Annotated in this window: 55 protein-coding genes, 2 tRNA genes and 1 pseudogene (2 of these 58 running past the window's edge); 39 read left to right on the forward strand and 19 right to left on the reverse strand. The window is 42.2% G+C overall.

Features of this window, described 5'->3' with window-relative positions:
* Positions 1-1,394: the 5' end (the start) of a methionine synthase gene (metH, locus tag VQ643_RS00815; protein WP_414197314.1), read on the reverse strand. The gene continues 2,302 nt to the left of window position 1, outside the view; only the first 1,394 of its 3,696 coding nucleotides appear in the window; the start codon lies at positions 1,392-1,394; its stop codon lies off the left edge, out of view.
* Positions 1,395-1,530: 136 nt separating this feature from the next.
* Here metH and VQ643_RS00820 point away from each other — a divergent pair, with 136 nt between their 5' ends.
* From VQ643_RS00820 to VQ643_RS00835, 4 genes are all read left to right on the forward strand, one after another.
* Positions 1,531-3,813 carry a fatty acid cis/trans isomerase gene (locus VQ643_RS00820; protein ID WP_414197315.1) on the forward strand — a complete coding sequence of 761 codons (2,283 nt, stop codon included), beginning with the start codon at positions 1,531-1,533 and terminating at the stop codon, positions 3,811-3,813.
* 160 nt (positions 3,814-3,973) lie between these two features.
* Positions 3,974-4,870 carry an AEC family transporter gene (locus VQ643_RS00825; protein ID WP_414197317.1) on the forward strand — a complete coding sequence of 299 codons (897 nt, stop codon included), beginning with the start codon at positions 3,974-3,976 and terminating at the stop codon, positions 4,868-4,870.
* Between the two features lie 81 nt (positions 4,871-4,951).
* Entirely contained in the window at positions 4,952-5,998 is a 1,047-nt protein-coding gene (locus tag VQ643_RS00830) for an alpha/beta hydrolase (protein ID WP_414197318.1), read from the forward strand.
* Positions 5,999-6,427: 429 nt separating this feature from the next.
* Positions 6,428-6,793 (forward strand): hypothetical protein, encoded by a 366-nt coding sequence (locus VQ643_RS00835; RefSeq protein ID WP_414197320.1) that lies wholly within the window; start codon positions 6,428-6,430, stop codon positions 6,791-6,793.
* A gap of 82 nt (positions 6,794-6,875) precedes the next feature.
* Here the strand turns inward: VQ643_RS00835 and VQ643_RS00840 are convergent, their stop codons facing one another.
* The 9 genes from VQ643_RS00840 to VQ643_RS00880 form a co-directional block, all read right to left on the reverse strand.
* Positions 6,876-8,471, reverse strand: coding sequence for an isocitrate lyase (locus VQ643_RS00840; RefSeq protein WP_414197321.1), 1,596 nt, complete (start codon positions 8,469-8,471; stop codon positions 6,876-6,878).
* A gap of 470 nt (positions 8,472-8,941) precedes the next feature.
* The gene (locus VQ643_RS00845) at positions 8,942-9,745 is read right to left on the reverse strand and encodes a secretin N-terminal domain-containing protein (protein WP_414197323.1); all 804 of its coding nucleotides are present in this window, start codon (positions 9,743-9,745) and stop codon (positions 8,942-8,944) included.
* Positions 9,746-9,763: 18 nt separating this feature from the next.
* Positions 9,764-10,195 (reverse strand): GNAT family N-acetyltransferase, encoded by a 432-nt coding sequence (locus VQ643_RS00850; RefSeq protein WP_414197325.1) that lies wholly within the window; start codon positions 10,193-10,195, stop codon positions 9,764-9,766.
* Positions 10,185-11,336 (reverse strand): JmjC domain-containing protein, encoded by a 1,152-nt coding sequence (locus VQ643_RS00855; protein WP_414197441.1) that lies wholly within the window; start codon positions 11,334-11,336, stop codon positions 10,185-10,187. Before VQ643_RS00855 ends, VQ643_RS00850 begins: the two co-directional genes overlap by 11 nt.
* A gap of 120 nt (positions 11,337-11,456) precedes the next feature.
* Positions 11,457-12,827: an adenylosuccinate lyase gene (purB, locus tag VQ643_RS00860; protein ID WP_414197326.1), complete on the reverse strand. Its 1,371-nt coding sequence runs from the start codon at positions 12,825-12,827 to the stop codon at positions 11,457-11,459.
* A gap of 67 nt (positions 12,828-12,894) precedes the next feature.
* Entirely contained in the window at positions 12,895-13,746 is an 852-nt protein-coding gene (locus tag VQ643_RS00865) for a DMT family transporter (protein WP_414197327.1), read from the reverse strand.
* Between the two features lie 411 nt (positions 13,747-14,157).
* The gene (hflD, locus tag VQ643_RS00870) at positions 14,158-14,772 is read right to left on the reverse strand and encodes a high frequency lysogenization protein HflD (protein WP_414197329.1); all 615 of its coding nucleotides are present in this window, start codon (positions 14,770-14,772) and stop codon (positions 14,158-14,160) included.
* The gene (gene mnmA / locus VQ643_RS00875) at positions 14,769-15,887 is read right to left on the reverse strand and encodes a tRNA 2-thiouridine(34) synthase MnmA (protein ID WP_414197330.1); all 1,119 of its coding nucleotides are present in this window, start codon (positions 15,885-15,887) and stop codon (positions 14,769-14,771) included. Before mnmA ends, hflD begins: the two co-directional genes overlap by 4 nt.
* A 69-nt stretch (positions 15,888-15,956) precedes the next feature.
* Positions 15,957-16,394, reverse strand: coding sequence for an NUDIX hydrolase (locus VQ643_RS00880; protein ID WP_414197332.1), 438 nt, complete (start codon positions 16,392-16,394; stop codon positions 15,957-15,959).
* Positions 16,395-16,695: 301 nt separating this feature from the next.
* Here VQ643_RS00880 and icd point away from each other — a divergent pair, with 301 nt between their 5' ends.
* The 11 genes from icd (at position 16,696) to VQ643_RS00935 (ending at position 25,215) form a co-directional block, all read left to right on the forward strand.
* Entirely contained in the window at positions 16,696-17,949 is a 1,254-nt protein-coding gene (icd, locus tag VQ643_RS00885) for an NADP-dependent isocitrate dehydrogenase (protein ID WP_414197333.1), read from the forward strand.
* Positions 17,950-18,073: 124 nt separating this feature from the next.
* On the forward strand, positions 18,074-18,646 hold the full coding sequence (locus tag VQ643_RS00890; protein ID WP_414197334.1) for a Smr/MutS family protein: 573 nt from the start codon (positions 18,074-18,076) through the stop codon (positions 18,644-18,646).
* A gap of 46 nt (positions 18,647-18,692) precedes the next feature.
* The gene (gene prmB / locus VQ643_RS00895; RefSeq protein ID WP_414197335.1) at positions 18,693-19,607 is read left to right on the forward strand and encodes a 50S ribosomal protein L3 N(5)-glutamine methyltransferase; all 915 of its coding nucleotides are present in this window, start codon (positions 18,693-18,695) and stop codon (positions 19,605-19,607) included.
* Positions 19,608-19,631: 24 nt separating this feature from the next.
* Positions 19,632-20,723 carry a chorismate synthase gene (gene aroC, locus VQ643_RS00900; RefSeq protein ID WP_414197337.1) on the forward strand — a complete coding sequence of 364 codons (1,092 nt, stop codon included), beginning with the start codon at positions 19,632-19,634 and terminating at the stop codon, positions 20,721-20,723.
* A 1-nt stretch (position 20,724) separates the two neighbouring features.
* Positions 20,725-21,888 (forward strand): MFS transporter, encoded by a 1,164-nt coding sequence (locus VQ643_RS00905; protein WP_414197339.1) that lies wholly within the window; start codon positions 20,725-20,727, stop codon positions 21,886-21,888.
* The gene (locus tag VQ643_RS00910) at positions 21,872-22,492 is read left to right on the forward strand and encodes a methylthioribulose 1-phosphate dehydratase (protein WP_414197341.1); all 621 of its coding nucleotides are present in this window, start codon (positions 21,872-21,874) and stop codon (positions 22,490-22,492) included. Before VQ643_RS00905 ends, VQ643_RS00910 begins: the two co-directional genes overlap by 17 nt.
* A 16-nt stretch (positions 22,493-22,508) precedes the next feature.
* Positions 22,509-23,060: a 1,2-dihydroxy-3-keto-5-methylthiopentene dioxygenase gene (locus VQ643_RS00915; RefSeq protein ID WP_414197342.1), complete on the forward strand. Its 552-nt coding sequence runs from the start codon at positions 22,509-22,511 to the stop codon at positions 23,058-23,060.
* Positions 23,057-23,731 carry an acireductone synthase gene (mtnC, locus tag VQ643_RS00920; protein ID WP_414197344.1) on the forward strand — a complete coding sequence of 225 codons (675 nt, stop codon included), beginning with the start codon at positions 23,057-23,059 and terminating at the stop codon, positions 23,729-23,731. The genes VQ643_RS00915 and mtnC overlap by 4 nt, the downstream gene beginning before the upstream one ends.
* A gap of 76 nt (positions 23,732-23,807) precedes the next feature.
* Positions 23,808-24,389, forward strand: a complete 582-nt coding sequence (gene nfuA / locus VQ643_RS00925) for a Fe-S biogenesis protein NfuA (protein ID WP_414197346.1) — start codon at positions 23,808-23,810, stop codon at positions 24,387-24,389.
* A 168-nt stretch (positions 24,390-24,557) separates the two neighbouring features.
* Complete coding sequence (gene ihfB / locus VQ643_RS00930; protein ID WP_414197348.1) at positions 24,558-24,857, forward strand: integration host factor subunit beta; 300 nt, start codon at positions 24,558-24,560, stop codon at positions 24,855-24,857.
* Positions 24,858-24,873: 16 nt separating this feature from the next.
* Complete coding sequence (locus VQ643_RS00935) at positions 24,874-25,215, forward strand: LapA family protein (RefSeq protein ID WP_414197349.1); 342 nt, start codon at positions 24,874-24,876, stop codon at positions 25,213-25,215.
* A gap of 20 nt (positions 25,216-25,235) precedes the next feature.
* Here the strand turns inward: VQ643_RS00935 and VQ643_RS00940 are convergent, their stop codons facing one another.
* The 4 genes from VQ643_RS00940 to VQ643_RS00955 all read right to left on the reverse strand — a co-directional run bounded on the left by VQ643_RS00940 (position 25,236) and on the right by VQ643_RS00955 (position 27,646).
* Positions 25,236-26,573, reverse strand: a complete 1,338-nt coding sequence (locus VQ643_RS00940; protein WP_414197351.1) for a deoxyguanosinetriphosphate triphosphohydrolase — start codon at positions 26,571-26,573, stop codon at positions 25,236-25,238.
* A gap of 66 nt (positions 26,574-26,639) precedes the next feature.
* On the reverse strand, positions 26,640-26,975 hold the full coding sequence (locus tag VQ643_RS00945) for a hypothetical protein (protein WP_414197352.1): 336 nt from the start codon (positions 26,973-26,975) through the stop codon (positions 26,640-26,642).
* Positions 26,962-27,345, reverse strand: coding sequence for a phage holin family protein (locus VQ643_RS00950; protein ID WP_414197354.1), 384 nt, complete (start codon positions 27,343-27,345; stop codon positions 26,962-26,964). Before VQ643_RS00950 ends, VQ643_RS00945 begins: the two co-directional genes overlap by 14 nt.
* A gap of 4 nt (positions 27,346-27,349) precedes the next feature.
* A complete protein-coding gene (locus VQ643_RS00955) occupies positions 27,350-27,646 on the reverse strand; it encodes a DUF883 family protein (protein ID WP_414197355.1) in 297 nt (98 codons plus the stop codon).
* A 225-nt stretch (positions 27,647-27,871) separates the two neighbouring features.
* Between VQ643_RS00955 and recC the strand changes: the two genes are divergently transcribed.
* The 9 genes from recC to VQ643_RS01000 all read left to right on the forward strand — a co-directional run bounded on the left by recC (position 27,872) and on the right by VQ643_RS01000 (position 40,409).
* The gene (gene recC / locus VQ643_RS00960) at positions 27,872-31,315 is read left to right on the forward strand and encodes an exodeoxyribonuclease V subunit gamma (RefSeq protein WP_414197356.1); all 3,444 of its coding nucleotides are present in this window, start codon (positions 27,872-27,874) and stop codon (positions 31,313-31,315) included.
* 4 nt (positions 31,316-31,319) lie between these two features.
* Positions 31,320-34,994 (forward strand): exodeoxyribonuclease V subunit beta, encoded by a 3,675-nt coding sequence (gene recB / locus VQ643_RS00965; RefSeq protein WP_414197357.1) that lies wholly within the window; start codon positions 31,320-31,322, stop codon positions 34,992-34,994.
* Positions 34,991-37,027, forward strand: coding sequence for an exodeoxyribonuclease V subunit alpha (recD, locus tag VQ643_RS00970; RefSeq protein WP_414197358.1), 2,037 nt, complete (start codon positions 34,991-34,993; stop codon positions 37,025-37,027). Before recB ends, recD begins: the two co-directional genes overlap by 4 nt.
* A gap of 173 nt (positions 37,028-37,200) precedes the next feature.
* Positions 37,201-38,532 carry an OprD family porin gene (locus VQ643_RS00975; RefSeq protein ID WP_414197359.1) on the forward strand — a complete coding sequence of 444 codons (1,332 nt, stop codon included), beginning with the start codon at positions 37,201-37,203 and terminating at the stop codon, positions 38,530-38,532.
* Positions 38,533-38,723: 191 nt separating this feature from the next.
* Entirely contained in the window at positions 38,724-38,873 is a 150-nt protein-coding gene (locus tag VQ643_RS00980; RefSeq protein WP_414197361.1) for a hypothetical protein, read from the forward strand.
* A gap of 110 nt (positions 38,874-38,983) precedes the next feature.
* Positions 38,984-39,074 (forward strand) — tRNA-Ser (locus tag VQ643_RS00985).
* Between the two features lie 181 nt (positions 39,075-39,255).
* Positions 39,256-39,346: transfer RNA gene (locus VQ643_RS00990), tRNA-Ser, on the forward strand.
* Positions 39,347-39,402: 56 nt separating this feature from the next.
* Positions 39,403-39,816, forward strand: a complete 414-nt coding sequence (locus tag VQ643_RS00995) for a hypothetical protein (RefSeq protein ID WP_414197362.1) — start codon at positions 39,403-39,405, stop codon at positions 39,814-39,816.
* Between the two features lie 65 nt (positions 39,817-39,881).
* On the forward strand, positions 39,882-40,409 hold the full coding sequence (locus VQ643_RS01000; protein ID WP_414197363.1) for a hypothetical protein: 528 nt from the start codon (positions 39,882-39,884) through the stop codon (positions 40,407-40,409).
* A gap of 32 nt (positions 40,410-40,441) precedes the next feature.
* Here VQ643_RS01000 and VQ643_RS01005 read toward each other — a convergent pair whose 3' ends face one another.
* Entirely contained in the window at positions 40,442-40,834 is a 393-nt protein-coding gene (locus VQ643_RS01005; protein ID WP_414197364.1) for a nuclear transport factor 2 family protein, read from the reverse strand.
* Positions 40,835-40,961: 127 nt separating this feature from the next.
* Here VQ643_RS01005 and VQ643_RS01010 point away from each other — a divergent pair, with 127 nt between their 5' ends.
* From VQ643_RS01010 to gorA, 3 genes are all read left to right on the forward strand, one after another.
* Positions 40,962-41,840 (forward strand): LysR family transcriptional regulator, encoded by an 879-nt coding sequence (locus VQ643_RS01010; protein ID WP_414197365.1) that lies wholly within the window; start codon positions 40,962-40,964, stop codon positions 41,838-41,840.
* Positions 41,841-42,022: 182 nt separating this feature from the next.
* Positions 42,023-42,850: a UTP--glucose-1-phosphate uridylyltransferase GalU gene (gene galU / locus VQ643_RS01015; protein WP_414197367.1), complete on the forward strand. Its 828-nt coding sequence runs from the start codon at positions 42,023-42,025 to the stop codon at positions 42,848-42,850.
* Between the two features lie 106 nt (positions 42,851-42,956).
* Complete coding sequence (gene gorA / locus VQ643_RS01020) at positions 42,957-44,312, forward strand: glutathione-disulfide reductase (protein ID WP_414197368.1); 1,356 nt, start codon at positions 42,957-42,959, stop codon at positions 44,310-44,312.
* Positions 44,313-44,380: 68 nt separating this feature from the next.
* Here gorA and VQ643_RS01025 read toward each other — a convergent pair whose 3' ends face one another.
* Positions 44,381-44,926, reverse strand: coding sequence for a copper chaperone PCu(A)C (locus tag VQ643_RS01025; RefSeq protein ID WP_414197369.1), 546 nt, complete (start codon positions 44,924-44,926; stop codon positions 44,381-44,383).
* 109 nt (positions 44,927-45,035) lie between these two features.
* Here VQ643_RS01025 and VQ643_RS01030 point away from each other — a divergent pair, with 109 nt between their 5' ends.
* From VQ643_RS01030 to VQ643_RS01045, 4 genes are all read left to right on the forward strand, one after another.
* Entirely contained in the window at positions 45,036-45,356 is a 321-nt protein-coding gene (locus VQ643_RS01030; RefSeq protein ID WP_414197370.1) for a metalloregulator ArsR/SmtB family transcription factor, read from the forward strand.
* A gap of 31 nt (positions 45,357-45,387) precedes the next feature.
* Positions 45,388-46,668, forward strand: coding sequence for an arsenic transporter (locus VQ643_RS01035; protein WP_414197372.1), 1,281 nt, complete (start codon positions 45,388-45,390; stop codon positions 46,666-46,668).
* Between the two features lie 289 nt (positions 46,669-46,957).
* Entirely contained in the window at positions 46,958-47,266 is a 309-nt protein-coding gene (locus tag VQ643_RS01040; protein WP_414197373.1) for a helix-turn-helix domain-containing protein, read from the forward strand.
* A gap of 3 nt (positions 47,267-47,269) precedes the next feature.
* Positions 47,270-48,511, forward strand: a complete 1,242-nt coding sequence (locus tag VQ643_RS01045) for a type II toxin-antitoxin system HipA family toxin (protein ID WP_414197375.1) — start codon at positions 47,270-47,272, stop codon at positions 48,509-48,511.
* Between the two features lie 102 nt (positions 48,512-48,613).
* Here the strand turns inward: VQ643_RS01045 and VQ643_RS01050 are convergent.
* The 3 genes and pseudogenes from VQ643_RS01050 to VQ643_RS01060 all read right to left on the reverse strand — a co-directional run.
* Positions 48,614-48,861: pseudogene (locus tag VQ643_RS01050) on the reverse strand (IS30 family transposase); the annotation flags it as partial.
* A gap of 93 nt (positions 48,862-48,954) precedes the next feature.
* A complete protein-coding gene (locus VQ643_RS01055) occupies positions 48,955-49,668 on the reverse strand; it encodes an SDR family NAD(P)-dependent oxidoreductase (protein ID WP_414197377.1) in 714 nt (237 codons plus the stop codon).
* Positions 49,669-49,707: 39 nt separating this feature from the next.
* Positions 49,708-50,604, reverse strand: coding sequence for a LysR family transcriptional regulator (locus VQ643_RS01060; protein ID WP_414197378.1), 897 nt, complete (start codon positions 50,602-50,604; stop codon positions 49,708-49,710).
* A gap of 106 nt (positions 50,605-50,710) precedes the next feature.
* Between VQ643_RS01060 and VQ643_RS01065 the strand changes: the two genes are divergently transcribed.
* From VQ643_RS01065 to VQ643_RS01100, 8 genes are all read left to right on the forward strand, one after another.
* Positions 50,711-51,388, forward strand: coding sequence for a histidine phosphatase family protein (locus tag VQ643_RS01065; RefSeq protein ID WP_414197380.1), 678 nt, complete (start codon positions 50,711-50,713; stop codon positions 51,386-51,388).
* 15 nt (positions 51,389-51,403) lie between these two features.
* Positions 51,404-52,420, forward strand: coding sequence for a phosphotransferase family protein (locus VQ643_RS01070; RefSeq protein ID WP_414197382.1), 1,017 nt, complete (start codon positions 51,404-51,406; stop codon positions 52,418-52,420).
* 20 nt (positions 52,421-52,440) lie between these two features.
* Positions 52,441-53,205: an SDR family oxidoreductase gene (locus VQ643_RS01075; protein WP_414197383.1), complete on the forward strand. Its 765-nt coding sequence runs from the start codon at positions 52,441-52,443 to the stop codon at positions 53,203-53,205.
* Positions 53,206-53,214: 9 nt separating this feature from the next.
* Positions 53,215-54,462 (forward strand): acyl-CoA dehydrogenase family protein, encoded by a 1,248-nt coding sequence (locus VQ643_RS01080; RefSeq protein WP_414197385.1) that lies wholly within the window; start codon positions 53,215-53,217, stop codon positions 54,460-54,462.
* A gap of 25 nt (positions 54,463-54,487) precedes the next feature.
* Positions 54,488-56,134, forward strand: coding sequence for a fatty acid--CoA ligase (locus tag VQ643_RS01085; protein WP_414197386.1), 1,647 nt, complete (start codon positions 54,488-54,490; stop codon positions 56,132-56,134).
* A gap of 67 nt (positions 56,135-56,201) precedes the next feature.
* On the forward strand, positions 56,202-56,687 hold the full coding sequence (locus VQ643_RS01090) for a GNAT family N-acetyltransferase (protein WP_414197387.1): 486 nt from the start codon (positions 56,202-56,204) through the stop codon (positions 56,685-56,687).
* 19 nt (positions 56,688-56,706) lie between these two features.
* Complete coding sequence (locus VQ643_RS01095; protein ID WP_414197389.1) at positions 56,707-57,468, forward strand: GNAT family N-acetyltransferase; 762 nt, start codon at positions 56,707-56,709, stop codon at positions 57,466-57,468.
* 142 nt (positions 57,469-57,610) lie between these two features.
* Positions 57,611-57,671: the start of a Tfp pilus assembly protein FimT/FimU gene (locus VQ643_RS01100; protein ID WP_414197390.1), read on the forward strand. It continues 404 nt past the right edge of the window; the window shows 61 of its 465 coding nt (coding positions 1-61); the start codon lies at positions 57,611-57,613; its stop codon lies off the right edge, out of view.

The following is a 57,671-nucleotide window of genomic DNA, read 5'->3' on the forward strand; positions in this document are numbered from 1 at the left end:
CCTTCTTTTAATGAAATAGAGTTAACAATACCTTTGCCTTGAATGCATTTTAAACCCGCTTCGATAATTTCCCATTTTGAGGAGTCAATCATAATAGGCACGCGCGATATATCCGGTTCGCCTGCTATCAGATTTAAGAAGGTAATCATGGCTTGCTTAGAATCTAGCATGCCCTCATCCATGTTGATGTCAATTACCTGCGCTCCAGCTTCAACTTGCTGTAAAGCGACCTCTAAGGCTTCGGTGTAGTTGTTTTCTCGAATTAAGCGAGCAAAACGGGCGGAGCCTGTGATGTTGGTACGTTCACCAATATTTACAAATAAACTTTCCCGACTGATAGTAAAAGGTTCAAGTCCTGATAAACGACAGGCTTTGGGAATGTCTGGAATAGTGCGTGGCTGGTAGCGAGCAACCGTTTCGGCAATGGCTTTAATATGCTCTGGAGTAGTTCCGCAGCAGCCGCCAACAATATTTAAGAAGCCGGCTTTAGCAAAGTCTTCAATTTGCGCTGCTGTTTGTGCTGGCGTTTCGTCATACTCACCAAAAGCATTGGGTAAGCCAGCGTTAGGATGAGCCGACACAAAGGTATCTGCTTTTTCTGATAACTCTTGTAAATAAGGGCGTAAGTCTTTAGCCCCCAGCGCACAGTTTAAACCTACAGAAATAGGCTTGGCGTGGCGTATTGAGTTCCAAAAAGCTTCAGTTGTCTGTCCTGAAAGGGTACGTCCTGAAGCATCCGTAATAGTACCTGAAATCATAATAGGCAATTCATAGCCAATGTTTTCAAATACAGCCTGTACTGCAAAAATAGCAGCTTTGGCATTGAGCGTATCAAAAATAGTTTCGATCAATATAAGATCTGCGCCACCTTCAATTAGTCCCAATGTTGCCTCAGTGTAGTTTTCAACTAAGGCATCAAAAGTAACATTGCGATAACCTGGATTATTGACATCCGGAGAGAGCGAGCAAGTACGACTAGTAGGGCCTAATACACCAGCAACATAACGGGGTTTTTCAGGTGTTTGAGCTGTTTTGGCATCGGCAACTTCACGTGCTAAACGCGCGCCTTCTTTATTAAGCTCATAAGCCAGTGCCTCCATGCCATAGTCTGCTTGAGAAAGGCGCGTAGCATTAAAGGTATTAGTTTCTAAAATATCAGCTCCCGCATCTAAGTAGGCACGCTCAATCGCTTGAATAATATCTGGGCGACTTAGAATAAGAAGATCGTTATTACCTTTAACATCAATAGGCCAGTCTTTAAAACGCTGGCCGCGGAAATCAGCTTCTGTCAGTTGATAGCTTTGAATCATAGTACCCATGCCACCATCAAGCACTAAAATGCGCTCTTTTAAGGCTTGTTTTAAAGCGGTTAGACGTAAGTTAGAATGATCCATGGCATGTATTACCCAAACAGAAAATAAGCTAAACTCTAATCATATCAGAGCTAAGTGCTATTTGGTTTTATTCCTTTATATACTAAACTAAATATTTTGTTATAACTTATAGTTAAAATAATAAGGCGTTTATTCAATGCGTAACCTCATTTTAGGTATCTCGGTTTGGCTACTTTGCGCAGCTAGCAGTCTGGCTCAACCCTTATCTTATACAAAAGATATACAGCCTATTTTTACTGAGCGTTGCGTTGCCTGTCATGCCTGCTATGACTCACCTTGCCAGCTTAATTTAGGGAGTGGTGAAGGTGTTGCACGGGGCGCTAGTAAGCTTTCTGTTTACAATGGTGCGCGTTTAAAAACACAGGATACGACACGCATTTTTGTTGATGCCTTTGGCGCGCCTGCATGGAAAGAGAAAGGTTTTCATGACGTTGTAGCACAAAAAGAACAACAAGTAGCATTGCTAGGGCGTATGCTGCAGCTTGGCAAAGAGCAGCCTTTTGAACCTAATAAGCGCTTACCCGAAAAGTTAGATATTAGTATTGATCGTATTAACCAATGTGTTACTGATACCGAGTTTGATGCCTACGCTGCCGCAGTAGCGCATGGCGGTATGCCATTTGGTGTTACAGGATTAACGCCTGAGCAGTACGACACAGTGCAAGCATGGCTGAAGCAGAAGGCACCTATAGATTGGAAAGTTTGGCAACCGGATGCCTACGAGCAGCAACAGATCGCGAAATGGGAATCTGAATTTAATAAAATAGGCGCTCGTGAATCCTTGGTTAATCGCTGGTTGTTTGAGCATTTGTTTCTTGCTCATTTATATTTTCCTGACAGCAAAGAAGGGCGCTTCTTTCAAATCGTTCGTTCGCGTACACCTATTGGCGAACCTATAGAAGTTATCAACACTCGTCGCCCAAATGACGATCCTGGGCTAAAGTTTTTTTACCGTATCCGCCCTGTGCCTGATGTCATAGTGCATAAAACCCATATTACCTTTGAGCTAAATGATGAAAAACTAGCTAACATTGATCAGTTGTTTTATCAAAATAATTGGGTTAACGATAAACTACCTGCTTATGGCGCTGTACAAAGTGCTAATCCATTCAAAACCTTTGAGGCAATACCAGCACAAGCACGTTATCAATTTATGTTAGATAATGCCGAGTATTTTGTGCGAACCTTTATTCGAGGACCGGTCTGCCGCGGACAAATTGCGACTGATGTTATACGTGACCATTTTTGGGCATTTTTCCAAGATCCTAAGCATGATATTTATGTCAATAATGCGAAGTTTCGCAAGGAGTCTACAGACTTACTTGCCATGCCAGGGCAGTTTGATGATCTAGGCGACTTATACCACTCATGGAAAAAGCATCGTAAAATTCGTAATGAATATGAAGACTTACGCCGTGAGTATTACAGTTACGCAGAAGTAGCAGATTGGGGACATATTTGGTCGGGTAATGATAATGCACTACTCACTATTTTCCGCCAACATGACAGTGCTTCTGTACGCAAAGGTTTAATTGGTGATGTGCCGCAAACTATGTGGTGGCTAGATTTTCCTTTATTTGAACGCACTTATTACGAACTAGTGGTCAACTTTGATGTATTTGGTAATGTTTCGCACCAAGCCCAAACCCGCCTTTATTTTGATTTAATTCGTAATGGCGCAGAGGTTAACTTTCTGCGTTTAATGCCACCTGAAACACGCAAAACCTATTTGAAAAGCTGGTATCAACGAGCTGGAAAGATAAAAGCGTGGTTTGATTACACAGATATCGACAAAAAAACAGAAACGGCGTTAGCGTTACCAGAGGAAGGAGCGCGCGAAGCCTTTGCGCAGCAATTGTTAATGCGCTTTGAAGCCATTAATGCGCGGGCAGATTATATTAATCGCTGCTATACAGGCAAGGAGTGCTTCAATCCTAACCTTGATCAGGAAATGGCTGATACAGAACAGTTGCTCAGTGAAATTGCCAGTATTCCAGCCAAGCAACTACCTATTATCAATTTCTTACCTGAAGCTAGTATTTTGCGGGTGCAACGTAGTGACGCCAGCCGTGAAATCTATAGCATCATGCGCAATAGAGCGCACACTAATGTTGCCTTTATGATAGGAGAATCGCTACGTTTACAACCAGAAAAAGACAGTTTAACGGTTTACCCAGAAGTGCTTAGCAGCTATCCAAACTTTATTTTTAATGTCAAAACCTACGATATGCCTGAGTTTATTCGTTTATGGAAGTCCATTAAAACGCAGCAAGACTTTACTCAAATGGTTGACCGTTTTGGTATCCGTCGTACCCATCCAGCCTTTTGGTTTTACTTTCATGATGTAGCGGCACATATTAAAGAATCACAGCCTATTGAGTTTGGCGTGTTAGATATGAATAGGTATGAAAACCTTTAAGTAGTGCAAGAGGACGTGTTTTGTTACATTTGAAACAATGTTAAACTTGTACGACTTTCGGCTAGTGCCCTAATTGATGTAATACAGCCCTGCGACTGTTTTGAAGATTTTCGCGCTAAAAATGTATTTTCGCAAATCAACTACAGTTGTTACTAGGTATATGGATAGTCTACTTTTTTTAGCTATTGGTTTAGGCGTTATAACACGTCGTTTTCTTAATGCCCCAGAGAACATGGTTGCCTGTGTTAACTGGTGGCTCATTCATATCGCATTACCTTGCGTTGTCATACGTTTAATGCCTGCTTTAGATCTAGCGCATGCTAGTCTTTATCCTATTCTCGCTATGTGGGTTGCCTTTGTTGTAGGTGCTTTAGTACTAGCTGCCATTGGCCGCGCTTTTAACTGGTCAAGAGCCACTGTTTGTACCGTTATATTGGTAGGAGGAATAGGTAATACTGCGTTCTTTGGCTATCCTATAGTTTCTTCTTACTACGCAGATCAAGGCTTAGCTATTGCGGTACTCAGCGATCAATTGGGCACCTTTATTATTCTATCGACCTTTGGCCTTGCATTACTTGCCATAGGTACAGGGCAGAAACTAACTGCAAAATCTATGTTTAAGCAGGTGATGAGCTTTCCACCTATGTTTGCACTTATCATAGGCTTAACGGTGAATTTTACATATGGCCCTCTGCCAGCTTGGATTGATCAACCACTGAGTAAGATGGCCGCTACGTTAAGCCCACTGGCTCTATTTAGTGTGGGCATGCAAATTAAGTTGAAAGTCGTACGTGAAGAATTATTGCCAATCTTTGTTGGCATCGGGTGGAAACTTATTTTTGCGCCATTAGTGGTAGTTGCCTTAGGCTATGCCGTAGGCGCGCAGACACTTGCCATTCAAGTAACTGCATTAGAGGCAGGTATGTCGACTATGATTGTAGCTGTTATTCTAGCGCAGCGTGCCGGACTTAAAGGTGACTTAGCTGTAGCCATACTCGGTTATAGCATTATTGCTTCTTTTGCAACCTTACCCGCTATTCATTACCTATTAAGCTAAGCAATCGAAGCCACTTCTCGTTGCGCATTTAAATGATAATCATTATTATTACTTTTCTTTAACTAAGTAATGAGAAGTAGTATGAAAAAGTGGATTCTGGGTTTTGTATCCTTACTGGTTAGTTGGCAAGGATTCGCGCAAGGAGCAGAGGAGATTGTTATAGGTAAGCGCTATAGCATTAAAGCAAGCGTTTTAGATGAGGATCGCTCGATCCAAGTCTACCTTCCGGCTTCCTATGCGAAAGAAAGTGCGATAAAGCATGCTTATCCTGTAATCTATCTATTAGATGGTGAAAGTAATTTTAATTACTTAACAGCTTTTGTCGAAAAATTAACGCGATCGCCTTACCCTTCAATGCCAGAAGCTATTATTGTTGGTATTGAAAATACTAACCGTACACGTGATTTAACACCTACCGTTAAACAATCTAGTAAGATGAGTGCTGAACAAGATAGTAAAATCAAAGGCGAGACAGGCGGGAATGCTGCTTTCTTTGATTTTTTAGAAAATGATTTATATAGCCATATCAACCAGAATTACAGAACTAATGGCTATAACATTTTTATCGGGCATTCATTTGGCGGGATTACCGCACTTAACCATATGCTCAATGGCAAAGATATATTTAACGCTTACATAGTGCATGACCCTAGTATCTGGTGGGATGAGCAAGTGATGCTAAAACGCTTTCAAGCCAGTAAAGGTAAAGACTTTAACCATAAGTTTTTATTCTTAACACAAGTAGGCGAAAGTGAAAACAAAGGTGCGCAAGGGGATCACTATCAAGGGATTAAAGCCTTTAATCACTATTTACAGACTAAACCTTTTATAAATTTAAACTATCGCTATGTCCAATATGAAGGCGAGAACCATGGAACAGTTCCTTTAAAAGGCAATTTAGACGGTTTACGTTATATTTTTGATGGTTTTAGTATTAACATTAAAGCCATTGCTAGCCATCCTCAATTAATCGAGCAAAGCTTTGCTGCTTTCAATAAAAAAATGCACTTTGAGTTTAAACCAAGCCCAGATTACTTAAATAACGTTATTAGCTTTTTAGAGCAGGGTCAGCATCTTGAATCCATAGCTGTTATCAAGGCATATCAACAAAAACTGTACACTGAATAACCCTATATGGAGCTAGCCCTTAGTAGCCTAAAGTGGTTTTAAAGGCTGCTAAGGGTATATTTTTTTAGATACTATTTTTATATGCTAATACAGGCTAGATTCAAGAATTAATTGGAATGTATTTAATGAATAGATAGATGATACATATTGCACACTTGTTGCTTTTGCATTGCTGCACTTAATATCTCCCAACCACCTGCTTGGTTTTTCTTATGACAGTATTGGTGAAAGTTGGATTAGTTAAAATATATAATAATTATTTAAATAATTTATTTTTATCTAGTATTTAAAGCAATCAGAAAAATATAGGCTATAGTTATCTATATGCTTTGCATGAACACTGTAAACAGAAGCTCTGTTCTTGCTCGCAACTACTTAATAGTTTTTAGGTAAAAAGAGCAGGTAACCCTAAGGAAAGGTATAGCCCGTATGCATTTTAGCTTAGATCGCACAGCTTTAACTAATAAATGCTTTGATTGTTTGCACGGATTTTTATATATAAAAATAATTAATGGAATTGCAGATGGATTTATTTTAAATAGAGGTGATGTGCTTAGCTTGCAAGACTGTTCCAGTATTCGTTTAAATAAAAGACATATGAATCAAATAATAATAAAAGATCGGATTTTTGGCTGCTTATCAGGCGGGGCTTATTGTTACTTTGCAATGCCTGTTATCTTAAAAAATGCAACCTTGGAACAACAAGTTGAGCGATTTTTTCTAGTAACTACTGAGAAAATTATTTTGATAAAGCAAGGTATAGAGCAAGAGATTAGATTCGAGACCGCAACTTAAATGTTATTAAAGCATAGCTAACATAAAAAAGCCCCTACAAAGTAGGGGCTAAAAACACAGTGTAACGCGTTATAACTATGACTTAGAACTGGTTCATTGTGTTGTCTTTACCGCCTGCTTTTAGTGCCGCATCACCAGAGAAGTATTCTTTATGGGTATCGCCCATATCAGAACCTGCCATATTTTGGTGCTTAACACAGGCGATGCCGTTACGAATTTCGCGACGTTGCACGCCTTTCACGTAAGCTAGCATACCTTCTTCAGCAAAGTAGCCTTTAGCTAGATCATCCGTTGATAGTGCCGCTGTGTGGTAAGTTGGTAGCGTAATCAGGTGGTGGAAGATACCCGCTTCACGAGAAGCATCTTTTTGGAAGTTACGGATCTTCTCATCAGCTTCTGCACACAGATCAGTACCGTCATATTCAACGCTCATTAGGTTAGCGCGATCGTAAGCAGAAACATCTTTACCAGCTTCTTTCCACGCATCAAATACTTGTTGACGGAAGTTTAGCGTCCAGTTGAATGATGGGCTGTTGTTATAAACTAACTTAGCATCAGGTACTACGGCACGGATACGATTAACCATTTCAGCAATTTGGCCTACGTGTGGTTTTTCGGTTTCAATCCACAGTAAATCAGCGCCGTTTTGTAGTGAAGTGATGCAGTCTAGAACAACGCGATCAACGCCAGTGTTCGCGCGGAATTGGAATAGACCGCTAGCTAAACGCTTAGGTTTTAGTAGTTTGCCATTAGATTTGATGACTACGTCACCGTTAGAGATCTCGCTCGCATCGCTGATGTAGTCACCATCAAGGAAGCTATTATAAAGATCACCTAAGTCGCCAGGTTCATTAGTTACAGCGATTTGCTTAGTTAAGCCAGCGCCTAATGAGTCAGTACGAGCAACAATTACACCATCATCAACGCCTAGCTCTAAGAAGGCATAACGTACAGCGTTGATTTTAGCTAGGAAGTCTGCATGTGGGACAGTTACTTTACCGTCTTGGTGGCCACATTGTTTTTCGTCAGATACTTGGTTTTCGATTTGAATACAGCAAGCACCTGCTTCAATCATTTGCTTAGCCATTAAGTAAGTGGCTTCTTCGTTACCAAAGCCCGCATCAATGTCAGCAATGATAGGTACTACGTGCGTTTCAAAGCCATCAATTTTAGCTTGGATTTCAGCTTCTTTAGTTTTATCACCCGCAGCACGAGCATCGTCTAACTGGCTGAATAGCAAGTCTAATTCACGTGCGTCTGCTTGACGTAAAAAGGTGTATAGCTCTTCAATTAGAGCGGCAACTGAAGTTTTTTCATGCATAGATTGGTCTGGTAGTGGACCAAACTCAGAGCGTAGTGCTGCAACCATCCAACCTGATAAGTATAGGTAACGCTTATTGGTGGTTTTTAAGTGCTTTTTAATAGAGATCAGTTTTTGCTGACCAATAAAGCCATGCCAGCAGCCCAATGATTGGGTATACACAGAAGAGTCAGCATCGTACTCTGCCATGTCTTTGCGCATAATCGCGGCAGTGTATTTAGCAATGTCTAGACCAGTTTTAAAACGGTTTTGGATACGCATACGAGCTGCGTATTCTGGGTTAATTGCGCTCCAGCCGTTACCTGCTTGTTGTTTCAGAGCAGCAATAGCCTTGATTTCGTTTTGATAAGTAGACATGGACAATCCTTCAAAATAAATAGTTGGTTTAGCACCGACTGCTCACGATATTTGTCTAGTACAAATACTGGTTCGTGATGCTCGCCACCGTTGCCGGTGAAGTGACTTGAATATTGTCTGAGGAGGGGGAGAACAGATTAAGCTAGATGATGGTCTGCTGCATCAGAATAGTCTGACATCCGCTACCAAGGCAAAACACGAGGTTTACTAATCTTCAAGCTAACACTGATTCTTCTGCTATTAGGCTTCCCAGTCCCTCAGGACAACTGTTCCAGTCGCAACCCCGTTAAAGTATTCGGTAAAACCTTTAACACTAGATAATAAATCGTTCGCTTAATTATCTAGGAGACCCATTCAAGAGGCTCTGGCTAGCGGGAGCGGGATTCATAATGCGCTGTGAAAATCCTTTCGTCAATCATTTTGTAGTGTTTTTTTTAGAACACTACAAGAAAGTCGTAGAAACTCATCAGTCACTGGTTTGTCAGCTCTACTTTGACGCGTATGCCTATACTACTTTGGTCAGAATTTTGCTGATATTCATTAATTGCTTGGCCTTGATACTGTTGCTGGGTACTTAGCTTGCCTAACTCAAACCATTGCCCTAAGCGCCCAGTTAATTGGGTACTAATACTACCTGTTTGTACGTTATCTGTGTTGGAATGAGGAGATAAATAACTGCCATCAACTGTTAGCGTAACTTGCTGCCCTTGAACATTGGCGGTAATACGTAAGCCTTGTTCTTGGCTATAGTTTTGCCTGCGTTCGATAATGCGTCCATATTTGTCTTTATATACTTCTGTTACCTGCGGGCGTTGCATGCCGCTTGTAATATTGACGGTTGAGCCTTCAAGAGTACGAAATTGTTGACTACCTTGTAAGTTCGTTAGTCGTGAGTTATGTGATAGGCGATTTTGCGTTCCAGAACCAATTTCCACATGAGAATTGCCTAGCTCAACACGACCTTTAACAGCGTAGTCTTGTTCGTAAGTCTGGCCTGAACCTGTTCGGTCAATGGTGATTAATAGTTGTTTAGGTTCTGTATCTAAGTCGCTGATAAGGCGTTTGATTTCAGCCATTTTGCGAGGATCGTCTGAAGAAATAATCAGCTGATTACCATAGCTGGCAATGTTAGCTTGATCGCCAGCTAAGCGTTGTAGAATGGGCTCTAGATCCGCAGCACTACGATAATTTAATGGCACTACCTCTGTTGCCGCTAAGGCAAAATGAGCTAGCCCAATTAACAATGATGACGCTAAGAGCGAATTCTTCAGCATAGTTAGTTCCTACAAAATTTAAGAGGCTTTGCGCACCATGTTGACGTGCAAAATACCTGCTTCAATAAACTCATCACCATCGATTTGAAAACCAAACTGCTCATAAAAACCTGCAGCATGTGTTTGTGCGTGCAAAGACAGTTGATCGATACCTAATTGCTGGGCGGCCTCTAAAATTTTTTCAATAATAGCTTCGCCAATATGCAGACCACGCCATTCTTTTAGCACGGCCACGCGGCCAACTTCACCATTAGCAAGCAGGCGTGCAGTGCCCACTGCAAAGTCGTTTTCAAAGGCTAAGACGTGTGTTGCACTTAAGTCATCGGCATCCCATTCTTGCTCAGGTGGTATGCCTTGCTCGCGAATAAATACGGCTTCTCGAATACGGCGTAAGTCTGCATTATCGCGGTGCCAGTCAGCAATGCGCAGGGTTAAGTTATTATTCTTCATCGGCAAACTCCAAACTGCCTTGCTTTATTAATTCGCTGATCAAAGTGAGCGCCTCATCATCTTCTAGCCATGGTTGTAGATTAGTTAGATGCAAAGGATCATCCGAACAGATTAGTTTTAGCAATTCAACTAAGTGAGCAGAAAAAAGTCGACTATTTCCACTAACAAAAAGTAGGGCTGCTGGTACATCTTTTTCTAAACGGATTGTACTCCAAGCAAAACGTGCGCTTGGGTTGCGTAAGATCAATGCCCCCTCTATTAGCGCTTGAGTAACTTCATCTTGTTCAACGTCACAGGCTTGGACTCGTTCAGGATATTTTGGTTCGGTCATAAACTGCCCAAACCACGTAAGCAATAAACGGTCATCATTTAACTGTTCATTAATCAGTGCACGTAAGCGCTGGATATCTTCGCTGCGAATTTCCGCGGGATTAGTCGCCAGCGTCATTTGACTATCGCTGTAACGGTCCTCGTCAGGAGAAAATCGGGCAACAAAATCAGTATAGTGCGTAATAATTTCAGCACTACTTGGTGCCCTAAAACCTAATGACCAGGTCATGCATTCGTCATCTTCGGCGATTCCCCAATGGGCTAGGCAAGGAGGGAGGTAGAGCATATCGCCAGGCGATAAAACCCATTCATCGGTATCCATAAAGTGTTCTAGGATACGTAAATCTGGATGTTTTAATAGTGCACTCTGGCTATTGCATGCTTGACCAATTTTCCAACGGCGCTGTCCAGCCGCTTGCAGTAAAAATACATCATAATTATCGTAATGTGGCCCAACACCACCACCTTGAGTGGCATAGCTAATCATTACGTCATCAATCCGCCAGCTAGGAAGAAAACGGAATGACTCTTGTAATTCAGCAACTTCAGGAATGAACTGATCAACTGCTTGAACCAATAAAGTCCAATGCGATGGTGGCAGATTTTCGTAGGTTTGTTCTTCAAAGGGGCCATGCAAAAGCTGCCATGGCGTTTCACCATGTTCAATTATAATACGTGATTCTATTTCACTTTCTAGCGATAAGCCTGCTAACTCATTAGCATCAAGAGGGCTTTGAAAGTTAGGAAATGCATTTCGAATTAATAATGGTTTTTTTTGCCAATAATCACGCAAAAAAACCTCAGCAGTCATCCCACCCAGTACTTCTAGTGGAGTATTAGAAAAGTTAGACAAGTGATTGATTCCGCATATAATTTATAAAGATAAAAACGCCCAGCAAAGGCTGGGCGCTTCATACTAGGCTAATACAATTTAAACGCGTTTAGCTTGAGCCACAGCATTACCAATATAGTTTGCTGGAGTCAGTGCGCGCAATTCAATTTTGGCTGATTCGGGTAAATCAAGTGTATCTATAAATGCCAATAAAGCTTGGGCGCTAATGCCTTTGCCGCGGGTTAAATCCTTAAGTTTTTCATATGGATTTTCAATACCATAGCGACGCATTACGGTTTGCACTGGCTCAGCAAGCACTTCCCAGCAATGATCTAAGTCTTCTGCCAAGCGCGCCGCATTGAGTTCTAGTTTGCTAATACCTTTCAACGAGGCTTCGTAGGCAATCACGCTGTGAGCAAAGCCTACACCTAAGTTACGTAGTACGGTAGAGTCTGTTAAATCGCGCTGCCAACGTGAAACAGGTAGTTTGCTGGCAAGATGCTGGAAGATGGCATTAGCAATGCCAAGGTTGCCTTCAGAGTTTTCAAAGTCAATTGGGTTGACTTTATGCGGCATGGTTGATGAGCCAATTTCACCTGCTACTGTTTTTTGTTTGAAATAACCAAGGGAGATGTAGCCCCAAATATCACGGTCTAAATCAATCAAAATAGTATTAAAACGTGCGATGGCATCAAACAGCTCAGCAATGTAGTCGTGTGGCTCAATTTGTGTCGTATAAGGATTCCAAGCGAGGCCTAGATCTTCCTCAATAAATTCGCGAGCATTAGCCTCCCAATCAATGTTTGGATAAGCGCTTAGGTGTGCATTGTAATTACCCACAGCACCATTGATTTTACCCAGTAATGGAACAGCTTTTACTTGTGCAATTTGGCGCTCAAGGCGATAAACCACATTAGCTAATTCTTTGCCCATGGTAGTAGGTGACGCGGGCTGACCATGGGTGCGTGATAACATAGGCACTTCCGCAAACTCAACAGCCAGTTTGCGTAAGTTGTCAGCTATTTTTTGCATTAATGGTAATAGTACGTTATCACGACCTTCACGCAGCATAAGTGCATGAGATAGGTTGTTAATGTCTTCACTGGTGCAGGCAAAGTGAATAAATTCACTGACTTTAGCAAGCTCTGGTAACTTCTGAGCTTGTTCTTTTAAAAGATACTCAACCGCTTTAACGTCATGATTAGTTGTGCGCTCAAATTCTTTAACGCGCTCAGCCTGTTCGACCTGAAAGTTTTCTGCCAATTGGTTTAGTAATTCGTTGGCTTGAGCCGAGAAAGCGGTTACTTCACCGATTTCTGCATGCGCGGCTAAGCGCTGTAACCAGCGCACTTCAACGTGAACACGGCTACGAATTAAACCAAACTCACTGAAAATAGGGCGAAGTGCGGACGTTTTGCTGCCATAGCGACCATCAACAGGTGATACGGCAGTAAGCGAGGAAAGCTGCATGGTGCGATCTCTTGCAAAGGATTAATCAATGGAAGCGCTATAGTCTACAGCAAATAGCCATTAAGAGTTAGCGCTTACGGTAAACCAATGCTAAAACGCTAGATGCAATAATGAGTAATGCCCCTAAAACTGAGGCAATATCAGGCACCTCGTTCCAGCGCATCCAGCCAAAAATGCCAGCAAAAATAATTGCACTATAAGCAAAAGGGCCTATTACCGTAGGTGAAGCTTGGGTATAGGCTTTAGACATGGTTATCTGTGCGAAAGCAGCGAGCAATCCTGCAATACCCATCCATAATAAATTTTGTGAGCTAACAGGCTGCCAGGCCCAAATTAGCGGAATAGAAGATAATAAAGTGCTAAAGAGTGCAAAGTAGAAAACAATACGAAAAGCTGGCTCAGTATCACTCATTTCGCGAATAGAAACATAGGCAGTAGCCGCCATGATACTGGCGCCTAACCCCACCAAAGAAAGCAAGTTAAATAACGCATTACTTGGTTTGGCTACCAATAAAACGCCAACTAAACCTAATAATGAAAAAAATAAAACACGCTTAGATAAAGGCTCTTTTAACCAAAAATATGCAATAAAGGGCATAAACACAGGGGCGGCATAAGTGAATACCATGGCGTCGCTAAGTGGTAAATGGGCAATCGCATAAAAGAAGCAATACATTGCAGCCAACCCATAAAAACCACGCCAAAAATGAGATTTAAGTTTTTGTGTTTTAAAAGGCGTAAAGCCTTTTGTCATGAGCATAGGAATAAAAAATAGAAACCCAACCAGATTGCGTACAAATACTATGGTTTCATTATTAACATTAGCTGAAGCTTCACGCACAGCTACGCCCATTGCAGCAAAGAGTAATGCTGATAAGGCTAGAAATGCAGCACCTAAAAACGGACGAGAGGTTCTCATAAGTGACTTCTTAAAAGGGAGAGTTTGGCTATTAGCATAGCTAAAAAAAACCTAAGAAGTAGGCTTCTGTATAATGATTTTTAGTTGCAATGTTAGGCTAAAAAATCCTATAAAACTTTAGTTGCGACCCTAACATTAAAAGGCCATGGTTAACTCAAAGGTGTTAGATGTCAGCGCAAATACTTTATTTTAAAGAATGTTTGGCAAATAAAGGTTTAGTGGTAAGTAGGCTTTTAAGCGTACAGCACAGTAACGACAATCTGTTATTGATTGGTAGTAGGGCATCTTAGTGAATAGCTGCAAAATAAAGAGGCACAGTTAACCTTAATTATTGGTTATCCTCTACAAAGAGTAATTTTTTTAAGCTAACAGGCGTTAGGTTAAATGCAGCGTTATTCGACTTAAAACTGACTAAAAACGCTGTTTTAAAGTAGCTAGTAACTTTCCGCGGCTAAATACAAGCTGCCAGCGATGGCCGCCCAGCTGACGCCATAGCATAGCGCAACGAATTCCTGCAAATAGCAAGGCTCTAACACGTGCTGCTGTTGACTCTTGCTGTAAATAACGCACCTCACCATGGACCTGTATGCGCTGACGGAAAGTGCTAATAGTATCTTGGTAAAGGCTGGCAATAGCAGCAATCACATTTTCATGAGTAATGCCAAACATCTGGACTTGCTGCTCTATACGATCAAGACGCTTGGCAATGAGTGCGAGCATTTCTGGTTTTTTCATCAGTTGGCGTTCTAACGAAATAATAGAGAGTGCATAGCGCAACGCTTCTCGTGGAAGTTCGTTAGGATCATGGTTAAGAGCGCCCTTTAGTGCTTTATAACCATCACGTAAGTTTAAATCATCTCCTCCAAAAACCTCCAGGGTTGTTTGGGGATTGCGGATCAGCAAGGTGCCTAATAGCGTGCTCAGAACAGCAGGAGGAATCTGTCCAACTTGTGCAATATGATCAACACTAGAGGCTGCTTGAAAAACACCTGCTAATGCAGTTAGCTGTTCTTGGGTCTTATTCATGGTCGTTTTATCTCGCTATCCCATGCTGTTGTGGTTTCTATAATGCCACCGCCTAGACAAATTTCACCCTCATAAAATACGACTGACTGCCCTGGAGTCACGGCTCTTTGTGGTTCATCAAAGGTAACTAAATAACCAGTAGCAGTTTGTTCTAAAGTGCAGCTTTGATCAGGCTGACGATAGCGTACCTTGGCAGTTAACTTTAATGGCTGCGTCAGTTCAATAGGATTTACCCACATGATTGAACTGGTCGTTAATGTACGTGAAAATAACCAAGGATTTTCGTTACCTTGGCCCACAATAAGCACATTGCGCACCATATCTTTAGCGAGCACATACCAAGGATCATCATTTGCATTTTTCATGCCGCCAATACCTAAGCCCTGACGCTGTCCAATAGTGTGATACATCAAACCGTTATGAGTACCAATCAGCTGGCCGTCAGTGGTTTCAATATTGCCTGGCTGAGCAGGTAAGTATTGCTTTAAAAAGTCAGTAAAACGACGCTCACCAATAAAACAAATGCCTGTTGAGTCTTTCTTTTTAGCGGTAATTAAACCATGCATTTCAGCAATGGCGCGCACTTCTGGTTTTTCTAATTCGCCCACTGGAAATAATGATTGACCAATTTCATTACCACCAACAGCATGCAGGAAGTAACTTTGATCTTTATTGTTATCCAAACCTTTAAGTAGCTGTGTTTGGCCATTAATATCGCGGCGACGGACATAGTGTCCAGTGGCAATAAGATCTGCACCTAAGCTTTTGGCGTAGTCGAGGAAGGCTTTGAATTTAATTTCGCGATTACACAAAATATCTGGATTAGGCGTACGTCCTGCCTTGTATTCCTCTAAAAAGTGTTCAAAAACAAAATCCCAGTATTCCGCTGCAAAGTTAGCCGTGTGTAACTTAATGCCTAATTTATCGCAGACAGCTTGAGCGTCAGCCAAGTCCTCCTTGGCGGTACAGTATTCAGTACCGTCATCTTCCTCCCAGTTTTTCATAAACAGGCCTTCTACTTGATAGCCTTGCTCCATGAGTAAAAGGGCTGATACAGAGGAGTCTACGCCGCCAGACATGCCGACAATAACGCGAGTTGTTGCTGGGTTGTACATAATGATCTATGAGTTAATTTAAGAAAAAAGATAGTTTAGCAGATTACATTAGAAAAGCCTGTAAGCTACTTAGCGTAAAACATCTAAATTGTAATGAGGCTTATTAAGGTAATCATCAATACACTGCAAAACCATAGGGCTGCGCCATTGTGCTTCTAGGCTAAGCAATTCCTCACGAGTGCACCAATGGGGACCAAGAATGCCTGCGTCTAAAGTCGCATCAGTATGGTGCTTAATTGGCTTAGCTGCAAAACACACACGTTGATAGGTCACCGCATTAGCAGGTGCCGTATATAAATAGATACCTGTTACAGCAAAAGGCTTAACTTCCCAGCCTGTTTCCTCCATGGTTTCACGGATGCTAGCCTGAATTAGCGACTCATTGGCTTCAAGGTGACCCGCAGGTTGATTAAAGACCTCTCGACCATTGATTAATTCTTTTACCAACAAAAACCTTCCTTGATCCTCTATAATGGTAGCGACTGTTACATGAGGTAAAAAACGCATAAAGTTGCCTCTGAACTAATTTGAGTAATGAAAGCCTATACCTAGATCACAAACTTTGCATTTATTATGCTTAACTTTTCAGTCATACGACTGTTGTAGTATATGTGTAGCGCTACATTTATTTGACTACAATGCCTGTTTCAGACAAGGTTATGCAATTCTAAGAAATTCAGCCACTTAGACTGATTTCTTATAGCGCTTAGTCGCATTTAGGCGATGGGCATATCGCTCAAGCCAAGGAATTTCGCCTGCCAAATAAACAGTTTGGTAGGTCATGTCCACCTAATTGACGGAGTCCAGCATGGGATATCAAAAGATCCAAGTGCCAGCCGGTGAAAAAATCACTGTTAACGCCGATATGTCATTGAACGTACCGAATAATCCAATCATTCCTTACATTGAAGGTGATGGAATTGGTGTAGATATCAGCCCAGTAATGATCAAAGTGGTTGATGCAGCAGTTGAGAAAGCTTACAACGGTCAACGCAAAATTTCTTGGATGGAAGTATTTGCTGGTGAGAAAGCCACTCAAGTGTATGACCAAGACACTTGGTTACCACAAGAAACCTTAGACGCTGTACGCGACTACGTTGTTTCTATTAAAGGCCCATTAACCACGCCAGTCGGTGGTGGTATTCGCTCACTCAACGTAGCTTTACGTCAGCAGCTAGATCTTTATGTTTGTTTACGTCCAGTGCGTTGGTTTGAAGGCGTTCCTAGCCCAGTGAAAAAACCAGGCGACGTAGACATGGTGATCTTCCGTGAAAACTCAGAAGACATCTACGCTGGCGTTGAATGGAAAGCAGGTTCTCCAGAAGCGCAGAAAGTTATTAAATTCTTAACTGAAGAAATGGGCGTTACTAAAATCCGCTTCACTGAAGGCTGCGGCATTGGTATCAAACCAGTTTCAGAGCAAGGTACTAAGCGTTTAGTTCGTCAAGCACTGCAATATGTTGTTGATAACGATCGTGATTCTTTAACTATCGTGCACAAAGGCAACATCATGAAGTTCACCGAAGGTGCCTTCAAAGAGTGGGGCTATGAAGTTGCCCGTGATGAGTTCGGTGCTGAGCTGCTAGATGGCGGCCCATGGATGCAGTTCAAAAATCCAAAAACAGGCAAAAACGTTGTTGTTAAAGACGCTATTGCTGACGCTATGTTGCAACAAATTCTGCTACGCCCAGCAGAGTACGATGTTATTGCAACACTAAACCTTAATGGTGACTACCTGTCTGACGCTCTAGCCGCTGAAGTAGGCGGTATTGGTATTGCTCCAGGCGCCAACCTATCTGACAACGTTGCTATGTTCGAAGCAACGCACGGCACTGCACCAAAATACGCAGGTCAAGATAAAGTTAACCCAGGTTCAGTGATTCTTTCAGCCGAAATGATGCTACGCCACATGGGCTGGACTGAAGCTGCTGACCTAATCATCAAAGGCATCAATGGCGCAATTGCAGCTAAAACTGTAACTTACGACTTTGAGCGCCTAATGAGCGACGCTAAATTACTATCGTGCTCTGAGTTTGGTGATGCAATGATTGCTAAGATGTAATATCTTGGGGATTGATTAAAAAACGGAGCTTTTGCTCCGTTTTTTTATGTTGTAATGACCTTTGCTACATCTTTAATAAGCCATTTATAACTGAGCAGTCTTTTAAAATCAGCGGACACTCTATATGCAAGACGATGATGATTTCTCTTTGTTTACTCAGCAGATGAAAGGCGTACGCCGTATTCAGGTTGATCAAGCAGATACAGGTAAATCACCTGCAGACAAGCAACGACTAATGCAAGCCCGAAAAAATGCACTGCTCAATACTACAGCAGAACGCATTGTTGATGGCATGTCTGATCAGTTTGTCTTGGATGTTGGCTCAGAAGAAGAGCTTTACTGGGCGCGTGACGGCGTACAAGAAAGCCAAATGCGCAAGCTCAAGGCAGGGCAGATTGAGTTTGAAGGTGGTATTGACCTGCATGGAATGAAAGTTGATCAAGCACGTAGTTTGCTCTGGGAGTTTTTGGCTGAGGCCAGTCGTTTCGAAGTCCGCTGTGTTCGTATCACCCATGGTAAAGCCGCTCGTAAAGATGGGCGTGTGCCTTTATTAAAAAGTCATGTGAATACATGGTTGCGCCAGCATGAACAGGTGCTTGGTTTTACATCTTGCCAAGCACGCCACGGTGGTGCAGGGGCTGTTTATGTTTTACTTAAACGAAATATGTTAGAAGGCCGTGATGAAAGCTTTATCTAATTGATTTCCCTGATAGAATTATGACTTATCGTTTAAGGAGCCCACAGTGACCATTCATAACCTTGTAACCCTGCGCGACTATATCCGCTGGGCTGTAACACGTTTTCATCAATCTGATGTTTTTTTTGGTCACGGCACAGATAATGCATTCGATGAAGCCCGTCTTTTAGTCTTGGGGGCATTATCTTTACCCTTTACGATTAGTGATAGTTATCTAGATTGCCGCCTAGAAGAAGATGAGCATACACATCTTCGTAGTTTATTAGCACAACGTATTGAACAGCACATTCCAACAGCGTATTTATTAGGCGAAGCTTGGTATGCTGGCATGTCTTTTGTTGTAGATGAGCGAGTACTTGTGCCGCGCTCGCCTATTGCAGAGCTTATTGCTCAGCGCTTTACTCCATGGCTTGCCCATACGCCTGAGCGTATTTTAGACCTATGCACAGGCAGTGGTTGTATAGGCATTGTATGTGCAGAAGAATTTCCTGATGCAGAAATAGTCTTGAGTGATTTATCATTTGATGCGTTAGAGGTGGCTAATATCAATATTGAGCGTCATGGTTTAGAAGAACGCGTTTACACTGTGCAAAGTGATGGTTTTAATGGTTTACCCAATCAGAAATTTGATTTGATTGTAAGTAATCCACCTTATGTGGATGCAGAAGACTTCTTGGAAATGCCAGAAGAATTTAAACATGAACCAAGTATGGCCTTAGAGTGCGGTGCGGATGGTTTAGACTTGGTAAGGCGCATGCTAGCTGAAGCAGCCGATCACTTAACTCAAGAAGGGCTGTTGGTGGTTGAAGTGGGCAATAGTGAAGTGCATGTGAAGGCACTTTATCCTGATGTTGACTTTATTTGGTTTGAGTTTAATGAAGGTGGTCATGGGGTTTTTGCGTTAACCGCAGCACAGTGTCGTCAGCATCAAGAACTGTTTCAAAGTCATCTTAATTATTAATCGGACTTAGGCTGGAGTAACCGAATGTCAGGCAATACATTTGGCAAATTATTTACTGTAACAACTGCTGGTGAGAGCCATGGTGCAGGTCTAATGGCGATTATTGATGGCTGCCCCGCTGGTTTGGAGCTAACAGTAGATGATTTACAAAAAGAATTAGATCGTCGCAAGCCAGGTACTAGCCGCCATACAACCCAACGTCAAGAGGCCGATGAAGTAGAAATTATTTCTGGTGTTTTTGAGGGCAAAACAACTGGTTGTCCTATTGGGTTGCTCATTCGCAATACGGATCAAAAATCAAAAGATTATTCAGCGATTAAAGATCTTTTTCGTCCCGCACATGCAGATTACACCTATCATCATAAATACGGTATTCGTGATTACCGTGGTGGTGGTCGCAGCAGCGCTCGCGAGACAGCAATGCGTGTTGCAGCGGGCGCTATCGCTAAAAAATACCTTGCCACTAAAGGTATTTTGATTCGTGGTTATATGAGCCAGCTTGGCCCTATAGAAATTCCTTTTAAGGATTGGTCGCTAGTTGAACAGAACGCTTTTTTTAGCCCTAACGACGAACTCGTGCCACAGCTTGAAAGCTATATGGATCAACTACGTCGAGACCAAGACTCGGTAGGTGCAAAAATCACTGTAGTAGCAGAAGGCGTATTACCTGGCTTAGGTGAGCCTATCTTCGACCGTTTAGATGCTGAATTAGCACATGCTTTGATGAGTATTAATGCGGTAAAAGGCGTTGAAATTGGAGATGGTTTTGCTAGTGTTAGCCAGCGTGGTACAGAGCATCGTGATGAACTTACTCCAGATGGTTTTTTATCTAATCATGCCGGCGGTATCCTAGGAGGTATCTCCTCGGGCCAACCTATAGTGGCGCATTTAGCACTTAAGCCAACCTCTAGCATTACTACGCCCGGTCGCTCAATCACTGTAGATGGACAAGCAACGGAAATGATCACTAAAGGTCGCCATGATCCTTGTGTGGGCATTCGAGCAACACCTATTGCAGAAGCGATGATGGCGATTGTACTGCTGGATCATTACTTACGTCAGCGCGGACAAAATGCTGATGTTCAGGTGGCTACTCCGGTTTTACCTCAGCTATAAAATGCCTACGCCTTTGCCTTACAGGCGCTTATCAGGGTTTTATTTTTTCTATTTTGCTCTGTTAGGCGCCACGGCACCTTTATTACCGCTGTATTTAGAATATTTAGCGTTTAGTCCAGAGCGTATAGGAGAATTAATTGCCATTCCTATGCTGATGCGCTGTGTTGCGCCTAATCTGTGGGGCTGGCTAGGCGATAAAACAGGACAACGATTAGCTATCGTACGCTTAGGGGCTTTTTTCACGCTCTGCAGCTTCATGCTGATATTTATTAGTCAAAGTTATGCATGGCTGGCATTAGTGATGGTCTTGCATGCGTTTTTTTGGCATGCCATTTTGCCCCAGTTTGAAGCCATAACTTTAGCTCATTTAGGCAAACAAGTAGGGCGTTACAGTCAAATTCGCTTATGGGGATCTGTTGGTTTTATTGTGGTTGTGGTGAGCTTTGGTTATCTCTTTAAGCATTTTGGCTTAAGTTATTATCCTATCGCTGTCACTAGTGTCATGCTGGGTATTTTCTTAAGTAGCTTATGGGTACCCCATAAAAAACAACACACAACCAGCCAACGTGCATCATCATCTAGTATTTGGCAGTCAGTAAAAACGCCTTCAATCCTTGCGTTTTATCTGTGCATTGCGTTAATGCAACTATCCCACGGTCCCTATTACACATTCTTTAGTATCTACCTTGAACAGCTAGGCTATTCCCGAGATACCATTGGCTGGTTGTGGTCTTTAGGTGTAGTCGCTGAAATTATCTTGTTTTTAATCATGCCCTATTTGCTTGAGCGTTGTAGTTTAAAAACACTATTAATAAGCAGCTTTATGATTGCGACTTTACGTTGGGTGCTGTTAGGTCATTGGGCTGAGTCTTGGGTGATGCTGTTGTTTATTCAAGTGTTACATGCAGCTACCTTCGGCTGTTTTCATGTGGCAGCAGTTCAATTTATTCAACGGAGTTTTACCAACCAGCAACAAGGGCAAGCGCAAGCTTTTTATGTTTCAGCCTCAGGTGCTGGTGCTGCATTAGGTGCTTTATATGCAGGTTATAGCTGGAAAGGTTTAAGCCCTAGTATTACCTTCTTATTAGGCAGTTTAGCTGCAATAGTTGCGGCTATGCTGTTATCGCGTTATTTAAAGGAGCCTAGCTATGATGCGAATGCGTGAGCAACTCAGTACGCAAATTATTGAGGCTGGAAAGTTCTTGTATAGTCGTGGCTGGTCGCCTGCTACCAGTAGTAATTACTCGGCTCGTTTAGATCAGCAACATATTTTACTGACCGCTTCTGGTAAACATAAAGGACAACTCACTGCAGCAGATATTTTGCTTTGTAATGCGCAAGGAGACAGTCTAGAACAAGCTAAGCAACCCTCAGCTGAAACCTTACTGCATGCTCAGCTTTACCAACTACGACCTAAAGTGGGTGCTGTACTACATACGCATTCAATCAATGCTACTGTTATTTCTTTAGCGAGCAAAACCACGCAACTTAGATTAACTGGTTATGAATTACAAAAAGCCTTTTCTGGCATAAACACTCATGAATGTGAATTAATTATTCCCATTTTTGACAACACACAAAATATGCTTTCACTTTGCGCCCAAATAGCCCCTTATTTAGCCGCTCATCCTGACTGTTGGGCTTATATTATTCGCGGGCATGGCGTTTATACTTGGGGCGCAGATATGAATGAAAGCTTGCGTCATATAGAAGCATTAGAGTTTCTTTTAGAATGCGAATTAAAGCTACTGAGCTTAGGTGCCCATTAATAGATGAGGAGAAACTATGAGTAGCCTAGCGGTTTACCATGTTAACGATCCCGTGCAACCACAGCGTTTACTTAATCATGCTGACGATATTATTCGTGAGCTATCTGAAATAGGCGTAGATTTTGCACAGTGGCAAGCTAGCGCCGTGTTACAACCTGGTGCAAGCAGTGAAGATATTATTGCCGCCTATCGCACAGACATAGATAAATTAATAGCAGCGCAGGGGTATCAAAGCTTTGATGTGGTGAGCATCAAAGAAGATCATCCTGATCGTGAAGAATTACGTGCTAAATTTCTTGACGAACATACGCATAGTGAAGATGAGGTACGCTTTTTTGTCGCTGGCAGTGGCTTATTCAACTTACATGTTGAAGATCATGTATATGCTGTCTTTTGCGAAAAAGGCGATTTAATTTCAGTACCAGCAGGTAGTAAGCATTGGTTTGATATGGGCGAGCATCCGTACTTTATTGCTATCCGTCTGTTTAACAATCCTCAAGGTTGGATCGCTCAATATACCGGCGATAGCATTGCAAAAGACTTTCCAAACATGGACGACTGGAAATGATTAGTGCAATAGTTACTGATATTGAAGGGACTACAACTTCAGTTAGTTTTGTTTATAAAACCTTATTTCCCTATGCCAAAGCGCATATAGCCGAGTTTCTACAAAAACAACAACAACGCCCAGATGTGGCTGAGCAAATTAGAGTATTGCACACAGAATTAGGCAAACATCTTAGTTTAGAAGCGTTAATCGCACAGCTCATACAATGGATGGAAGAAGATAAAAAACATACTGCATTAAAAGCGTTGCAAGGTATGGTTTGGCAACAAGGTTATTTGACCGGAGAAATAAAAGGGCACTTATATCCTGATGTGCTTCCTGTTCTAGAACAATGGGCTGCGCAAGGCATTGCACTCTATGTTTACTCATCAGGATCAGTACAAGCACAGAAATTACTCTTTAGTTGTAGCGAGCAAGGCGACATTACATCGTTATTTTCAGGTTATTTTGATACCACCATTGGTGCTAAACGCGAAATAAGCGCTTATCGTAATATTAGCCAAACCTTAGATTTGCCAGCGGCACAGATTTTATTTTTATCGGACATGGTACAAGAGCTTGATGCAGCAGCTAGAGCAGGCTTTAAGACGATAGGCCTAGCACGTGATGGTGCTAGTCTAGTAGGACATACAACTGTGAATAGTTTTGCAGATATTAACCTCAGTTGGTAATACCATACTAAAATACTTGGTCTTTGTGGTTAGCCGTAATTTAGCGTAAACTACGGCTATCATTTGAGGAGTTAGCATGAGCACTATAGTGATTACCGAATCTGCGCAAGAATACTTGGCCGATTTATTAGCAAAGCAAGACGCCCCAGGCATTGGCATCCGTGTATTTATTACCCAACCAGGCACTACTTATGCTGAAACATGCATTGCTTATTGCAAGCCGGGTGAACAGAAGCCAGAAGATACGCCTATGGCACTAGCCGCCTTTACAGCTTGGATTGATGCAGTCAGTGAACCTTTCCTAGAAGATGCCGTTGTGGATTTTGCAACAGATCGCATGGGCGGCCAGCTCACCATTAAAGCCCCTAATGCTAAAGTACCTATGATCCGTGAAGACAGTCCACTCCCTGAACGAGTTAACTACTATCTTCAAACTGAAATTAATCCCGGTCTTGCCAGTCATGGCGGGCAGGTAACCTTAGTTGATATTGAAGATGGTGTTGCTATTCTTCAATTTGGCGGTGGTTGTCAAGGTTGCCATCAAATTGACCTTACGTTAAAAGAAGGCATTGAGAAAACCTTACTAGAGCGTATTCCTGAAATGAAAGGTGTACGGGATGTAACTGACCATAGCAATCGTGACAACGCTTACTATTAAGTTTGTAAACGGAGGAAACTATCAACTCCTTTATTGAGTTAAGTAGTTATTTCATAACGAATTGTGACTTAAAATTGCAAATCTTTGAGATTGTTCAGAATTTAGACTGTTCAAATCTCATCAAGCGTGCTAAAAAATGGCTAGATGCTTGATAAAAAAGGAAAAGTAATGACAAAGTCAGAGCTCATCGAGCGTATTGTTACACAGCATCCTAATCTTATGGTGCGGGATGTTGAGGTTGCGGTAAAAACCATCTTGGAGCAAATGGCCCAAGCATTGTCTACTGGCGATCGTATTGAAATACGCGGATTTGGTAGTTTTTCATTGCATTATCGCGCACCACGAGTTGGGCGAAATCCTAAAACTGGTGAAACTGTGCGTTTGCCAGCAAAGCATGTGCCTCATTTTAAACCGGGCAAAGAGTTGCGTGACCGAGTAAATGAAGAACTAGCCAACTCGAATGCGTAAACGCTAGGAAAAGTTTATGCGACATATTAAAAAAATCTTCGTTTTGCTAATAGCTTTAGCATTAGCTGCCTTTACTATTTTCTTTATTCTCGGAAATCAAACCAGTAGTAGTATTAAGTTCTTTACTTGGTCTAGCCCAGAATTGCCTATTGCCACTTTCTTAATTATCGTTTTCATTGCTGGCTTAATTTTAGGTGCATTGCTGAGTTGGCTTGCATTAACACGGGCACGCATGACTATTAAGAAATTACGCAAGCAAATAGCTAAAGCTGAAAAAGAAGCTCAATTACTAACAGAGCAAGTCATTGAGGCTGAGTCCAAAATAGAGGTTATTCCTGCCAAGGCTACTACAGAATAACCCAATAAACAGCTCAGGCCCTAAGTAGGGCTTGAGCGTCCTGTCATTTCGCGGGCCATTTCAGTAGCATAGCTATCTGTCATTCCTGCAATAAAGTCTACAATCTGCATAAAAGCACCATACAGTGGCATGGAAGGCAATGGTGCATTGTTACCTAATAAATCAAAAATACGTCGATTTTTAAAAGATAAAGCCTTACCTCTATGCTGTTCTAATGCGGCACCACAAAAGGCATTAAGCAATATTTCCAAAGTGGTATAGGCGCCAATCTCATGCAAGGTTTTGCGCTTATCTTGAAATATTTTACTACGTGCTAATTGTTTAGCACCCAGCACGCAAGATTTTGCCGGCCCAACCATATGCTCCACTAAGTCACCTTCTAGCCGACCTTTTAAGAGTGCCTCTTGTTGATCCACAAAAGCATGGGCGGCGGCATTGGTAAGATGCTCAATTGCCTTACCACGCAAAATAGCTAAACGTCGGCGTCGAGAGTCTTGCGGGCCCAGTGCACGGTAGGTTTCAGGTAAGTCATCACCAACTAAACCCAGCAATAAAGCTTCCACTTCATTGTAACTGAGTAAGTCCATTTCCAACCCGTCTTCTAAGTCAATCAAGGCATAGCAAATATCATCCGCCGCTTCCATTAAGTACACTAAAGGATGGCGCGCCCAGCGTTCGTTCTCCAGCTTCGGAATTCCTAGCTTTTCAGTGACTTGCTCTAATAGTGCAATTTCTGTTTGGTAGGCGCCAAATTTATGCTTTTTATAGCCTTCAGCATTAGCGTAACGAGAACTCCAAGGATATTTTTGGAAAGCGCCTAGCGTAGCGTAGGTTAGACGCATACCACCGTCATGTTGGTGATACTCTAATTGCGTTAACACACGAAAACCTTGAGCATTACCTTCAAAGCTTAAAAAATCTTGGCGTTGGGCATCTGTCATATCGTCTAGCCAGCCACGGTCAGCTGCCTGTTGAAACCAATGACGTATGGCGTCTTCACCCGAATGGCCAAAAGGAGGGTTACCAATATCATGCGCAAGGCACGCTGACTGTACAATCATGCCTAAATCGGCGCTACTACACCAACTAGGTAAGCTATTATCTGCTCGTAGCATTTCCCCCACACGCATGCCCAATGAGCGCCCAACACAGCTCACTTCTAATGAGTGGGTTAGCCGCGTGTGAATATGATCATTGCTAGAAGTCGGATGTACTTGGGTTTTGCGTCCGAGACGGCGAAAGGCGCCCGAGAAAATTATACGGTCATGATCCTTATGAAAGGGGCTACGTCCTAACTCTTCAGGACTGTGTGTGGCTTTACCTAAACGCTCACGGCTTAATAAACGCTGCCAATCCACAATACTTCCTCTTATGATGTAAGCAGCAAGTAACATAAAAGGAAGTGGAAGCCTTTAGCAAGTGCTTTATGGATTATTCGTTGACTTAGTAGGCTCAGATGCTTCTGCTTGCGTTGGTGTTGGCTGTTTTACATAAAATGGGAGTAGCACTAATAAGGCCTGTATAGCGGTTTGCCATAAAGAAACTCCACTGGGCTTGCTAGTCTGTTTTTTAACTGTGAACCCAGCCAGAACACCACCAGCAATAGCAATATAGGGATAAAAGCGTTTATACCTTTGATGTAGCTGTTGTACTTTTGTTACAGGTTTTAAGAGTTCTTGGCTTTCCTGTTTAATTAATGCACGGCAAGCGGTTATATGTTGTATTAGTAAGCGCTTTTCTTCTATCTTAGTTTTCTTCATTAAATAGTTCCTCACGCATCTTAGCTAGCTGCTCTAAACTATCAGCAAAAGCAGGTGGGCTATGGCGTGAACTGACTTTCCAGCGCCATAAACAAACCAGTGTGGCTAAAACATAAAAAACGACGACACCAACCACCGCCCAAATACGGTAACTATCCCAGAACGCAATAATAATCAAAGCCGTTAAGGCCAATAGGCTTAATAAGCCAAAAATTAACACCAAGCTTAGTAAAATTACTTGCTTTAAAAAGTGCTGTTTTTGCTCATTCAACTCAATAACAAATAAGCGAAAATGACTGGAAATAAGGCCTAAGGCTGCCTTAGAAAACTTCTTCCCATGGCTAAGATCTGGCTTTTCATCAGCATTCATAGAATTATCGCTTACTGAATAAGTAACCCAGCAATAAACCCACACCAGCGCCAATAGCTAATGCTTTATAAGGATGCTCTTTAATAAACTGCTCAGCTTGGGTAAGCACTGTTTTACCGCGCTCAATCAGTGCTTGCTGATTTTCTGAAAGGCTATCTTTAGCTTTGGCTAGACTTTCTTCAAGTTGGCCACGTAAGTTCGCTAAGCTACTCTCTGTGACTTCGCCTGAATTCGCTAAAAGCTGTTCAATATTGGCAATTTCTGTGCTCAGTTGAGTGAATAAGCTGTTTTTATCAGTCATTAAAATATCCTCATATCCATCTGTAGATAGCGCAACTACTTAATAGTTTGCTTGCTGCCAGTGCATGTAACATACAGCATCGTTAAACTTAGCATGCTAGTAAAGCTTAGCCTAATTATATTGAGCGAGCACAGTCAGTTTATAAATTCTAATAATTTTTAGTAGCGACACCATTTGTCTTTAAAGGCTGGCACAATAGCCTAATTCGCTAAAGGGGGGTTACCAATGTCAGAACTTACACCAGGATTTATGGTGATTCATGGCAATCAGCTTGAAGAATTACGTGAGCTGATTGTGCAATGGATGAGTGCTAATCCACTGCATCCATTAGAAAATGAAATAATCCTCGTACAAAGTAATGGCATTGCCCAGTGGCTCAAGCTGGCTTTAGCGGCTGACGAAGGTGGTGGCATTTGCGCAGCAACACAGGTAGAGCTACCAGCACGTTTTTTATGGCGCACTTACCGCACGGTGTTGGGTACAGAAAATGTTGCCAAAGAATCACCTTTAGATAAAGCGCCTCTCACATGGCGATTAATGCGTCTTTTACCTGAAATCATTAACCGCCCAGAGTTCGAGCCTTTACAGCGCTTTTTAGAAGACGATGCTGATTTACGTAAGCGTTATCAGCTTTCAGAGCGCTTAGCTGACTTATTTGACCAATACCAAGTGTATCGGGCAGATTGGCTACAAGACTGGGCTCAAGGAAAAGATCAATTAATCAATGTGCATGGGCAAGTTAAAGCTGTAGAAAGTACAGAACAAAGCTCACTGGCGTGGCAAGCTTCTTTATGGCGTATCTTAATTGAAGATTTAGGGCAACAAACACTCTTGGAAAGTCGTGCTGGCGTACATCCGCGCTTTATGCAGGCAATGCGCGCTAGTACACAGATGCCTAAAGGCTTACCAAGGCGTGTGATTGTGTTTGGTATTTCTTCACTGCCAGCGCAAATGTTAGAGGCGCTTTCTGCTTTAGCTCAATACAGCCAAGTTATGCTCTGCGTGAATAATCCTTGTCAGTATCACTGGGGCGATATTGTTGAGGATAAAGACTTACTACGTCATCAATTTAAGCGCCACGCGCGCAAGAAAGGCATGCCCATCGCTATTGCAGATGAGGATATGCATCAACATGCTCATCCGTTATTAGCGGCATGGGGCAAACAAGGGCGTGACTATATCAATTTGCTTGATCAATACGATGATCCGGCCTATTACCAAACGCGCTTTAATGCATTAAATCAGCGCATTGACTTATTTGATAGTCGAGGTCAACAAAGATTACTTAATCAGTTGCAGGATGACATTCTGAACTTACGTTCTTTGCAAGAAACCCAAAATACGTGGGCGCCCATTGATACTGAGCATGATCAATCTATTCGCTTTCATGTGGCACACAGCGCTCAACGTGAGGTAGAAATTCTGCACGACCAGCTATTGGCACGCTTTGCACAAGACAGCAGTTTAAAACCTCGCGATATTATTGTAATGGTGCCTGATGTCAATCGTTATGCTGCACATATTCAAGCTGTTTTTGGTCAACATAAACGGGATGATAAACGCGCTATTCCTTTTACATTAAGCGACCAAGGCCAGCGCGGAACAGATCCATTACTCATAGCTCTGGAGCATTTACTGCATCTGCCAGAAACACGCTCTAGTGTCAGCGATCTAATGGACTTACTTGACGTACCTGCAGTACGGGGGCGTTTTAATATTGCGGAAGAAGATTTACCTCAACTGCAAAACTGGATTACTGGTTCAGGCATACGCTGGGGACTCAATGCAGAACAACGGCAAAAACTCGGTCAAACGACAGGCTTAGAACAAAATACTTGGAGCTTTGGCTTGCGTCGCATGTTGCTAGGTTATGCCTTAGGCGCCCGTGGTGAATATCAAGGGATTGAGCCTTATGATGAAATTGCTGGCTTAGAAGCCGCTATCATAGGCCCTTTAGTTCAATTACTAACAGCTATTGAGCAACTTCAACAACAACTGGAGCAAACGCATTCATTAACGCAATGGGTAGCTATTTTTCAACAATTATTACAAGACTTTTTTAGTGCAGATAACGAACGTGATGAATTATTGCTGTTACGCTTAGAAACGGCTTATGAAGCTTGGTTTCAGTTAGCAGAGGCTGCACAAATAACACAACCTTTGCCTTTAGCCGTGGCTCGCGAAGCTTGGTTAAGTCAGCTTGAGCAAGATAGATTAAGCCAACGCTTTTTAGCTGGTGCTGTAAATTTCTGCACCTTGATGCCCATGCGTGCTATTCCATTTCGCTTAGTATGTATTCTAGGTATGAATGACGGCGATTACCCACGTTCACCTACGCCACTAGATTTTGATCTGATGGCAAAAGACTATCGCCCAGGTGATCGCTCACGGCGTGAAGACGATAGATACTTATTATTAGAAGCCTTATTGGCAGCTACAGAACAAATTTATATTAGCTGGGTAGGACGTAATATTCGTGACAATAGCGAGCGGCCAGCCTCGGTTTTAATTAACCAACTACGAGAACATTTAGCCCAAGGCTGGAAAAGCCAGAAGGGCATCCCATTGCTTGAAGCTATAACTTTGGAACATCCATTACAGCCATTTAGCCGCCAATATTTTTCAGAACACCCTCAGCTATTTACCTACGCGCAAGAATGGGCCTCCTTACATCAACCTAAACCAACCGCAGTAAAAGCAGAATGCTTGGATCAGCTTCCGGTAAATATTGAGCTTACGCCTGATAGCCTAGTTGCCATGTTGCGTGATCCCGTGCGTTATTTTTTCAATCAGCGTTTGAAGGTTTACTTTAATCAAGACAGCCAAGAACAACTGGATATTGAGCCTTTTGCAGTAGATGCCTTAGCCAAGCATCGCTTAGCCGAAGAGTTACTAAATGCCGCCTGCACAGGGCCAGTCGAACATATTAAACAGCGTTTAGAAGCCCAAGCGCAAATTCAGCAGCGCAGTGGTTTTTATCCTATGAATGGTTTTGGCGAGCATCTGCAACAGCAACTATTAGCACCATTAGAGAATCAGGCTACACAGCTTTTCGCCCTACAAGCGCTATGGCCAAACCTAGTTACCAGTGCCAAACCATTAACCTTCAATTATCAGCAATATAGGTTAGAAGGTTGGTTTAGCGGGTTGCGCCAAAACCAGCAGGGGGCCTTAGCAAATATTGAACGCATAACAGGGCGCATTTATAGCGGCAAACAACTAAAGTGGCACCGTATTTTGCGACCTTATGTTTACCACGTGCTTGCCTGCGCCTGTGATTTGCCAGTAACCACCTTTATTATTAGTGAAGAAGCCCAGCATAAAATACCTGCCTTAGATGCAGAATCGGCAAAACAGCTTGTACAGAGCTGGATATCTAGCTGGCAAGCCAGTTTACAGCAGCCTTTGCCTGTAGCCATGAAAACAGCACTGAGCTATTTGTACTCAATAGAGCATGCCGATGACCAAGAAAAAGCCTTAGAAACCGCTGCATCTACCTATGAGGGTGGTCATCAAAAAACAGGGGAGCGCAAGCAAAGTTTTTATTTAACACGCCAGTATCCTGAGTTTTCCAGCTTCCCCACAGCCGACTTTACCCATTGGGCTAAGACGCTGTATTCCCCACTGATTAATGCCAGTATTAGTCCCCTAAACAGTGCTGAGGAGTAAGACAATGAGCCAGCCGTTAGCCTTGCATTTTCCGCTGTTTGGTAATCGTTTAATTGAAGCCAGCGCTGGTACAGGTAAAACCTATACCATTTCTGCTTTATATTTGCGCTTAATTTTGCAACATGGCAACGAAAATGCGTTTTGCAAACCTTTATTACCACCGCAAATTCTAGTAGTAACTTTTACTGACGCAGCTACCCGTGAATTGCGCGACCGCATACGCGCTCGTTTAGTTGAGGCAGCCCAAGCCTTCCGCGGTTTAATTGAGGTAAAAGACCCCTTGCTTGCCGCTTTATTAGCTGAATACCCAATCGAAGATCGCAGCCAACCTGCATTATTATTAGAAGTTGCAGCGCAATGGATGGATGAAGCGGCTGTCTCAACCATTCACTCATGGTGTCAACGCATGCTAAGAGAGCATGCATTTGATAGTAATAGTCTGTTTCAACAGCATTTAGAAACGGACCACAGTGAGTTGCTGGAGCAAGTAGTGTGCGACTTTTGGCGCCAGCACTGTTATCCCTTGCAAGCACAGGCTTTAACTTGGGTAATAAACAACTGGCAAGAACCAACAAAGCTACTAGAACAGCTTTATCCTCTGATGCGTTTACATCAACAACCTAGCATACAGTTAGAAGGCTCGCTACAAAGTAGATTGACGGAAACAACAGAGCAATTTGAGCTAAAACTTAAAGAACTAAAAGCGCCTTGGTTAAACTGGTGTGAGGAGCTCAAACAACTACTCTCGCAGGCTTGTGAAGATAAAAAAGTAGATGGCCGCAAACTCAAAATAGGCAATGTTTCTAAATGGCTGGCGGTAATTAACCACTGGGCGAGTACTGATGAAGTAGAGCTAAGCTTAACCGATAGCGCCTTCAAGCGCTTATCTCTAGAAGGCCTGCATGATGCTTGGAAAGATAAAAGCCAAGCCTTAGTTCATCCTGCATTAGAAGCATTAGGGAAAATTCCAAAACAAATAGCCGAGCAACAACAGCGTATTATCCAACAAGCGCTTTATTTTGCCAGCGGCTGGGTACAGCAACGTTTTGAGCAAGAAAAACAGATACGTGCGCAAATGGGGTTTGATGACATGCTCAAACGCCTTGATCATGCTTTGCAGAGTCAAAATGGTGAGCGTTTAGCTGCGCTAATTCGTCAACAGTTTCCTGTGGCCATGATTGATGAGTTTCAGGACACTGATCCCTTGCAGTATCGTATTTTTGATCAAATTTATAACTTAGAATTAGAGACAAAAGAAACAGGGCTTTTTTTAATTGGTGACCCTAAACAAGCTATTTATAGCTTCCGTGGAGCTGATATTTACACCTACTTAAAAGCCCGAGAAGCTACAGCACATAATCTATCCAGCCTAGATACTAACTTTCGCTCCACTAAAGGCATGGTTGAGTCTGTCAATAGCCTTTTTAATTATGCTGAGCAAAATGATGCCGGCAAGGGCGCTTTCTACTTCAAAACCGCTGAAAAAAATGCCCTCCCTTTTGAGCCAGTAAACGCAAGTGGAAAGGTAGAACAATGGATAGTAAATGGTGCCCCAGCGCCAGCATTAAGCCTAGTTTATGCTCAGCAAGATGAGCCTTTATCGCTGAACCTTTATCGTAAGCAAATGGCACAAAGCTGTGCCTGCGAAATAGTTCGTTTACTTAATCTTGGTGCACAGCAGCAGGCTGGGTTTGCTCAAAATACTGAATTGACGGCGGTAAAGCCAAGCGATATCGCTATTTTAGTGCGTAGTTTTACGGAAGCACAGGCTATACGTAGTGAGTTGGCAAAACGCAATGTACGCAGTGTGTATTTATCGGATAAAGACTCTGTCTTTGCTAGCTCTCAAGCTGTAGATATTTTACTCTGTTTGAAAGCTTGCCATACACCCAATCAAGAGCAGCCCTTAAAAGCCGCATTGGCGTCAGGAATGTTTTGCCGCAGCTTGTTTGAGTTAGAGCAGATCAATAATGATGAGTTACTCTGGGAAGAACAGGTAATGTCCTTTCGTAACTATCAAAAAATATGGCAGTGGCAAGGTGTATTACCTATGCTGCGTCAGCTATTACATGATTATCATCTGGCGCAGCGTATTACCGCACAAGAACAAGGCGAGCGAATACTAACTAATATTTTGCATCTAGCTGAATTACTACAGCATGCCAGCGTAGAGCTAGATGGCGAATTAGCCCTTATTCGTTATCTAGAACAAACCATAACTGGGCAGCTCAATGCCGGCGATGAACAAATATTGCGCCTTGAGAGCGATGAGGACTTAGTCCGTGTTATCACCATCCATAAATCTAAAGGGCTAGAGTACCCCTTAGTTTTTCTACCATTTATTTGCGCTAGCCGACCAGTGAATGAGAAAAAGCCGTATTATTTTTATGACCCTGTTAGCCAGCAGCATCAATTAGAGCTCGTTAGTACGGCTGAACATTACCAGTTGGCTGAAAATGAGCGTTTGGCTGAAGATTTACGTTTGCTTTATGTGGCACTAACACGTTCTCGTTATGCTTGCTGGTTAGGTCTGGCGGATATAAAAAGTAGTCAGAAAAAAGATTCAGCATTTCACACTACAGCCATAGGCTACCTGCTCACCCAAGGGCAAGCATTGGCGTCTAGCCTTGAATTGCCTCAGGTGTTAGCCAATGTCGCACTGCCTGAAATAACACAGATCAAGCCAGTTGATGAAGTAACAGAAACTCTATTTATAGGCCAGACTGAACAATTACAGCATCCTATTTGCCGTAAAATGCAACGAAATATTGCTGAGAACTGGTGGATTGCTTCTTATAGTGCATTAAAAATAGGGGAGAAAGTCCAGTACCAGAGTCCATTAGCTTATCAAGCGCCAGATACCGCCGATGCGGCTATCATGTTAGACGATGAAACCCTTGCTGAGCCAATTATTTCTACTGAGCAGACGGCAAGTGTCAGTATTCATACCTTTCCAAAAGGGCCTAAACAGGGCACTTTTTTACATGGCTTATTTGAGCTAGCTGCTGACATAGGTTTTTCTCAAGTGCAACAACAGCCTGAGCTAATTTTGCCGCAAATAGAGCACCGTTTACAGTTACGTGACTGGCAGCAATGGAATACTTGCGTGCAACAGTGGTTAGTGGCGGCTATGAGTAGCCCCCTGAATTTGGGTGATAACCACGTCAGCCTCGCCCAGCTCACAGACTATCAGTGCGAAATGGAGTTTTGGTTTGCAGCTAATCAGGTGGATGTTGTACAGCTTGATCGTCTAGTGCAAAAGCATGTTTTACCTGAGTTTGCACGACCAAGACTTGAACCTAATCGACTCAATGGCATGTTTAAAGGCTTTATAGATTTAACCTTTGAGTATCAAGGTAAATTCTACATTCTTGATTATAAATCCAATTGGCTTGGTGAAACTGCTGAAAGCTATACCCAATTAGCCATGGAAAAAATCATGCTAGATCATCGTTATGATCTGCAATATGTGTTTTATGTATTAGCGTTACACCGCCAGTTAGGCTTGCGCTTAGGCAGCCAATACAGCTACGAGGAGCACATCGGCGGTGTAGTTTATTGGTTTGTACGTGGCTTAGATGAGCCACAGCATGGGGTTTATTTTACACGCCCACCGCACGCTTTAATTGAAGCTTTAGATAGCCTATTTAGGGGTAAAACTCAGGAGCATAACCTATGAGTACGACATTAACCCAGCCCGAGCTTAGCCTTCAATTATTAAATCAGTGGGTCGACCTAGGCTGGTTACGTCCATTAGATAAAGCCTTTGCAGATTTTCTTTGGCAACTGGATCCTAGCGTGAGCGGCTTAACACTCATAGCCAGTGCTTTAGTTAGCTTCCAAGTTAGTCGTGGCCATATCTGTTTAGATTTAGCGGGTACATTAGACAATCCTAACTTTGCCTTAGCCCTAGAAGAGCATCCCTATAGCGCCAGTCCAGAGCATAAGCAACTATTACCTAATCTCCAATTACAGGGAATTAGCCTGATAGAACTACAACACTGCCTGCGCCAAAGTAGTTGTGTCAGCAGCGCCACGCAGGCCACAGCTGAACACAAGCCTTTGGTGCTTGCAGGTAGCTTTTTATATTTGCGTCGTTATTGGGACTATGAACAAAGCGTTATTCGTCATCTAGAACAGCGTTTAATGCCTATCGATCAGCCTGAAAATCAATTGCGCCAAGCACTAAATCAGCTTTTTCCTAAACAGAACCATAGCGACTGGCAAAAAGTCGCCTGTGCAATCGCCGCGCGCCGGCGTTTTAGTATTATCACCGGGGGCCCTGGTACTGGTAAAACTACAACAGTGGTGCGCCTATTGGCTTTATTGCAAGCAGAAGCTTTAACTAAAGGCGAACTATTACGTATCCGCTTGGCAGCGCCTACAGGTAAAGCAGCGGCCCGCTTAACAGAATCTATTAGCCAGCAAGTTCAAGCCTTGCCTGTAAGCGCTGAGATAAAAAATGCTATTCCTTGTGAAGTCAGCACCTTGCACCGCTTATTAGGTAGCCGACCTAACACAAGGCACTTTAAGCATCATCAAGACAATCCGCTGTCATTAGATGTTTTAGTGATTGATGAAGCCTCTATGATTGACTTGGATATGATGCACTCTGTACTCAGTGCATTGCCTTTATCTGCCAAGTTAATTTTATTAGGCGATAAAGATCAGCTAGCTTCTGTTGAGGCAGGAGCGGTACTCGGAGATCTATGCCAAAACGCCGAACAAGGGCTGTACACAGCAGAAACGCTCGCCTGGCTAGAACAAGTGACAGAGCAAAAACTCGTCGAAATTCAGCCAAGTACGGCTGGTAATGCGCTATCGCAGCATATTGTAATGCTGCGATACTCTCGCCGATTTGGCGAAGACTCTGGTATTGGCCAACTAGCTAAGGCAGTTAATACACAAGACCTACATAGCATTAAGGTCTTGTGGAACCAGAAATTTAACGATATTAGCCAATGCAGTATCAATGATACTACAGATGCAGAATTCAAAACCTTAGTACTAAACGGCTTAAACGAATCGGCACAAGGCTATAGTTATTATCTGCAAGAACTGATAAATACTCGCCCTAATCGCAATGAAACCAACTGGGTTGTTTATGAAGACTGGGCGCGTCATGTACTCAATGCTTTTGATCGCTTTCAACTACTCTGCGCGGTACGTAAAGGCGCCTTTGGTGTGGAGCAGCTTAACCAGCAAATTAGCACTTGGCTGCATCAACATAAGCTAACAGATGCCGCTGACGGCTGGTTTGAAGGGCGCCCTGTAATAATCACACGGAATGACTATAGTCTAGGCTTAATGAATGGCGATATTGGCATTGCTTTACGCGTGCCTTATCTGCAACAAGGCGTAGTGCAACAGAGCAGCGATCCTTTTAAGTTACGTGTGGTTTTTCCTAAAAATGATGGGCAAGGGGGATTGCATTTTATTTTACCAAGCCGACTCAGTCATTTTGAGAGTGTATTTGCAATGACCGTACATAAATCACAAGGCTCTGAGTTTGCGCATACGGCATTAATTCTACCGAATCAGAAAAATCCTGTGCTGACAAAAGAGCTGGTTTATACCGCCATTACCCGGGCACAAACGCATTTTACTTTGGTTGAGTCGAACAAAAATGTCTTCAAAGAAGCCATAAAGACACAGGTGAATCGCTTAAGTGGATTAAAGGACATATTTAGTCATAAAAATGCTATCCATTAGTCATAGAAATATAATAAAAGTATGCTTTCTGCTAGGCGAGTAAGGAAAAATTAAGTACACTGAAATTGACTATGACAGTTTTAAGTAGTTCTCGTTTTAGATTGTTTTTGCATAATAAGGCGAGATATAAATAAAAAACGCCAGCGTTTAACTGATCCATTATGGAGATAAGAATGGACCTGAAGCCACTAACTAAAGCAATCGCTTTTACTACTCTAAGTGCTGCAGTATTAGCACCATCCCTTGCTCAAGCGGCCTTTGTTGAAGATGCCAAAGCCAGCTTGACTATGAAAAACTTCTACATCAACAACGACAACCGTGACGGTGGTGTTGATGACAAACAATGGGGCCAAGGCTTTATCCTAAACGTACAGTCTGGCTTTACTGAAGGCACTGTAGGTTTTGGTCTTGATGCAGTGGCAATGTGGGGCATCAAATTAGACGATAGCTCAACCAGCTCTAAAAAAGGCCGCGCAAGCAGCCAGTTGTTCCCAACCAAAACCAATGGTCACTCTACGGATGACTTTGCCAAACTAGGCGTGACCGCTAAAGCACGTATTTCTCAAACAGAAGCCCGTGTAGGTACTTTACAGCCTAACTTGCCTATCCTAAAAACTAACGATGGTCGTTTGTTACCTCAAATGTTCAATGGTGGTCAAATCACCATGAACGAAATTGAGAACCTCAGTGTTGTTGCAGGCTTGTTAAATAATGCCGTAGGCCGTGCTTCTAGCAACCGTACCGGCTTATCTGTATCTGGCAGCGCAGAAGACAGCAATAAATTTTGGTTTGCAGGTGCTGACTATAAGGTTATGCCTGACCTAACCTTGCAATATTACTATGCCAACCTAGAAGACTTTTATAAACAAAACTTCTTAGGTTTAAACCATACCTTTAATATTGCAGACAACCAAAGCTTTAATACAGATATTCGCTATTTCAGCACCAAAGCAGATGGTAATAACAAGTCTGATAGCAAGCGTGGCAATTATGCTATTGGTGGTTACACCAAAAACGGTAATGGCAAAATCGACAACAATACTTGGAGCTTAGCCTTCACGTATAAGCTTGATAAGCACAGCATTATGCTAGGCCATCAGCGTGTGTCGAAAAACAGTGATTTCACTCAGCTAAACCAAGGTGGTCTAGGTGAAGGCGCGCAAGGTGCATCGGTATGGTTGCATACTGACCGCTTAATCAATAACTTCGCTACAGCAGGTACTAAATCATCTTGGGTTGATTACAAGTACGACTTTGCTGGCGTTGGCGTTCCTGGCTTAAAAGCGGGTGTTAGCTACACTAAAGGTACAAATATGTACTTGAAAAACACCACCAAAGGCCACCAGTGGGAGCGTGATATCGCACTTGACTACACCATTCAAGAAGGCACATTTAAAAATGTTACCTTCTCAGCGCGTAATGGTACTTTACGTGGACACAATGGTGCCGTTAAAGATACTGACCACAACCGCGTATACGTAACTTACACACTGCCTTTGCTATAAACTGTAGCCTGTAAGTTAAGAAAACCCGCTTTGGCGGGTTTTCTTTTTTGTGAGAAAAATATCACTACCTTTTTGCTTTAAGTATGGCTTTTTGCTATTATATGCAGTCGTTCACTTTGTTCCTATAGAAAAGTATAAAAAGACAAAGCGAGTTATCGGCGAGATGCCGAGAAGTAAAAAGGAGATTTATTATGCAAACTTTAATTATTAAAAAAGCACAACATTGGATAGATAATGTCACTCACTGGTTAAGCAGCCATGTGAAAACCGATCAGCAATTAGTGATCAAAAGTTGGAATCAACAACAAGAAACGAGCCCCTCTAAGCATTCTTGTTGTTAAGCCAAAGTAGGGCGGCAAACTACTGATTTTATTCTAAATTTAAAAATTCAGAAAAAACAAATAAGTATTTGACAGTACTCAGAAATCTTGTAGAATGTCGCCCACATTACGGAGGAGTGGCAGAGCGGTTGAATGCAACGGTCTTGAAAACCGTCGTAGGCTAATACCCTACCGTGAGTTCGAATCTCACCTCCTCCGCCATCTGCAAAAGCCCAGCTAACATGCTGGGCTTTTTTATGCCTAGCGCTTTTTAATTAAAAAATACACTTAACCATGTTTCCGTAGCTCTAGCATAAATTCGAAAGCTTTTCCTTTTACTCAGATTAGTAGCATTAAGTGATTGACATGCTTACAAATTCTTGTAGAATGTCGCCCACATTACGGAGGAGTGGCAGAGCGGTTGAATGCAACGGTCTTGAAAACCGTCGTAGGCTAATACCCTACCGTGAGTTCGAATCTCACCTCCTCCGCCATCTACAAAAAGCCCAGCTAATATGCTGGGCTTTTTTATGTCCAAAGGAAAGTGGCTATGCTTGGTTTGAGGCAGATTTTAGTAAAAGAAGCATTATCTAAAAGACGCATCTGTCAATTTCTTGAGCTTGTTTTTAACCTACCCAGTTGCCACATTCTTATTTCTCAGCAGCAAGATGAAGAACTCCCTTCAATAGCCGATTGGAGTGGAATCCGTTTATGGTGCCAAGTTGCAGATCTATCAGGAGATGCACGCTTAATGCTTAATCTGTCTCGCTATGAAGATAGCTTAAGTATTCTAAATGGCCTTTGTTACGCCTGTATTCGCATGCAAGTCACTGCTTTTTTAGATATTGATAATCACAACAAGTATTTGTGTATTGAAAAAGATAAGCTGTATCCAGTGTTTATGGATGAGGAAAGGGTAAGCTACTCTAAGTCAGAAACGGCTATTTATTTTTATACTCTTTAAGCAGTCATTATGCTTGATGTTAGTATGAAGGCGATGGTCCAGCTAACGCTATTTAAGGAAAGAACATGCTAAAGCAAATTAGTTTTTCTTTATTACTCAGTTTAAGTATTCATACTTATGCTATTGCTGAAAATAATCACATTGAAAGCTACGAGAAAGATGGCTATCAAATAACCTTTAGTTTTTGTGCTGAGTGTGCGTTTTTAGATAAAGAATTAGCCTTGAACAAAGGGCAGGATACGCTACAGCTGGAATATGAAAAAGCCTATTTTGATATGGCTACAGGTGATGAAGCCGACGAGCACTTCATTGATGCAATCGCCTACAGTGTCACTAATGCCCATACAGTAGATGAGCCTTTCGCTTTTGCGTTACTTAGTAAAAGACGCCAATTAAACCATGCTGTTATTCGCTATTTATCGGATCAAGGCTCTGGAACCTTAGTCTGTATTCCGCCTAGAAAGCATAACCATACTGATATTAAAAGCATGTTGCTCACGGCTGGCTGCCAAGAGGCGATTGAGCGCTTTAATGTGCCTATGAGCAAACTGGATATTGAATCATTAGAACGCGCAAAAGGCACATTAAACTAGTCTAATACGAATATAATCCATTACTGAGTGACTTATAAAGGTATTGGGGTTTCTTGCAGATACTTCCATTGCCAACTATCTTGATTGATCTTAATACAGGCGATAGAGCCGCGCAGTGTTGTGCTGCTTCGTTCAAATTGCCTTTCTTGATAAGCAATCCAAACATAGTCTGGGTGTTCAGTAATAACCTCTATTGACTCAATTTCAATGGTTAAACTTGGTTTTTTTCCTTGTTGCTGTCTAAAAAAAGACATCACTTGCGCATAATTAAGCAGGCTCCCACTCATGGTGCGCATTGAAAAATCCTCAGTAAAGTGTTCACTCAGTTTTTCTAAAGCGTTGGCGCTGGCTGTGGTAAACACATCTGCAATCCAATGATGTAAAAGATCAATGCTTTGTATAGCGATTTGTTGCGTCGTTTTCATGGTTTTTTATTACTCAAGGAGGGGAGGTCATAGCAATCTCCAAACTTCTAGCTTAAAAAAATAAGTTTGGCTTAGCGATACAAGGGTATTAACATGGTTGTTAAATTTAATTTAACAATGCTTATCTATGCTCCCAGATTTAAAGCTTACGCAGACATTTATCCAGGTCGTAGAAACGGGCTCTTTCACAAAGGCAGCCGCGATTCTGAATTTAAGTCGAGCCATGATTAGTATTCAGATTAAACAGCTAGAAGAACAACTCAATGTGCAGCTATTAGTACGTAGCACACGCAAAATAGCAGTCACTGAAATAGGTAATAGGTTTTATCAGCGTTTTAAGCGTATTCATGCAAGCATTGAGCAAACACTAGATGATATACAGCTTGAAACACAAGAGATTACAGGCAGGCTGCGCTTTACTGCCACTCAGGAATTTGGTGAGCGCTTCATTTTGCCTTTATTGAGTGATTTTGTGCAGCGTTATCCAAAGCTTAGCCTTGAATATAAGGTGAACTCTACTTTAAATGATCTCATTAGTGATCAATTGGATTTAGCCATTCGCTTAGGTAACTTACCTGATAGCACTTTAAAAGCGCGGCGTTTAGGTAGTTATGCTATTTACTTAATTGCATCCCCGCACTTTAAAGAGCTAACAACAGTAGGCCAAGTACTAGCTGCTCCTTGGATTGAACACAGCCTTGTTGATATGCACGCGTGGTGGTTGCAGCATCCTAGCTTAGCTGCTGAAAACTTGCATCCTAAACATATTAAAGCGAGTTCCAACTCTATTAGCGCCATAGTACAAATGGTGAAAGCAGGGCTAGGCATTAGTATTTGCCCTGACTGGATGGTTAAAGAAGAACTTGAACAAGGGCAGTTAATACGTCTTTTGCCTGAGTATCAACTGCCACGGCAAAATATCCAATTGGTCTTTCCTAACACAGACCATATTCCTTTAAAAACAAGAGTCTTTATTGATTACTTAAAGCAAAACATTAATCTTTAAGTAGACTATTTTTATAACCTATGGGGCTTTGTTTTGCACTTAAATAAATAGCGTTTTAAATGCCTATGCGTAACTCATCGGGCTTTAGTGTGCTGCAACTGAAAACAGCTGCCAAAAGCTGCTGAGCTTTAGACTAACTCCTGCTAAACTAAGATTATTTTTATTTGTAAGGTTTTTTCGTCATGATCAAAAAATGTCTTTTCCCAGCGGCTGGCTACGGTACGCGTTTTCTGCCAGCGACTAAAGCCATGCCAAAAGAGATGCTTCCCATTGTTAATAAACCATTAATTCAATATGGCGTGGAAGAAGCCTTAGAAGCAGGCATTAAAGATATTGCTATTGTGACGGGACGTAATAAGCGTGCCATTGAAGATCATTTTGATATTAGCTATGAGCTAGAAAGTCAAATCCAAGGTACGGATAAAGAACAGTATTTAACAGGCATTCGTCAGATTATGCAGAATGCGACTTTTTCCTATACCCGCCAAGTTGAGATGAAAGGCTTAGGTCATGCGATTCTTTCAGGTCGCCCATTAATTGGTGATGAGCCTTTTGCCGTAGTGCTGGCTGACGATCTGTGTTTAAACCCAGATGAGGATGGCGTGTTAGAGCAAATGGTCAAACTCTACAACCAATTTCGCTGCTCCATTGTCGCTATTCAAGAAGTGCCACGCGATCAGACCTCTAAATACGGTGTGATTGATGGGCAAATGATTCGTGATGATATTTATCGTGTAAATACTATGGTTGAAAAGCCAGCACCTGAAGATGCGCCCTCTAACTTAGCTATTATCGGTCGTTATATTTTAACCCCTGATATTTTTGATTTAATTGAGCAGACCGAGCCTGGCAAGGGTGGTGAAATACAAATCACAGATGCTCTCATGAAACAAGCGCAGCAAGGCTGTGTGTTAGCCTATAAATTTAAAGGCCGTCGTTTTGACTGCGGCATGACCGAAGGCTATATCGAAGCTACTAACTATTGTTACGAAAACTTCCATAAAAAGTGAGTTAAAAGGTGCGTTTATCGCACCTTTTTCTTAAGCACTAAAATAGCCTTAATCGAGTTTATGTTAGGCTGTATTTATTTCTAGTTTATAAAAAGAGAGCATAGTCATGACCTACGACTTTGATTTATTTGTTATTGGAGCAGGCTCTGGTGGTGTTCGCGCCTCTCGTTTTGCTGCCAGCTTTGGCGCTAAAGTGGCTGTAGCAGAAAGTCGCTATTTGGGGGGCACTTGCGTCAATGTCGGTTGTGTACCGAAAAAACTCTTAAGTTATGCCGCTAGCTTTCATGATGAACCCTCTATTGCGCAAAGCTTTGGCTGGGAACTCACAGCTAAGTCGTTTGATTGGACCAAATTAATCAACAATAAAAACACCGAAATTCAGCGCCTGAATGGCATTTATAAAAACTTATTGGTCAACAGTGGTGTCACTTTGCTAGAAGGGCATGCACGCTTTGTCGATGCCCAGCATGTTGAAGTAAACGGCACTGTCTATAGCGCAAAACATATTTTAATCACCGTTGGTGGCTGGCCTTTTGTGCCGGACATTCCTGGCAAAGAACATGCAATCAGCTCCAATGAAGTCTTCTATCTTCCCGAACAGCCAAAGCATATTGTGATTGTAGGTGGTGGCTATATTGCACTTGAGTTTGCTTCAATATTCAAAGGCTTAGGATCAGAAGTTGAAGTTATTTATAGGGGAGATTTATTCCTTAAAGGCTTCGATAATGATGTGCGCGAGCACCTTAAACAAAGCTTTGAAGCCCAAGGCATTCAACTTCGTTTTAATAGCACTATCAAAGCCATTGAGAAACGTGCAAATAACCAGTTTGTAGCACAACTAGATGACGGGCAAAGCATTACAACCAATAGTGTTTTCTATGCTACTGGGCGTAAACCTATGCTAGATAACCTGAATATTGAAGCTGCAGGCGTGGCTCTGGATAAGCGTGGCTATATTCAAGTTAATCCGCATTATCAAACATCGCAGCCTAATGTTTACGCCATGGGTGATGTCATTGGGCGCGTGCAACTAACACCTGTTGCCCTTGCTGAGGGAATGGCTGTAGCTCGCCACCTATTCAAGCCTGAGCAGTATCAACCGGTTGACTACCAACTGATTCCTACCGCAGTCTTCACCTTACCCAATATCTCTACTGTCGGCTTAACCGAGGAACAAGCCCGTGCACAAGGCTTTGACGTCGCTATTTTTGAAAGTCGTTTTCGCCCAATGAAGCTTAGTCTAAGCGCGTTACAAGAGCGCATCTACATGAAACTCATTGTAGATAAAGCGAGCGACAAGGTGTTAGGTTGTCATATGGTGGGTCCAGAAGCCGCTGAAATTATCCAAGGCCTAGCCATTGCCTTAAAAGCAGGTGCGACAAAAGCGATATTCGACCAAACAGTAGGCATTCACCCAAGCTCAGCGGAAGAATTTGTTACTATGCGCACTGAACGCACTTAAAAATAAAAAGGGCGATTAAATCGCCCTTTGTTAGCTATAAGATTTGCCCTGCATTTAGGATAAGACTACTAGTGATGCATCTGTGAGTGATCCATAGCGCCAGCGCTATCGGCTTTACTATCAGGGCTTTTGATTGTTACTTCAAGCTCAATCTGGCCTGCCTTTTCAAAGGTAAGTGTTACTGGAAAAGTTTCCCCTTCCACTAAGGCTTTGTTTAGGTCAATCAGCATTAGGTGATACCCACTTGGCTCAAAGATTACCATTTCACCAGCTTTGATAATCAAATCATCAAGTTTGGTCATTTTCATCACACCATTTTCATGGATATGTGTATGCAGCTCTGTAACCTTAGCGATAGGTGACTCAAGGGCAATTAAACGATCAGCCTCAGCGCCCATATTATGTAGCATTAAAAATGCCGCACCAGTCTTAGCTGTAGGCGGTAAAGCGCGGGACCAACCTTGCATAACATGCATGTTATTAGTAGAGGCTGTAGCATGATCATAATGTGCCATAGGCATTTGATGACCTGCATGAGGGTTATCTGCAGCCTGTACTGTAAAGGGAAGAAGCGCTGAAGTAACAAGAGAACCTAGAAAGAATAATGAACGCACAGATCTGCTCCTTGATTGAAAATTAAAACATAGCATGCGCAGGTAAGGCTTTACATGCGACATAGGGCAGCATAGTATACATATATGTTTTTTCAGATATGATATTCAAATGCTAACACCATTAAGTTTATTTAAAGCTCTGGCTGACACCACACGGCTTACCATTGTATTGATGTTACAACATAGAACGGAAATTTGTGTGTGTGATTTAGCCAACAGCTTAGGCTTATCTCAGCCTAAAGTCTCACGTCACTTAGCTTTACTTAAAGAGCAACAGCTAGTGATTGATACTAAAAGAGGCAAGTGGGTGTATTACCAGCGCAATACAGCGCTACCTGAGTGGGCGCAACAGATAGTAGAGCAGGCTTACTTAGTAGAGCAAACACTTATTACACAATTGTTAAGCAATCTCAATCTAGATAACTGCTAACAATAAATTCATTGATTAAAGAGCATTATGTATGTGGCTGGCGAGTAGTATTTTTTTAATCACCATCAGTTTAGTGATATGGCAACCACGCCAATTAAATATTGGTATTACCGCTAGCGTAGGAGCTGTGGTTGCCTTGCTAGCGGGTGTCATTCAAGTAGCAGATATTCCTGTAGTTTGGGCGTTAATCTGGAATGCTACACTTACCTTTATTGGTATTATCATCATCAGCGCGTTAATGGATGAGGCGGGTTTGTTTGAATGGGCCGCATTACATGTGGCGCGCTGGGGTAAAGGGCATGCCCATCGCTTATTTATCTATATTATTTTGCTTGGAGCTGTGGTTTCAGCACTTTTTGCCAATGATGGTGCCGCTTTAATTTTAACGCCTATTGTGATCGCCATTTTATATGCTCTAGGCTTTAGTCCCAGCACAACACTAGCCTTTGTTATGGCGGCAGGCTTTATTGCAGATACCGCAAGTACCGCACTTATAGTGTCTAACCTAACCAATATTGTGTCAGCTGATTTTTTTAAGCTTAATTTTAGTCAGTACGCACACATAATGTTGCCTGTGAATGCGGTGGCTGTGCTATCTAGCTTATTAGTTTTATATGTGTTTTACCGAAAAGATCTACCACACAGCTATGCCTTACAACAACTAAAAGCCCCCAAAGAAGCCATTAACGACCCTATTAGTTTCATCGCAGGCATTGCTGTTTTATGCTTCTTGTTACTCGCTTTTTTTGTCATAGAGCCACTAGGTGTGCCCATTAGCCTATTGGTAGCCTTAGCCACTGTAGTATTAGTGGTGATAGTCAAACGCCAAAATAAAATCGCATTAAAGCCTATTTTAACCAGTGCACCTTGGCACATAGTGATTTTTTCATTAGGCATGTATTTAGTGGTTTATGGCTTAAGAAATGCAGGACTAACCGATTATTTGGCGCAATTACTCAATCAATTAGCTACTCAAGATATTTGGCTTGTCAGTTTAGGCACAGGCTTTCTTACAGCGGCTTTATCCTCGGTCATGAATAACCTACCCAGTGTGTTAATAGGCGCTTTAGCTATTGATGCTAGTCATGCTGAAGGTGTTGTACGTGAAACCATGATCTACGCTAACGTCATAGGCAGTGATTTGGGCACTAAATTTACCCCCATCGGCAGCTTGGCGACCTTACTTTGGTTGCATATTTTACAGCGCAAGCAAATTCATATTAGCTGGGGGTACTACATGAAAGTAGGCATTGTTCTTACCACGCCAGTGCTCGCCATCAGCTTATTAGCCCTAGCATGGATTATCCGCTAAGGTTAGACGTTGACATCTTACATAGCAGACATATCAACTTCCTTGACACAACTAGTAGTGCTGGCGGCGAGGATAAAGCGCATGGCCAATTTTGATACTTCAAGCGTAAGTCTTGCTTTATTCAATAGAGAGAGGTACGAGAGAAAATAACTTTAGAAGAATCCAAAATAAATACGTATGCAATCCTGCATTGATGCATTTTAGATTTTAATTTATATGCCATATATGATGCTTTATTGGATAATTATAGGTATAATAAATCAAATATGATATTTTATTTTGGTGAGTAATGCGCTTTAACTTTGCTACAGAAGCAGAAATTTCTCAGGAGCTTGGTAAAAGAATAGCTCAGCAGAGAATACAGAAAAATATTACTCAGGCTGACTTGGCCAAAAGAGCTGGTGTTGGTGTTGCTACACTTCAACGCTTGGAAAAAGGTGAAGGATCAAGCTTAAGTGTATTCATTCGTGTATTGACGGCATTGGGTTTTGTGAATGATTTAGCTGATATTTTGGCTAAAAAAAATCTATCCATTCAGGAATTTGAAGCGTTGAATACTCCTGAGCCGCGCCAAAGAGCTTCAAAGCCAAGGAAATAATGCATGCAAAACTTATATAAAATCAGTACTTATTATAATGGCTGGGGTGAAGATTGGCATTTGGGTGATTTGGTATCCAATGGCCGTCAAACCCTGTTTGAATATTCCAAAGAAGCATTAAAGCGCAATATAGAGTTTTCACCTAATTGCTTGCCATTACAAGCCCAAGCATTTACAGACTTTCCATCTTTTCAATTTCAGTTGCCAGGATTATTTGCGGATAGCTTGCCCGATGGCTGGGGATTATTGCTGATGGATCGTTTTTTTAAAAAAGAATTTGGAAAAAAACCTGAGCAAATTAATCCATTAGAGCGCCTAGCATGCTTGGGTGATCAAACCATGGGGGCATTTACGTATCGACCAAGTTCTGATGTGATTATGGCAGTGCAGGAAATGAGTTTAGCAGATATTGCTAAGCAAATGGCAGCCGTGCAGATTGGCCAAGATGTGGATGTACTAGCAACCTTGGTTGTAATTGGTGGATCACCACAAGGCGCAAGACCTAAATCACAAGTCTATTATAATCCCGAAACGGAGCAGATGAGTAATAAGCCCATTAATGGTGGTGAACCATGGTTAGTGAAGTTTAATGCGCAGGATGAAGCCATTGAAGTCTGTGAAATAGAGAAGTTTTACCTAGATACTGCTGAATTCTGTGGCTTGCCTGTGCCTGAATCCAAAGTCTTTCATGTGAATAATAAGATCACAGCCATTGGTACAAAGCGTTTTGATCGCTCAAATGGCACACGAATTCCAATGCACAGTTTGGCAGGTGCATTGCATGCCAATTTTCGTATTCCCAATTGTAGTTATGGCACCTATTTGCGCATGACGAGATTTATGACGAGAAACGAACAAGAGGTTGAAAAGGCATTTAAATATTGTGTGTTTAATGTGTGTATGAATAATCGTGATGATCATACGAAAAACTTTTCGTATTTGATGAATCAAAATGGCGAATGGGCGTTATCACCTGCATATGATCTAACCTATAATCCTGGGCTGAATGGCTATCACCAAATGGATGTAGAAGGTGAAGCCTTTAAAATCAAACGTGAACATCTCATTAATTTGGCTAAAAACTCAGGTTTGGATATCAAAAAAAGCGCAGTAGCGATTGATACTATGATTGCGGTCATTAAAAGCCGATTAGGTGAATTGTCCAATGGGAAGTATGCCGTGTTAAAGGTGACCGCTGATATGATTAAAGAAAAGATCGGTCAGAATATTGGGTTGTTGAGTTAAGACACAAGATATAAGGGGCGGATTCAAAACCTGAGCGCAACAGGTTTAATGAATTGATGCGGCCCCATTATTGCTCATCTGCTGTTTTCTTTTTGCATAACTTCAACACCTAAAACCGAACCCTTTTCTGGGTCTTGCGTTGAGTGACAACGCAACTTCATTACGTTTTTTTGACTAGATACAAAAAGATCTGTGCCTTTGGTAAGTGCCGACAGATCAGCCCATTAATATTTTCATTACTAGCGCACTGCCAAGGGCTGTGGGGGGCGCAAAAATAAATGGCTACCCCCGTTTTTTGGGGTGATTTTTGCATAATGAGCCATTTCCCGTCCTTGATCATAGATCATGCTCAATTCAGTGCAGCACTAAACAGCAGTCATTATTCTTACCACGCCAGTGCTAGTCATCCGCCTATTAGCCCTAGCATGGATTATCCACTAAGGCTAGACGTTGATATCTTGCATAGCAGGCATATCAATTTCCTTGACACAACTAGCTGTGCTGGTGGCAAGGATAAAGCGAATCGCTAATAAGACGTCCTGCAACGGAATTAATTGCCCCTGACTTTGTTCAATGACATCTTCAGGGCTATGGCTTAAATCAAATTCGGTTGCTAAGTAACCCAAGTTTAAAAGGCTGATGCCAATATTTAGTGGCCGTAAGGTTTCGCGTAACGCATGCACCACACCACGTAACGCATGCTTACTAGCAGAAAAAGCCACTTCAGGCCCTTTATGATTGTCTAGCCCCCAAGTTGAGCCAATCAAAATAACCTTAGCATTAGCACTTAGCTTAAGGTTATTTACTAATGCCTGTAACTGTAAAATACAGGATGTAATATTAGTATTAATCAATGTAGTAATTTCAGTAACACTAGAGCCAGCAAAGGAGTATTCATCACTAAAGGCGAGCGCTTCCCAAATCCCAACATTATAAATAACATAGTCAACAGGCTGCTGTGCTACTGCCTGAGTTACTACTGTTACTGCATGTTGAGGTGCACTAAGATCAGCTTGGATCCACTCAAATTTACGCTTTAAGGTTTTTGGCTCTGAACGCGAAACGCCAAAAACGATATCTTGAGGAAGAGGGACAGACTCAATAATGGCACGCCCAAGCCCTTTACTTACACCATATACAACATAGGTTTTGCTCATATATTTCTGCTCAAGCATAAAATTTTGATACTGCTAGAGTTAAACTTTATTAGCAACTAATCCTTGCATTATTTTCTTTAACCAAATGATGCTGGCATCTTTAGTCGCTCGTTCATGCCAGTAAAGACTCAAGGAAAGTTCAGGAACATAAAAAGGCAAAGGCAGAATGGCCAAGTCAAGCTGTTTAGCTAAGCGGCTGGGAACAGATACTGCAAAGTCTGTTGCTAATAATAGCGAACGCACCAACATATAATGACGCGAGCGCAACGCAATATTGCGTTGTAACCCTAAACGCTGCAACTGCAAGTCAATATGCCCCAGCCCTTGCTTGCGACTGGAAATATGTAAATGTTTAAGCGATAAGTAGCTGGCCAAATCAAACGGTGCCTGTAAAGCAGGGTGGTTCGGCCGCAGGACACATACATAGTGGTCTTGCAATAAGGGCATTGACTTAAGCTGAGCATGTTGCATCTGAGGCACATCAATGGCGAGGTCTAGCTTATTGCCAGCCATTTCGCGTAATAAATCGTCTCGCTCAACCGGATAGCAGGTCAATTGTACCTTGGGAGCTTGCTCATTTAGCGCCTGCATTAATGCTGGGAGCATAATAGCCTCTGTCACATCAGCCATGCTTAATCGAAATTCGCGTTCTGTAGAGGCTGGCTCAAAAAGACTCGGTTCGTTAAAGCTAGTTTTTATTAGGGCTAACGCTTGACGAACAGGACCAATCATAGCCTGCGCTTTGGCTGTTGGCTGCATTTGCTGGGCTGCACGAGTAAATAATGGATCATCACAGAGTGCACGTAATCTATTTAACGCATTGCTCACTGCTGGCTGAGATAAATACAGCACTTCGCTGGCTTTAGTAATGCTGTTTTGGCTGTAAATAGCTTCAAACACCACAAGCAAATTAAGATCTATTTTACTCAGTTGCATAGCACCGACTATTCATAAAATTAATAGTTAAATATTCGCATAATAAATTAGCTAAATACAAATTTAAGTTTTAGCCTAAAACTAACAACAATGAAAGGGCACCCGCATGGCGCATATTTATTTAGTGAGGCATGCTCAAGCACAATTAAACTCATGTAATTATGACCAGCTTTCTCCATTAGGTGAGCAACAAGCGCTCTATTTAGCACAGCATTGGAAAAACCTAGGTGTTTGTTTTGATCAAATTTACTGTGGCACCCTAGTTCGACAACAAGAAACTTGCCGCATTATTCAAGCTCACTTAGAACATAAAGACAGCGCGTATTGTGTGCCAGAACTTAACGAATATAACTTCCATCAGGTTATTCAGTGCTATCAGCAAAGTATTGGCCATAAAGAAAGCATACAACAGCTAACCTCAAAAGATCAGTTCCGCTTATTACGCTCAGCTATTGTGGCGTGGGCTAAAGATCAACTTAGCCATACAACAGCCCCTAGCTTTAGCCAATTTGCCTTGCAAGTCACTAGTGCACGCAATCTCATTATGCAAAAGGCAGATAACGCCAAAAAAGTGTTAGTGATTTCTTCTGGTGGCGTGATTGCCGTTTGGTTGCAAACCCTGTTGGGCTTAACGCCCACGCAAGCAATGAAGTTAAATTTACAGTTGGCTAATACTGCGGTAAGCGAGTTTTACAGTAGGGGATCTGAGATGCAGTTAATTCGTTTCAACCATATCAGCCATCTAGAACATCCACAGCGTATCAGTGCGCTGACTCACAGTTAACACTAAGGATGCCTTATGTCTTCTTCACTTAATGAAACTAACTTAAATGCCTACCTACAAGAGAATCTGGCGGGTTTTACATTACCAGTAGAGTACAAAAAATTCTCAGGTGGACAATCTAACCCTACCTTTTTAGTTCGCACTCAAAGCCAGCAATTTGTACTGAGACGCAAACCAGCAGGCAACCTATTGCCATCAGCACATGCTGTAGATCGTGAATTTACTGTTATCAAAGCACTGAGCCAAAGCCAAGTACCTGTACCCGAAGCGTTACTACTCTGTGATGACGAGAGCATTATTGGCAGTATGTTCTATCTGATGAGTTATGTAGATGGGCAAATTTTCTGGGATCCTGCCTTACCAGAATTTACAGCTGCACAACGCCCAGAGGTGTATCAAAAAATCATACAGGTATTAGCCAACATTCATAATCTGGACCTAAAAGCAGCCGGACTGACGGAGTTTGGTAAAGCTGGAAACTACTTCCAACGCCAGCTAGAACGTTGGATAAAACAATATCGAGCCAGTGAAACAGAACCGCAGCCAGTAATTGAACAGCTAATGACTTGGCTGGAAAATAACTTACCCGAAGATGATGGACAAGTTAGCTTAATCCATGGTGACTACCGCTTAGACAACTTAATTTTTGCCAAAGAAGGGATAGCGATTAAAGCGGTTTTAGATTGGGAGCTAGCAACCTTAGGCCATCCTTTAGCTGATCTTGCGTATTTCTGCATGTGTTTACGACTTCCTTCAATTGGTCCCTATAAAGGTTTAGCAAACGTTGACCGAGCAGCTTTAGGTATTCCCACAGAGGAACAACTGAAACAGCTTTATTGTGCCGCTCGCCATATTACTGAAATTCAACATTGGCAGTTTTACTTAGCCTTTAGCTTCTTTCGTTTAACAGCCATTGTGCAAGGCGTATTAAAACGTGCGTTACAGGGTAATGCCTCAAATAAAGAAGCCTTATTGGTTGGCAAAATAGCGCCTAAATTAGCTCAAATGGCGCTCGCTAGCTTAGAAGAATAAAGATAAAGGAAACACTTATTATGACAACTCAATTATTTGATTTATCTGGAAAAATAGCCTTAATTACAGGTGCCAGTCGTGGTATAGGTCAGGCAATCGCCACCTTATTCGCCCAGCAAGGTGCTTATGTTATTGTTTCCAGCAGAAAACAAGCTGACTGCGAAGCTGTGGCGCAATCTATTCGTGAACAAGGCGGTCAGGCGGAAGCCTTTGCTTGCCATGTTGGCGATATGGCAGCCATTGAAGCCTTATTTGAACATATTAAAACCAAGCATTCTCGTCTGGATATTTTGCTCAACAACGCAGGAACCAATCCGTATTTTGGGCACATTCTAGATACTGACTTAGCCGCTTACGAAAAAACAGTTGAAGTCAATTTTCGTGGCTACTTTTTTATGTCTGCTAAGGCTGGGCAGATTATGCGCTCGCAAAAACAAGGTGTGATCATTAACACTGCCTCTGTTAATGCCATTAAACCCGGCATCACACAGGGCATTTACTCTATTACCAAGGCAGCAGTCGTGAGTATGACTAAAGCCTTTGCAAAAGAGTGCGCTCCTTTAGGTATTAGGGTTAATGCTATTTTACCAGGCTTAACCAATACCAAACTAGCAGGCATGCTGTTTCAGCATGAAGCCATGTACAAACAATTAGTCAATGAAATTCCTATGCATCGTCATGCCGAACCTGAAGAAATGGCAGGTACTGCGTTGTATCTAGCCTCAGATGCTTCTAGCTACACAACAGGTGCTTGTATTGTTGTCGATGGCGGTTACAGCCTTTAAGGAGTCGCTATGAACTTTGCTTTTACGGAACGCGCCTTAACACTACAGCAGCGTTTAACTGATTTTATGCAACAACATATAGTACCTCGTCTGGCTGCGTGGCAAACTGAAGTTGAGGCTGGGCATTATCCTGTTTCCTTTATGCAGGACTTAAAGAACCTTGCCAAAGCAGAAGGCTTATGGAACCTATTTTTGCCCGACTTAAAGGAAAATGAGCCAGGTACGCGCTTAAGCAACCTTGAGTATGCACCTTTAGCAGAAATCATGGGGGCTGTTCCTTGGGCAGCGGAAGTCTTTAACTGTAACGCGCCAGATACTGGCAACATGGAGCTTTTACATCTATTTGCCTCAGCAGAACAACGTCAACAATGGCTAGTGCCACTGTTAAATGGCGATATTCGCTCTGCCTTTGCTATGACAGAGCCTGATGTCTGCTCATCTGATGCAACCAATATCCAAACGCTAATTCAAAAAGACGCTGATGACTATGTGATTAACGGGCGAAAATGGTTCATTACCAATGCCTCCCATCCTAATTGCCAACTATTTATTGTCATGGGCAAAACCGATCCTAATGCAGAGGTGCACCAACAGCAAAGTATGATTCTTGTTCCTGCAAATACAGCGGGTATTGAAATAGTGCGCAATATTAAAGTGATGAATCACCTTTCGCCAGAGGGGCACAATGAGGTTGTTTTTCGTAATGTTCGTGTTCCTGCCGCCAATCTATTAGGCAAAGAAGGTTCAGGTTTTGCGTTAGCACAAGCGCGCTTAGGCCCAGGGCGAATTCACCATTGCATGCGCAGCATAGGCGCAGCAGAGCTGGCACTTAAGTTAATGACAGAACGTGCTATTGAGCGCAAAGCCTTTAAACAACAACTCTATCAACATGGTGTTATTAGCCAATGGATAGCCCAGTCGCGCATGGAAATAGAACAAGCTCGCTTACTGGTTTTAAAAGCTGCTTGGATGATTGATCAATACGGCGCGAAAGCAGCCGCCAAAGAAATTGCCATGATTAAAGCCATAGTACCTAGCATGCAAGAAAAGGTCATTGATCGTGCTATTCAATGTTTTGGCGCCATGGGGTTAAGTCCAGATACGCCACTAGCAGACCTATGGGTGAATGCGCGAGCGCTACGTTTGGCGGATGGCCCTGACCAAGTTCATTTGCGTAGTATTGCCCGTATGGAAATCAAGCACGCTAAAGAACATTTAGGCCAAAGCAGTGCTTATTTAGTGCAACGCAAGATATAACAACAATAGCTAAAGGGATTAATCAATGCGCACAATGTTATTACCTGAAAATCATTCAGCTTATGCTTATCCGTTACTTATTAAGCGTTTACTGATGGGCGTTAAACGATTTGAGCCTAATCATCAAATTGTCTATCGCGACCTTGTACGCTATGACTACTGTACCTTATATGAGCGTGTCTGTCGCTTAGCCAACAGCTTAACAGCGGCTGGCATAGGTGCTGGTGATGTTGTAGCGGTTATGGACTGGGATAGTCATAGGTATTTAGAGTGCTACTTTGCCATCCCAATGATTGGCGCTGTCTTGCATCATGTCAATATTCGCCTATCACCAGAACAAATTCTCTATACCATGCGTAAAGCAGAAGACAAAGCGGTGCTCGTACATGATGATTTTCTCCCACTATTGAGCGCACTTGAAACGCAGCTTCCCAGCCTAAAAACCTGTATCCAATTAACAGATAATACTCACCCAGCAGACTGTTCATTAACAACGAAGATAGGGGAATATGAGTCACTGCTGGCGCAAGCTAGCACTACTTATGACTTTGCTGACTTTGACGAAAACTCTATAGCCACTTTATTTTTTACCACAGGCACCACGGGCAATCCTAAAGGGGTTTATTTTAGTCATCGCCAATTAGTGCTACACAGTATGAACTTAGTTAACAGCATGTCTGCTTTTGCAGGCTTTCCTATGCTGAACTCCAGCTCAGTCTATATGCCCATTACACCAATGTTTCACGTACATGCATGGGGAGTGCCCTATGCGGCCACTATGCTGGGATGTCAACAGGTTTATCCTGGCCGCTACGAACCAAATATGCTGGCTAAATTGCTAGTCACTGAAAAGGTTACATTTTCCCACTGCGTGCCTACCTTGTTACAGATGATTATTGATAATCCAGCTGCCGAGCAACTAGATTTATCAAACTGGAAAGTCGTCATTGGCGGCAGCGCTTTAACTCAAGGTTTAGCAAAGCGTGCCTTAGAAAAAGGCATTGATGTTTACTCTGCTTATGGCATGTCTGAAACCTGTCCTCTGATTACATTTGCTCATTTAGATCAACAAATGCGCCAATATTCTACTGAAGAAAGCCTGCACTGGCGCTGCGCTACTGGGGTAGCAGCACCTATGGTGGAAGTTGGCTTAATGGACGAACAGGGCAATTTGCTAGCGCAAAATGGACAAGAAGTTGGTGAAGTTGTTGTACGCTCACCTTGGTTAACGCAAGGCTATTATCAAGATACTGAAAAAAGCACAGAGCTTTGGCAGCACGGCTGGCTACACACTGGAGATATTGGTTATATCGATCAAAGAGGCTACTTATTTATTCAAGATCGCCTAAAAGACGTAATAAAAACAGGGGGGGAATGGATATCCTCATTGGACTTAGAGAATTTAATTAGCCAACACCCAGCCATACAAAGCGTTGCTGTAGTCGCTATTACTGATGACGCTTGGGGAGAACGGCCATGCGCCTTAGTAGTTTTAAAACCCCAGCAAACTACTACACCAGAAAACATTATTAATTTTCTACAAAGCTACGTTGAAAGTGGAAAAATTAATAAATGGTGGATTCCTAAGCGTATTGAAATCGTCACTGATATTCCTAAAACCAGTGTGGGCAAAATAGATAAAAAACTAATACGTCAGCAATTAGCCTCTTAATATTCAGCACCACTGCAGTTGTTTTCAGATATAGTGTTACTCTTTGAAAACAACTGCATGACTGCTTATGAACATCAACACCAATACTGACTTATCTTTAATTTGGCATTGCCAGGCGTTTTCTCAACTCTCCACAGGAGAGCTGTATAATCTATTGCAACTACGCAATCAGGTCTTTATTGTTGAGCAGAACTGCCCTTATTTAGATATTGACTGCAAAGACCGTAGCGCCCAGCACTTATGGGCAGCAGTTGATAACCAAATAGTCGCTTATGCACGAATTCTTCCAGCAGGTATCAGTTTTGAACACACAGCCATCGGCCGAGTCTGCGTGCATCCAGATTTTCGTCGTGATGGGCTAGGGCGCTTATTAATGAAAGAAGCACTTAACCTTATTCACTCAAACCAGCCACAAGCATCTATTAAGATCAGTGCGCAGACCTACCTTATTCCGTTTTATCAATCCTTTGGTTTTACAGTGGTATCTGCAGAGTATTTAGAAGATAACCTGCCACATGTAGAAATGCTGCACTCATCGTCATCCCATCATTAAAATTAACCCGCGAAATATTATGAATAAATCCGATTTTTATGCCGCAGAAACTTACTTTTGGAGCAGTATTAGCAAGCAAACTTACCATCCATCAGCTCATGCACACTGTTTTTTAAGCCCGATTAATACCCCATTTTTCAATTTTCTTTTTCTACATCAAGGAGCTACAGAGAAAGGCCTCATAAAAGCTGCCGATTTTTTTAATCAGGCTCAGCAATCCTATATTACAGCTATTGAAGAAAGTGCACTCTCAGAAGCACTACAACAAGCTATCAAGCAACAGGCACTCGTTTTTGACTGCTGTACTAGCGCAATGGGATTAATTTTACAGCAGCGAGCAAAACTAAAATTTGCGCCAAATGCTGATATTCGTATTGAAGCCAATACAAACTTGCTAAACTGGAAACAACCATTAGCGAGTGCTTTTGCTATAGAAGGGGATGCTATAACCAGCCAATACCAAGCTGCCCATCAAAGCGCCTTAGATCAGCATTGCCAGTTCTATCATTTTGTTTTGTTTGCCCAACAACAAGCTGCCTGCGCGTTAACCTTATCTATTCAAGGTACAGTTGCTCGTTTAGATGACATTGGAACCCAAACTAAAGTGCAAGGTAAAGGCTATGCCAGTCGTCTTATTGAAGAAGCCTTATGCTTTGCACAAACCAAAGGCGTTACACATTGTTACTTAGATGCTTCCAACCAAGGGTTATCTATCTATCAAAAATTAGGCTTTAAAAGCCTATTTCAATACCATTCATATTTGCATCAAGAGGCTCAATAGAGCCTCATCCCCCCCTTTGCCCCACCTTTTTAGTTGCTAAATAACCTTTCAGCCTATTAACCACACCTTCTATCAGGCTTAGCATGCAGGTAAAACTGTGTAGTAGTACTCTTTTCTAAAGGCTAAGAAAGGCTAAAGAATCATGAAAAATCGCGGCTTCACTCTAATTGAAGTAATGATAGTAGTAGTGCTAATTGGCATTA

This window comes from Pseudomonas sp. F1_0610 (assembly GCF_047470865.1).
In the GTDB taxonomy this organism is placed as follows: Bacteria; Pseudomonadota; Gammaproteobacteria; order Pseudomonadales; family Pseudomonadaceae; genus JAZDRH01.

Bases quoted from the DNA above. Each gene is read 5' to 3' on its own strand.
- VQ643_RS00830 (WP_414197318.1), top strand. From the start codon at position 4,952: ATGAAAAAGTGGATTCTGGGTTTTGTATCCTTACTGGTTAGTTGGCAA.
- VQ643_RS01080 (WP_414197385.1), top strand. From the start codon at position 53,215: ATGAACTTTGCTTTTACGGAACGCGCCTTAACACTACAGCAGCGTTTA.
- VQ643_RS01090 (WP_414197387.1), top strand. From the start codon at position 56,202: ATGAACATCAACACCAATACTGACTTATCTTTAATTTGGCATTGCCAG.
- VQ643_RS00975 (WP_414197359.1), top strand. From the start codon at position 37,201: ATGGACCTGAAGCCACTAACTAAAGCAATCGCTTTTACTACTCTAAGT.
- ihfB (WP_414197348.1), top strand. From the start codon at position 24,558: ATGACAAAGTCAGAGCTCATCGAGCGTATTGTTACACAGCATCCTAAT.
- VQ643_RS00995 (WP_414197362.1), top strand. From the start codon at position 39,403: ATGCTTGGTTTGAGGCAGATTTTAGTAAAAGAAGCATTATCTAAAAGA.
- VQ643_RS01035 (WP_414197372.1), top strand. From the start codon at position 45,388: ATGTGGCTGGCGAGTAGTATTTTTTTAATCACCATCAGTTTAGTGATA.
- VQ643_RS00825 (WP_414197317.1), top strand. From the start codon at position 3,974: ATGGATAGTCTACTTTTTTTAGCTATTGGTTTAGGCGTTATAACACGT.
- mtnC (WP_414197344.1), top strand. From the start codon at position 23,057: ATGATTAGTGCAATAGTTACTGATATTGAAGGGACTACAACTTCAGTT.
- hflD (WP_414197329.1), bottom strand. From the start codon at position 14,772: ATGAATAAGACCCAAGAACAGCTAACTGCATTAGCAGGTGTTTTTCAA.
- nfuA (WP_414197346.1), top strand. From the start codon at position 23,808: ATGAGCACTATAGTGATTACCGAATCTGCGCAAGAATACTTGGCCGAT.
- recC (WP_414197356.1), top strand. From the start codon at position 27,872: ATGTCAGAACTTACACCAGGATTTATGGTGATTCATGGCAATCAGCTT.
- VQ643_RS00840 (WP_414197321.1), bottom strand. From the start codon at position 8,471: ATGTCTACTTATCAAAACGAAATCAAGGCTATTGCTGCTCTGAAACAA.
- VQ643_RS01045 (WP_414197375.1), top strand. From the start codon at position 47,270: ATGCAAAACTTATATAAAATCAGTACTTATTATAATGGCTGGGGTGAA.
- VQ643_RS00820 (WP_414197315.1), top strand. From the start codon at position 1,531: ATGCGTAACCTCATTTTAGGTATCTCGGTTTGGCTACTTTGCGCAGCT.
- VQ643_RS00910 (WP_414197341.1), top strand. From the start codon at position 21,872: ATGATGCGAATGCGTGAGCAACTCAGTACGCAAATTATTGAGGCTGGA.
- gorA (WP_414197368.1), top strand. From the start codon at position 42,957: ATGACCTACGACTTTGATTTATTTGTTATTGGAGCAGGCTCTGGTGGT.
- VQ643_RS00915 (WP_414197342.1), top strand. From the start codon at position 22,509: ATGAGTAGCCTAGCGGTTTACCATGTTAACGATCCCGTGCAACCACAG.
- VQ643_RS01075 (WP_414197383.1), top strand. From the start codon at position 52,441: ATGACAACTCAATTATTTGATTTATCTGGAAAAATAGCCTTAATTACA.
- VQ643_RS01065 (WP_414197380.1), top strand. From the start codon at position 50,711: ATGGCGCATATTTATTTAGTGAGGCATGCTCAAGCACAATTAAACTCA.
- recB (WP_414197357.1), top strand. From the start codon at position 31,320: ATGAGCCAGCCGTTAGCCTTGCATTTTCCGCTGTTTGGTAATCGTTTA.
- VQ643_RS01030 (WP_414197370.1), top strand. From the start codon at position 45,036: ATGCTAACACCATTAAGTTTATTTAAAGCTCTGGCTGACACCACACGG.
- VQ643_RS01070 (WP_414197382.1), top strand. From the start codon at position 51,404: ATGTCTTCTTCACTTAATGAAACTAACTTAAATGCCTACCTACAAGAG.
- icd (WP_414197333.1), top strand. From the start codon at position 16,696: ATGGGATATCAAAAGATCCAAGTGCCAGCCGGTGAAAAAATCACTGTT.
- VQ643_RS00850 (WP_414197325.1), bottom strand. From the start codon at position 10,195: ATGAAGAATAATAACTTAACCCTGCGCATTGCTGACTGGCACCGCGAT.
- VQ643_RS00935 (WP_414197349.1), top strand. From the start codon at position 24,874: ATGCGACATATTAAAAAAATCTTCGTTTTGCTAATAGCTTTAGCATTA.
- VQ643_RS00905 (WP_414197339.1), top strand. From the start codon at position 20,725: ATGCCTACGCCTTTGCCTTACAGGCGCTTATCAGGGTTTTATTTTTTC.
- VQ643_RS01000 (WP_414197363.1), top strand. From the start codon at position 39,882: ATGCTAAAGCAAATTAGTTTTTCTTTATTACTCAGTTTAAGTATTCAT.
- VQ643_RS00890 (WP_414197334.1), top strand. From the start codon at position 18,074: ATGCAAGACGATGATGATTTCTCTTTGTTTACTCAGCAGATGAAAGGC.
- VQ643_RS01060 (WP_414197378.1), bottom strand. From the start codon at position 50,604: ATGCAACTGAGTAAAATAGATCTTAATTTGCTTGTGGTGTTTGAAGCT.
- VQ643_RS01095 (WP_414197389.1), top strand. From the start codon at position 56,707: ATGAATAAATCCGATTTTTATGCCGCAGAAACTTACTTTTGGAGCAGT.
- mnmA (WP_414197330.1), bottom strand. From the start codon at position 15,887: ATGTACAACCCAGCAACAACTCGCGTTATTGTCGGCATGTCTGGCGGC.
- VQ643_RS01085 (WP_414197386.1), top strand. From the start codon at position 54,488: ATGCGCACAATGTTATTACCTGAAAATCATTCAGCTTATGCTTATCCG.
- VQ643_RS01040 (WP_414197373.1), top strand. From the start codon at position 46,958: ATGCGCTTTAACTTTGCTACAGAAGCAGAAATTTCTCAGGAGCTTGGT.
- VQ643_RS00880 (WP_414197332.1), bottom strand. From the start codon at position 16,394: ATGCGTTTTTTACCTCATGTAACAGTCGCTACCATTATAGAGGATCAA.
- VQ643_RS00835 (WP_414197320.1), top strand. From the start codon at position 6,428: ATGCATTTTAGCTTAGATCGCACAGCTTTAACTAATAAATGCTTTGAT.
- VQ643_RS01010 (WP_414197365.1), top strand. From the start codon at position 40,962: ATGCTCCCAGATTTAAAGCTTACGCAGACATTTATCCAGGTCGTAGAA.
- VQ643_RS00855 (WP_414197441.1), bottom strand. From the start codon at position 11,336: ATGACTGCTGAGGTTTTTTTGCGTGATTATTGGCAAAAAAAACCATTA.
- VQ643_RS01005 (WP_414197364.1), bottom strand. From the start codon at position 40,834: ATGAAAACGACGCAACAAATCGCTATACAAAGCATTGATCTTTTACAT.
- purB (WP_414197326.1), bottom strand. From the start codon at position 12,827: ATGCAGCTTTCCTCGCTTACTGCCGTATCACCTGTTGATGGTCGCTAT.
- VQ643_RS00955 (WP_414197355.1), bottom strand. From the start codon at position 27,646: ATGACTGATAAAAACAGCTTATTCACTCAACTGAGCACAGAAATTGCC.
- VQ643_RS00865 (WP_414197327.1), bottom strand. From the start codon at position 13,746: ATGAGAACCTCTCGTCCGTTTTTAGGTGCTGCATTTCTAGCCTTATCA.
- VQ643_RS00980 (WP_414197361.1), top strand. From the start codon at position 38,724: ATGCAAACTTTAATTATTAAAAAAGCACAACATTGGATAGATAATGTC.
- VQ643_RS00945 (WP_414197352.1), bottom strand. From the start codon at position 26,975: ATGAAGAAAACTAAGATAGAAGAAAAGCGCTTACTAATACAACATATA.
- VQ643_RS01055 (WP_414197377.1), bottom strand. From the start codon at position 49,668: ATGAGCAAAACCTATGTTGTATATGGTGTAAGTAAAGGGCTTGGGCGT.
- VQ643_RS00845 (WP_414197323.1), bottom strand. From the start codon at position 9,745: ATGCTGAAGAATTCGCTCTTAGCGTCATCATTGTTAATTGGGCTAGCT.
- recD (WP_414197358.1), top strand. From the start codon at position 34,991: ATGAGTACGACATTAACCCAGCCCGAGCTTAGCCTTCAATTATTAAAT.
- VQ643_RS00950 (WP_414197354.1), bottom strand. From the start codon at position 27,345: ATGAATGCTGATGAAAAGCCAGATCTTAGCCATGGGAAGAAGTTTTCT.
- galU (WP_414197367.1), top strand. From the start codon at position 42,023: ATGATCAAAAAATGTCTTTTCCCAGCGGCTGGCTACGGTACGCGTTTT.
- aroC (WP_414197337.1), top strand. From the start codon at position 19,632: ATGTCAGGCAATACATTTGGCAAATTATTTACTGTAACAACTGCTGGT.